General features: G+C 68.0%; 51 protein-coding genes and 1 riboswitch (1 of these 52 running past the window's edge). Of the genes, 14 read left to right on the plus strand and 37 right to left on the minus strand.

The genetic code is table 11. From position 1 onward, the window contains the following. Positions 1–266 (plus strand): hypothetical protein (locus SB771_RS28375; RefSeq protein WP_410721834.1); only part of this gene is annotated, 266 nt, incomplete at its 5' end. A gap of 70 nt (positions 267–336) precedes the next feature. Next, positions 337–1,551: an MFS transporter gene (locus tag SB771_RS28380; protein ID WP_175661392.1), complete on the plus strand. Its 1,215-nt coding sequence runs from the start codon at positions 337–339 to the stop codon at positions 1,549–1,551. 113 nt (positions 1,552–1,664) lie between these two features. Here SB771_RS28380 and SB771_RS28385 read toward each other — a convergent pair whose 3' ends face one another. Continuing rightward, on the minus strand, positions 1,665–2,807 hold the full coding sequence (locus SB771_RS28385) for a branched-chain amino acid ABC transporter substrate-binding protein (RefSeq protein WP_011655702.1): 1,143 nt from the start codon (positions 2,805–2,807) through the stop codon (positions 1,665–1,667). 451 nt (positions 2,808–3,258) lie between these two features. Beyond that, positions 3,259–4,338: an NAD(P)H-dependent flavin oxidoreductase gene (locus SB771_RS28390; protein ID WP_175661391.1), complete on the minus strand. Its 1,080-nt coding sequence runs from the start codon at positions 4,336–4,338 to the stop codon at positions 3,259–3,261. A gap of 271 nt (positions 4,339–4,609) precedes the next feature. Here SB771_RS28390 and SB771_RS28395 point away from each other — a divergent pair, with 271 nt between their 5' ends. After that, positions 4,610–5,302 (plus strand): dienelactone hydrolase family protein, encoded by a 693-nt coding sequence (locus tag SB771_RS28395; protein WP_006753867.1) that lies wholly within the window; start codon positions 4,610–4,612, stop codon positions 5,300–5,302. 80 nt (positions 5,303–5,382) lie between these two features. Beyond that, complete coding sequence (locus SB771_RS28400; RefSeq protein WP_175661390.1) at positions 5,383–6,861, plus strand: amidase; 1,479 nt, start codon at positions 5,383–5,385, stop codon at positions 6,859–6,861. Positions 6,862–6,963: 102 nt separating this feature from the next. Here the strand turns inward: SB771_RS28400 and metF are convergent, their stop codons facing one another. The 25 genes from metF to flhD all read right to left on the minus strand — a co-directional run bounded on the left by metF (position 6,964) and on the right by flhD (position 32,955). Next, a complete protein-coding gene (gene metF, locus SB771_RS28405; RefSeq protein WP_138848396.1) occupies positions 6,964–7,794 on the minus strand; it encodes a methylenetetrahydrofolate reductase [NAD(P)H] in 831 nt (276 codons plus the stop codon). 24 nt (positions 7,795–7,818) lie between these two features. Continuing rightward, positions 7,819–8,172 (minus strand): phage holin family protein, encoded by a 354-nt coding sequence (locus SB771_RS28410; RefSeq protein WP_006477367.1) that lies wholly within the window; start codon positions 8,170–8,172, stop codon positions 7,819–7,821. A gap of 155 nt (positions 8,173–8,327) precedes the next feature. Then, on the minus strand, positions 8,328–9,746 hold the full coding sequence (gene ahcY / locus SB771_RS28415; protein ID WP_175661389.1) for an adenosylhomocysteinase: 1,419 nt from the start codon (positions 9,744–9,746) through the stop codon (positions 8,328–8,330). Positions 9,747–9,780: 34 nt separating this feature from the next. Further along, positions 9,781–9,896, minus strand: a riboswitch (S-adenosyl-L-homocysteine riboswitch). Between the two features lie 201 nt (positions 9,897–10,097). After that, positions 10,098–10,832, minus strand: coding sequence for an RNA polymerase sigma factor FliA (locus SB771_RS28420; protein ID WP_006760814.1), 735 nt, complete (start codon positions 10,830–10,832; stop codon positions 10,098–10,100). Positions 10,833–10,846: 14 nt separating this feature from the next. Continuing rightward, entirely contained in the window at positions 10,847–11,665 is an 819-nt protein-coding gene (locus SB771_RS28425; protein WP_105833520.1) for a flagellar biosynthesis protein FlhG, read from the minus strand. Beyond that, entirely contained in the window at positions 11,658–13,430 is a 1,773-nt protein-coding gene (flhF, locus tag SB771_RS28430) for a flagellar biosynthesis protein FlhF (protein ID WP_175661388.1), read from the minus strand. Before flhF ends, SB771_RS28425 begins: the two co-directional genes overlap by 8 nt. Next, positions 13,427–15,529: a flagellar biosynthesis protein FlhA gene (flhA, locus tag SB771_RS28435; RefSeq protein ID WP_105786838.1), complete on the minus strand. Its 2,103-nt coding sequence runs from the start codon at positions 15,527–15,529 to the stop codon at positions 13,427–13,429. Before flhA ends, flhF begins: the two co-directional genes overlap by 4 nt. Further along, a complete protein-coding gene (gene flhB, locus SB771_RS28440) occupies positions 15,526–16,725 on the minus strand; it encodes a flagellar biosynthesis protein FlhB (protein ID WP_126226971.1) in 1,200 nt (399 codons plus the stop codon). The genes flhA and flhB overlap by 4 nt, the downstream gene beginning before the upstream one ends. A gap of 350 nt (positions 16,726–17,075) precedes the next feature. After that, on the minus strand, positions 17,076–17,456 hold the full coding sequence (locus SB771_RS28445) for a DUF805 domain-containing protein (protein WP_012362832.1): 381 nt from the start codon (positions 17,454–17,456) through the stop codon (positions 17,076–17,078). A 361-nt stretch (positions 17,457–17,817) separates the two neighbouring features. Beyond that, positions 17,818–18,315 carry a VOC family protein gene (locus tag SB771_RS28450; protein ID WP_011655690.1) on the minus strand — a complete coding sequence of 166 codons (498 nt, stop codon included), beginning with the start codon at positions 18,313–18,315 and terminating at the stop codon, positions 17,818–17,820. Positions 18,316–18,476: 161 nt separating this feature from the next. Then, positions 18,477–19,712, minus strand: coding sequence for a DUF3443 domain-containing protein (locus tag SB771_RS28455; RefSeq protein ID WP_175661387.1), 1,236 nt, complete (start codon positions 19,710–19,712; stop codon positions 18,477–18,479). Positions 19,713–19,728: 16 nt separating this feature from the next. After that, the gene (locus SB771_RS28460; protein WP_175661386.1) at positions 19,729–20,232 is read right to left on the minus strand and encodes a DUF2844 domain-containing protein; all 504 of its coding nucleotides are present in this window, start codon (positions 20,230–20,232) and stop codon (positions 19,729–19,731) included. Between the two features lie 286 nt (positions 20,233–20,518). After that, positions 20,519–21,250 (minus strand): protein phosphatase CheZ, encoded by a 732-nt coding sequence (gene cheZ, locus SB771_RS28465; RefSeq protein WP_175661385.1) that lies wholly within the window; start codon positions 21,248–21,250, stop codon positions 20,519–20,521. A gap of 1 nt (position 21,251) precedes the next feature. Continuing rightward, the gene (gene cheY / locus SB771_RS28470) at positions 21,252–21,647 is read right to left on the minus strand and encodes a chemotaxis response regulator CheY (protein ID WP_006754880.1); all 396 of its coding nucleotides are present in this window, start codon (positions 21,645–21,647) and stop codon (positions 21,252–21,254) included. 67 nt (positions 21,648–21,714) lie between these two features. Further along, complete coding sequence (locus SB771_RS28475) at positions 21,715–22,806, minus strand: chemotaxis response regulator protein-glutamate methylesterase (protein ID WP_006754881.1); 1,092 nt, start codon at positions 22,804–22,806, stop codon at positions 21,715–21,717. After that, positions 22,803–23,564 (minus strand): chemoreceptor glutamine deamidase CheD, encoded by a 762-nt coding sequence (cheD, locus tag SB771_RS28480; protein WP_175661384.1) that lies wholly within the window; start codon positions 23,562–23,564, stop codon positions 22,803–22,805. The genes SB771_RS28475 and cheD overlap by 4 nt, the downstream gene beginning before the upstream one ends. Further along, on the minus strand, positions 23,561–24,538 hold the full coding sequence (locus tag SB771_RS28485; protein WP_126226967.1) for a CheR family methyltransferase: 978 nt from the start codon (positions 24,536–24,538) through the stop codon (positions 23,561–23,563). Before SB771_RS28485 ends, cheD begins: the two co-directional genes overlap by 4 nt. Positions 24,539–24,541: 3 nt before the next feature. Continuing rightward, positions 24,542–26,485 (minus strand): methyl-accepting chemotaxis protein, encoded by a 1,944-nt coding sequence (locus SB771_RS28490; RefSeq protein ID WP_175661383.1) that lies wholly within the window; start codon positions 26,483–26,485, stop codon positions 24,542–24,544. A 37-nt stretch (positions 26,486–26,522) separates the two neighbouring features. Further along, positions 26,523–27,038 carry a chemotaxis protein CheW gene (gene cheW / locus SB771_RS28495; protein WP_105833970.1) on the minus strand — a complete coding sequence of 172 codons (516 nt, stop codon included), beginning with the start codon at positions 27,036–27,038 and terminating at the stop codon, positions 26,523–26,525. 48 nt (positions 27,039–27,086) lie between these two features. Beyond that, a complete protein-coding gene (gene cheA, locus SB771_RS28500) occupies positions 27,087–29,321 on the minus strand; it encodes a chemotaxis protein CheA (protein WP_175661382.1) in 2,235 nt (744 codons plus the stop codon). 33 nt (positions 29,322–29,354) lie between these two features. Beyond that, positions 29,355–29,732: a response regulator gene (locus SB771_RS28505; RefSeq protein ID WP_006755772.1), complete on the minus strand. Its 378-nt coding sequence runs from the start codon at positions 29,730–29,732 to the stop codon at positions 29,355–29,357. 179 nt (positions 29,733–29,911) lie between these two features. Continuing rightward, positions 29,912–30,931, minus strand: coding sequence for a flagellar motor protein MotB (motB, locus tag SB771_RS28510; protein ID WP_175661381.1), 1,020 nt, complete (start codon positions 30,929–30,931; stop codon positions 29,912–29,914). 13 nt (positions 30,932–30,944) lie between these two features. Next, on the minus strand, positions 30,945–31,805 hold the full coding sequence (motA, locus tag SB771_RS28515; RefSeq protein WP_006762546.1) for a flagellar motor stator protein MotA: 861 nt from the start codon (positions 31,803–31,805) through the stop codon (positions 30,945–30,947). Between the two features lie 179 nt (positions 31,806–31,984). Next, positions 31,985–32,539 carry a flagellar transcriptional regulator FlhC gene (gene flhC, locus SB771_RS28520; protein ID WP_011655680.1) on the minus strand — a complete coding sequence of 185 codons (555 nt, stop codon included), beginning with the start codon at positions 32,537–32,539 and terminating at the stop codon, positions 31,985–31,987. Between the two features lie 95 nt (positions 32,540–32,634). After that, entirely contained in the window at positions 32,635–32,955 is a 321-nt protein-coding gene (gene flhD / locus SB771_RS28525; RefSeq protein ID WP_006751074.1) for a flagellar transcriptional regulator FlhD, read from the minus strand. A 667-nt stretch (positions 32,956–33,622) separates the two neighbouring features. Here flhD and SB771_RS28530 point away from each other — a divergent pair. Continuing rightward, a complete protein-coding gene (locus SB771_RS28530) occupies positions 33,623–34,687 on the plus strand; it encodes a glycosyltransferase family 4 protein (protein ID WP_006751073.1) in 1,065 nt (354 codons plus the stop codon). Positions 34,688–34,789: 102 nt separating this feature from the next. Here the strand turns inward: SB771_RS28530 and SB771_RS28535 are convergent, their stop codons facing one another. Further along, entirely contained in the window at positions 34,790–35,086 is a 297-nt protein-coding gene (locus tag SB771_RS28535) for an H-NS histone family protein (protein WP_006751072.1), read from the minus strand. A 298-nt stretch (positions 35,087–35,384) separates the two neighbouring features. On the opposite strand from SB771_RS28535, the gene aqpZ reads away from it, so the two are divergent. Next, a complete protein-coding gene (aqpZ, locus tag SB771_RS28540) occupies positions 35,385–36,125 on the plus strand; it encodes an aquaporin Z (RefSeq protein WP_011655679.1) in 741 nt (246 codons plus the stop codon). Positions 36,126–36,230: 105 nt separating this feature from the next. On the opposite strand, the gene SB771_RS28545 is transcribed toward aqpZ, so the two are convergent. Together SB771_RS28545 and SB771_RS28550 are read right to left on the minus strand one after the other, a co-directional pair. Next, the gene (locus tag SB771_RS28545; protein WP_006751069.1) at positions 36,231–37,064 is read right to left on the minus strand and encodes a Cof-type HAD-IIB family hydrolase; all 834 of its coding nucleotides are present in this window, start codon (positions 37,062–37,064) and stop codon (positions 36,231–36,233) included. Positions 37,065–37,336: 272 nt separating this feature from the next. Continuing rightward, positions 37,337–38,218, minus strand: coding sequence for a BadF/BadG/BcrA/BcrD ATPase family protein (locus tag SB771_RS28550; protein WP_175661380.1), 882 nt, complete (start codon positions 38,216–38,218; stop codon positions 37,337–37,339). A 141-nt stretch (positions 38,219–38,359) separates the two neighbouring features. On the opposite strand from SB771_RS28550, the gene SB771_RS28555 reads away from it, so the two are divergent. Beyond that, positions 38,360–38,968: a DNA-3-methyladenine glycosylase I gene (locus SB771_RS28555; RefSeq protein ID WP_175661441.1), complete on the plus strand. Its 609-nt coding sequence runs from the start codon at positions 38,360–38,362 to the stop codon at positions 38,966–38,968. A gap of 265 nt (positions 38,969–39,233) precedes the next feature. Here the strand turns inward: SB771_RS28555 and rpsU are convergent, their stop codons facing one another. Beyond that, positions 39,234–39,446, minus strand: a complete 213-nt coding sequence (gene rpsU / locus SB771_RS28560; RefSeq protein WP_006401410.1) for a 30S ribosomal protein S21 — start codon at positions 39,444–39,446, stop codon at positions 39,234–39,236. A 541-nt stretch (positions 39,447–39,987) separates the two neighbouring features. On the opposite strand from rpsU, the gene SB771_RS28565 reads away from it, so the two are divergent. From SB771_RS28565 to SB771_RS28575, 3 genes are all read left to right on the plus strand, one after another. Next, positions 39,988–40,812 carry a flagellin domain-containing protein gene (locus SB771_RS28565; RefSeq protein WP_012362818.1) on the plus strand — a complete coding sequence of 275 codons (825 nt, stop codon included), beginning with the start codon at positions 39,988–39,990 and terminating at the stop codon, positions 40,810–40,812. Positions 40,813–40,999: 187 nt separating this feature from the next. Further along, a complete protein-coding gene (gene fliD, locus SB771_RS28570; protein WP_175661379.1) occupies positions 41,000–42,421 on the plus strand; it encodes a flagellar filament capping protein FliD in 1,422 nt (473 codons plus the stop codon). Between the two features lie 35 nt (positions 42,422–42,456). Then, a complete protein-coding gene (locus SB771_RS28575) occupies positions 42,457–42,753 on the plus strand; it encodes a flagellar protein FliT (protein ID WP_011655674.1) in 297 nt (98 codons plus the stop codon). A 146-nt stretch (positions 42,754–42,899) separates the two neighbouring features. Here SB771_RS28575 and SB771_RS28580 read toward each other — a convergent pair whose 3' ends face one another. The 6 genes from SB771_RS28580 to SB771_RS28605 are packed head-to-tail and all read right to left on the minus strand — an operon-like array spanning position 42,900 to position 54,094. After that, positions 42,900–45,164 (minus strand): tetratricopeptide repeat protein, encoded by a 2,265-nt coding sequence (locus SB771_RS28580; protein ID WP_175661378.1) that lies wholly within the window; start codon positions 45,162–45,164, stop codon positions 42,900–42,902. Further along, positions 45,161–47,647, minus strand: coding sequence for a tetratricopeptide repeat protein (locus SB771_RS28585; RefSeq protein WP_175661377.1), 2,487 nt, complete (start codon positions 47,645–47,647; stop codon positions 45,161–45,163). The genes SB771_RS28580 and SB771_RS28585 overlap by 4 nt, the downstream gene beginning before the upstream one ends. Beyond that, the gene (locus SB771_RS28590; protein ID WP_175661376.1) at positions 47,644–50,145 is read right to left on the minus strand and encodes a tetratricopeptide repeat protein; all 2,502 of its coding nucleotides are present in this window, start codon (positions 50,143–50,145) and stop codon (positions 47,644–47,646) included. The genes SB771_RS28585 and SB771_RS28590 overlap by 4 nt, the downstream gene beginning before the upstream one ends. A gap of 12 nt (positions 50,146–50,157) precedes the next feature. Then, positions 50,158–51,363 carry a class I SAM-dependent methyltransferase gene (locus SB771_RS28595; RefSeq protein ID WP_175661375.1) on the minus strand — a complete coding sequence of 402 codons (1,206 nt, stop codon included), beginning with the start codon at positions 51,361–51,363 and terminating at the stop codon, positions 50,158–50,160. Next, positions 51,360–52,301, minus strand: a complete 942-nt coding sequence (locus SB771_RS28600; protein ID WP_175661374.1) for a UDP-glucuronic acid decarboxylase family protein — start codon at positions 52,299–52,301, stop codon at positions 51,360–51,362. The genes SB771_RS28595 and SB771_RS28600 overlap by 4 nt, the downstream gene beginning before the upstream one ends. Beyond that, complete coding sequence (locus tag SB771_RS28605; protein WP_175661373.1) at positions 52,298–54,094, minus strand: tetratricopeptide repeat protein; 1,797 nt, start codon at positions 54,092–54,094, stop codon at positions 52,298–52,300. The genes SB771_RS28600 and SB771_RS28605 overlap by 4 nt, the downstream gene beginning before the upstream one ends. A 404-nt stretch (positions 54,095–54,498) precedes the next feature. On the opposite strand from SB771_RS28605, the gene SB771_RS28610 reads away from it, so the two are divergent. The 4 genes in view from SB771_RS28610 to SB771_RS28625 are tightly spaced (at most 10 nt apart) and all read left to right on the plus strand, a layout consistent with a single transcriptional unit that may run on beyond the window. Then, a complete protein-coding gene (locus SB771_RS28610) occupies positions 54,499–55,284 on the plus strand; it encodes a class I SAM-dependent methyltransferase (RefSeq protein WP_175661372.1) in 786 nt (261 codons plus the stop codon). Further along, positions 55,281–56,666, plus strand: coding sequence for an NAD(P)/FAD-dependent oxidoreductase (locus SB771_RS28615; protein ID WP_175661371.1), 1,386 nt, complete (start codon positions 55,281–55,283; stop codon positions 56,664–56,666). The genes SB771_RS28610 and SB771_RS28615 overlap by 4 nt, the downstream gene beginning before the upstream one ends. A 5-nt stretch (positions 56,667–56,671) precedes the next feature. Further along, positions 56,672–57,379, plus strand: a complete 708-nt coding sequence (locus tag SB771_RS28620) for a WbqC family protein (protein WP_126226952.1) — start codon at positions 56,672–56,674, stop codon at positions 57,377–57,379. 10 nt (positions 57,380–57,389) lie between these two features. Beyond that, on the plus strand, positions 57,390–57,671 hold the start of the coding sequence (locus SB771_RS28625; RefSeq protein WP_175661370.1) for a class I SAM-dependent methyltransferase. The gene runs 369 nt beyond the window's last position; only the first 282 of its 651 coding nucleotides appear in the window; its start codon is at positions 57,390–57,392; its stop codon lies beyond the right edge, outside the window.

Genomic DNA, 57,671 nt, shown 5'->3' on the forward strand with positions numbered 1-57,671 from the left:
GGGTGGCGTGGGTGGCGTGGGTGGCGTGGGTGGCGTGGGTGGCGTGGGTGGCGTGGGTGGCGTGGGTGGCGTGGGTGCCGCAGGTCGCGCAGGTCGCGCAGGTCGCGCAGGTCGCGCAGGTCGCTCAGGTCGCTCAGGTCGCGCAGGTGCCGCAGGTGCCGCAGGTGCCGCAGGTGCCGCAGGTGCCGCAGGTGCCGCAGGTGCCGCAGGTCGCGCAGGCGAAGACCGAGATCAGCCGAATGGCCAGCGCGCCGGCAAAATCGTAAGCGATTCGATAGAATCGGACGAATCCGATGGGCGCGACGCGCTCGCATCTCGTCAATTCAAGCGAGTTCCATGTCCGAGTCCTCCTCCCGATCGTCGTCCGGCTTCGCCGCGCCGCCCGACGCGCATCGCACGCTGGCCTTGCCGGTCCGCCAGCGCGCCCGCACGGCCACGATGGCGCTGTTCTTCGTCGCCGGCATGATGTACGCGTCGTGGGGCGTGCATGTGCCGACCGTGCGCGACAAGTTCGCGCTGAGCCCCGGCCTGCTGTCGATCGCGCTGTTCGCGGTCGCGGGCGGCTCGATCGCCGCGATGCTGACGATCGCGCGCTGGATCGCGCGGGTCGGCTCGCGCACCGCGTGCCTCGTCGGCGGCCTCGTGATGTCCGCGTGCGCGGCGCTGATCCTCGTCGTGCCCGACTACTGGATGCTGCTCGTCGTGCTCGCGGTGTTCGGCTTCTCGATGGCGACGCTCGACGTCGCGATGAACGCCGAGGCGAGCGCGGTCGAGATCGCGCTCGGCAAGCCGATCATGTCGTCGCTGCACGGGATGTTCAGCATCGGCGGGATGTCGGGGGCGGCAGCCGGCGGCGCGCTGCTGTCGGCCGGCATGGCGCCGGCCGTGCATCTCGCGCTCGCGGCGGCCATCAACGCGGCGGTGCTGCTGGCGGCGATCCCGGCCGTGCTCCCGCACGTCCCGCATCACGAGCACGCGCACGGCGGCGGCAACCGCTGGCGCTCGGCCGCGCTATGGATGCTCGGCGGCATCGCGTTGCTTGCGCTGATCGCCGAAGGCGCGATGTACGACTGGGCGACGGTCTACATGCGCGACGTGGTCGCGGCGAGCCCCGCCCTCGCGAGCGCCGCCTACGCGGCGTTCTCCGGCGGAATGGCGATCGCGCGTTTCGCGGGAGACGCGGTGCGCGCGCGGTTCGGCGCGCCGCAGCTCGTGTTCGCGAGCGCGTCGCTCGCGTGCGCCGGGATGATCGGCGCGCTGCTGCTGCCGAACCCGATCGCCGTGCTGACGGGTTTCACGCTGATGGGCCTCGGCCTCGCGAACATGATGCCCGTGCTGTTCGCCGCCGCCGCGCGCGTGAAAGGCATCCATGCGGCCGAAGGTCTCGCGCACGTGGCCGGGCTCGCGTACTTCGGACTGCTGTTCGGTCCAGTCGTGATCGGCGCGGTCGCACAAACCGCGAACCTGACGGTCGGCCTGGCGGTCGTCGCGCTGTGCGCGGCGCTCGTCGCGGTGATCGCGCCGAAGGTGCTCGCGCATCTGAAAATCTGAGCGCACGGGGCGCGGGGCACGGCGCACACCACCCGCCGCGCGCCCGCCAAAAAGAAAGCGCGCCCGCGTTGCCGCGGGCGCGCCTTCACCCCTTCTGTCGACCGCTTGTCAGCTTACATCTTCACTTCGTCGAGCAGCGTCTTCTTGCCGCTCTTGTAGTTGTACAGCGAGATCACGCCGTGCCGCAGGTCGCCCTTCGAATCGAAGGTCGTCGTGCCGATCACGCCCGTGTAGTTCGTCGCCGGCATGGCCGCGAGGATCTTCGCCGTGTCCGTCGAGTTCGCGCGCTTCATCGCGTCGGCGATGATGTACACGGCGTCATACGTGAACGGGGCGTAGATCTGGATCGGCTGGCCGAAACGCTTCTCGTACTTCGCCTTGAACGCGCCGCCGCCCGGCATCTTCTCGAGCGATGCACCGGCTTCCGAGCACACGACGTTGTCGGTCGCGTCGCCGGCCAGGTCGGCGAGCTTCTCCGTGCACACGCCGTCGCCTGCGAGGATCTTCGCGCGCAGGCCGAGCTGCTTCGCCTGTTTCGCGAACGGGCCGCCGGTGGCATCCATGCCGCCGTACATGATCGCGTCCGGATTCTCGCCCTTGATCTTGGTCAGAATCGCGCGGAAGTCGACCGCCTTGTCGTTGGTCGCGTCGTGCGACATCACCTTCAGGCCGAGCGCCTTCGCCTTCTTCTCGAACTCGTTCGCGAGACCCTGGCCGTAGGCGGTCGAATCGTCGACCACGGCAACGCTCTTGATGCCCTTCGAGTGCGCGTAGTTCGCGAGTGCCGGGCCCTGCTGCGCATCGGTCGCCACCACGCGGTACGTGGTCTTGAAGCCCTGCTGCGTGTAAGCCGGGTTGGTCGCCGACGGCGAGATCTGCACGATGCCCGCATCGCTGTAGATCTTCGAGGCCGGGATCGACGTGCCCGAGTTCAGGTGGCCGACCACCGCGACGACCTTGTCGTCGACGAGCTTCTGCGCAACCTGCGTGGCCTGGCGCGGGTCGGCCGCGTCATCCTGCGCATCGAGTTGCAGCGTGATTTTCTGGCCGCCGACCGTGAGACCCTTGGCGTTGATCTCCTCGACTGCGAGACGTGCACCGTTTTCGTTGTCCTTCCCCAGGTGTGCAATGCCGCCCGTCAAGGGCGCGACGTGGCCGATCTTGACGACTTGATCGGCGGCCGCGTTGCTTGCAGCTGCAACGCACAGCATCGCCGCGGCGGTGATCGGCAGCAGCTTTTGCATCTTGATATTCATGTAAGTCTCCAGTTTCGGTCCCAATAAAACGCCATCGCCCGGTGCCCCGCTGCCATCCCTGTGTTTGCATCACTGGACGATTCGCCGGTTGCATCGTTCATGCACTTGGCATCAAGCACGTGAAGACAGTCGCTTTTAGCGGCTCCCCGTCCGTACTTGCGCGCAAGTGTAGGTGATCAAATTAATTTGTGGGACTTTTTTGGGGTAGTGGTAACACTACCGATACGGTGCTTTGGAATGACTGCTCGAATATCGTCGCAAGCCCCGCCCGATAAGGGTTTCCGCTAATTACGGACGGCTGGAGGGAAGGTCGATTTAAAGCATTCCCCGGTCATTTCGATTCGGTATTTTGTGCCCGGGATCATTGAATGAAACGCGCGTGACAGCGCGCGCGTTTCTTCATGCGACAGACGCGCCGACACGAAGCGGTCACACGGGCGCGACGCCGCGTTCATGCGACGATTGCGCGCCATTCGGCGTCGAGCGCGTCGACGAGTTGCGACGTCGTCAGCGCGGCGTCGCGCCGCCGCGCGAGCGGCGCGCCCTGCCCGGCCCACAGCGACAGGTAGTCGCCGTCGTTCGCGCGCGCGGCGGCCTGCCGCAGCGGCTGCGTCAGCGCGTTCTGCACCGGATACGGAGCGGCATCGGCCACGCGTTCGCCGAGCCGCGCCATCAGCGTGTTGCGCAATCCGCGCGCATGACGCCCGGTGATCGCGCGCGTGACCTGCGTCGACGTATCGGCGCTCGCGAGCAGCCGTGCCTTCCAGTCCGCCGCGATCGCGCTTTCCGCGCACGTCAGGAACGCGGTGCCGAGTTGCGCGGCCTGCGCGCCGAGCGCGAGCGCCGCGGCGATCCCGCGGCCGTCCATGATGCCGCCCGCGGCGAGCACGGGCAGACCGGTCGCGTCGACGAGCTGCGGCACCAGCGCGAGCGTGCCGATCAGCGCATCGTCGGCCGGGCCGATGAAGGTGCCGCGATGGCCGCCGGCTTCTGCGCCCTGCGCGGACAGTGCGTCGGCACCGGCCGCCTGCCATGCGAGCCCTTCGGCGACGTGCGTCGCGGTGCCGATCACGTAGGTGCCGGCCGCCTTCAGGCGCGCGACGTCGGCCGCGTCGAGCACGCCGAACGTGAAGCTCGCGACCGGCACCCGCAGCGCGACGAGCGCATCGAGCTGCGCGCGGAAGTCGGGGGCGTAGCGCGCGGGCGCGGTGCCGGGCGGCAGCCCGAGCGCCGCGTTCAGCGGATTGATCGCGGCGAGCGCGCGGGCGACGCTCGCCGCGTCGGGCGCGACCTCGGACAACACGAACAGGTTCACGGCGAACGGCCGCGCGGTCGCCGCGCGAATCGCGTCGACTTCGGTCGCGAGACGCGCCGGCTCGAACGCGCCGGCGCCGAGGCTGCCGAGCGCGCCGGCATTGGACGCGGCCGCGACCATCGCGGCCGTGGTGGCGCCGACCATCGGCGCCTGCACGAGCGGCAGGCGCAGGCCGAAGCGTTCGGCAAACGGGGTGGAAAATGCACGGGCGGACATGGTGAATCCTTCGATGACGATGCGCGAAAGCGCTTTGTAAAAGCCGATACGTCGACTCTAGCGAAGCCGCGCAGCGCCGAAAAATGAATAATCGAGATCGAAACGATCGCTGCACGAGAAGTGGATTCGGGCGCGGCTGCGATCAGCGCTAACACCCGGCACGCACCCGCCTGCACCCGCTGCAACACCACAGGATTGGTGGCACACTAGGCCGCCCCTTTTTTCCATCCGCGGCGCGCCCGTCGCGCGCCCGTTCGCCAGGAGTTCAAACGTGACTGCCCAATGGATCGACATCCCGACCGGTAACGACAGCTTCGGCGGCTATCTCGCGCTGCCCAAGCGCGGCAAGGGCCCCGCCGTCATCATCATCCAGGAGATCTTCGGCGTGAACGCGCACATCCGCGCGGTCGCCGACCAGTACGCGGCCGACGGCTTCGTCGCGCTCGCGCCGGACGTGTTCTGGCGCACGCAGCCGCGCGTCGAGCTGACCTACGAAGGCGCCGATCGCGACAAAGGCATCGAGCTGATGAAGAAGACCGATGTCGGCCTCGCGGTCGCGGACATCGGCGCGGCCGCCGACGCATTGCGCGCACGCCCCGAAGTCGCCGGCAAGCTCGCCGCGATCGGCTACTGCTTCGGCGGCCAGCTCGCGTACCGCGCGGCCGCGACGGGCAAGGTCGATGCGGCAGTCGCCTATTACGGCGGCGGCATCCAGAATGCGCTCGACCTCGCCGGCCAGGTCACGCAGCCGATCCTGTTCCACTACGCGGAGAACGACCACGGGATCCCGCTCGACGCCGTCGAACAGGTGAAGGGCGCGTTCGCGGGCCGCGACAACGCGTCGTTCCACGTGTACCCGGGCGCCGAGCACGGCTTCAACTGCACCGACCGCGCGTCCTACAACCAGCGCGCGGCGGCCCTCGCGCACGGCCGCACGCTGACGTTCCTCGCCGAGCAGCTGTAACGCGGCCGGTACCGGGCCCGGCACGCCGGGCCCGCGTTATCCTCCTTTCATCGCCACAGGTCACAACGGGGGTGACTGCGATGCACTCGGACTATTTGGCGCATGACGCGATCGGCCTCGCCGCACTCGTGCGCGAACGCAAGGCGAGCCCGCGCGAGCTGCTCGACGCCGCGATCGGCCAGGCCGAAGCGGTGAACGGCGCGGTCAACGCGATCGTGCTGCAGGACTACGACGCCGCGCGCAAGCGCACGGAGTCGACCGTCGACGCCGGCACCGACGCGCCGTTCGCGGGCGTCCCGTATCTCGTGAAGGATCTCGGCGCGGCGGTCGCCGGGCTGCCGCTGTCGATGGGCAGCCGGCACTACCGCTACTTCGTGCCCGCCGACGATTCGCCGCTGATCGCGCGCAGCCGCGCGGCGGGGCTCAACGTATTCGGCAAGACCAACACGTCGGAAATCGGCCAGATGCCGTACACCGAGCCCGAGCTGTTCGGCGCGTGCCGCAATCCGTGGAACCTCGATCACACGCCCGGCGGCTCGAGCGGCGGCGCAGCAGCCGCCGTCGCGGCCGGCATCGTGCCGCTCGCGCATGCATCCGACGGCGGCGGCTCGATCCGGATCCCCGCGTCATGCTGCGGGCTGTTCGGGCTGAAGCCGAGCCGCAACCCGGTGCTGGTCGACCTGCCGTCGAACGGCGAGCTGGTGGTCCAGCATGCGGTGTCGCGCAGCGTGCGCGACAGCGCGCTGCTGCTCGACGTGACGACCGGCCAGACGCTGCCGCCCGGCGCGCCCGGCACCTTTCTCGGCGAGCTCGACACGCCGCCCGGCCCGCTGCGGATCGGCCTCGTCACCGACCCGATGCTCGCGCCGGCGCTCGACGACGACACGCGCGCGGCGCTCGACGACGCGGCCGCGCTCGCCGAATCGCTCGGCCATCACGTCGAACCGGCAACGCTGCACATCGACTATGCGCGCGCGGCCGAGACCTTTCTCACGCTGTGGGCGACGATCGCCGAGGAGATGGTGCTCGGCGCGCGCACGATCACCGGCCGCACGCCGAAGCGCGCCGAATTCGAACCGGCGACGTGGGCGATGGCCGTGATCGGCCGGCGCATCGCCCGCGCGCGGCTGCAGGACGTGCTCGAATGGCAGCGCCAGCTCACCGTGCAGGTCGCGGGCCTCGTGTCGCGCTACGACGTGGTCCTGTGCGCGACGCTCGCGGGGCCGCCGGTCAGGATCGGCGCGCTGCAGCCGACGCCGTTCGAAGCCGCGCAGATGAAGCTGCTCGGCGCGCTGCCGGTGAAGCCGCTGCTGCGGGAAATGCTGGCGAAGACGTCGGAGAAGGCGTTCGCATGGGCCGGCTGCACCGAGCTGTTCAACCTGACGGGCCAGCCGGCGATGTCGGTGCCGCTCTACTGGAATGCGCGCGGGCTGCCGATCGGCGTGCAGTTCGTCGCGCGCCATACCGACGATGCATTGCTGCTGAAGCTTGCACGCCAGCTCGAACAGGCGCGGCCGTGGTTCGACCGGCGACCGCCGTTGATGCAGGCGCAGCGCTGACGCAAGCACCATTGCCATCGCCACCGCCATCGGCCGATGGCGAAAAAAAACCCGCCGGTTTTGGCCGGCGGGGTTTCATCGCATGCAACCGCGCAATGGCGCTTACATCGCGAGCCGTTCGCAGATGGTCCGCGTCGCGGACGCCGTGTTCAGCGTATAGAAGTGCAGCCCCGGCACGCCCGCGTCGATCAGGCGCTGGCACAGGCTCGTGACGACGTCCGCGCCGAACGCGCGGATCGCGTCGCGATCGTCGCCGAAACTCTCGAGCCGGCGCGCGACCCAGCGCGGCACTTCCGCACCGCACATTTCCGAGAAGCGCATCAGTTGCGTGAAGTTCGTGATCGGCATGATGCCCGGCACGATCGGCACGTCCACACCCAGCTTGCGCGCATCGTCGACGAAGCGGAAATACGCGTCGGCGTTGAAGAAGTACTGCGTGATCGCGGAATTCGCGCCGGCCTTCACCTTGCGCGCGAAATTCTCGAGGTCGGCTTTCGGCGAACGCGCTTGCGGGTGGTACTCCGGATAGCCGGCGACTTCGATGTGGAACCAGTCGCCATGCTCGGCGCGGATGAAGCTGACGAGTTCCGACGCATAGCGCAGCTCGCCCACCGCGCCCATCCCCGACGGCAGGTCGCCGCGCAGCGCGACGATGTGGCGGATGCCGTGCGAGCGGTACTGGTCGAGGATCGCGCGCAGGTCGGCGCGCGACGAGCCGATGCACGACAGGTGCGGCGCGGCTTCGAGGCCGTCCTTCTGCATGTCGAGCACGGTGTCGAGCGTGCCCTGCTGCGTCGAGCCGCCGGCGCCGAACGTCACGGAGACGAATTTCGGCTTCAGCGGCAGCAGCTGCGCACGCGTCGCGCGCAGCTTCTCGACGCCTTCCGCCGTCTTCGGCGGGAAGAATTCAAACGAGAGTTCGATCGGTTTCATGATTCGCAAGAGTGGGCCCGGCCGTCAGCCGATGTCGCGCTGCCCGAAGATCAGCGCGGACAGCAGCCACGACACGATGCTGTACAGGATCGAACCGAAGAACGCGGACCAGAAACCCGACACCTCGAACCCCTTGAGCAGCGACGACGCGAACCAGAAGCACAGCGCGTTCACGACGAGGATGAACACCCCGAGCGTGACGATCGTGACGGGCAGCGTCAGCAGGATCAGCACCGGACGGATCACCGTGTTGATCAGGCCGAGCACGACCGCGATGATCAGCGCGGTGCCGAAGCTCTTGATGTGGATCGACGGCACGAGGTACGTGATGATCAGCAGCGCGAGGGCGTTGATGACCCAGGTGAGGATGACGCTCATGGAGGGCTCCGGTTCGGTTGTCGATCTGTACGGTCAGTGGCCGCCGCCGGCCGCCGCGCGTGCCCGCGGGCACGGCGCGACGGCCGGCGATCCGGCACCATGCCGCGATGCCGCGCACGCCCGAAGCGGGACGCGCACGGCACGGCGGCGGCGCATCAGTAGCGGTAGTGGTTCGGCTTGAACGGGCCGTCCTTCTGCACGCCGATGTACGAAGCCTGCTCGTCCGTCAGCACGGACAGGTTCGCGCCGATGCGCGCGAGGTGCAGGCGCGCGACCTTTTCGTCGAGATGCTTCGGCAGCACGTACACCTTGTTCTCGTACTCGGCGCCGCGCACGAACAGCTCGATCTGCGCGAGCGTCTGGTTCGCGAACGAGTTCGACATCACGAACGACGGGTGGCCGGTCGCGCAGCCGAGGTTCACGAGGCGGCCTTCGGCCAGCAGGATCACGCGCTTGCCGTCCGGGAAGATGATGTGGTCGACCTGCGGCTTGATGTTTTCCCACTGGTACTGGCGGGTCGACGCGACGTCGATTTCCGAGTCGAAGTGACCGATGTTGCAGACGATCGCGTTGTGGCGCATCGCCTTCATGTGATCGTGGTTGATCACGTGGTAGTTGCCGGTCGCCGTCACGAAGATGTCGGCCTTGTCGGCCGCGTATTCCATCGTCACGACGCGGTAGCCTTCCATTGCCGCCTGCAGCGCGCAGATCGGATCGATTTCGGTAACCCACACGGTGGCGCCCAGGCCACGCAGCGACTGCGCGCAGCCCTTGCCCACGTCGCCGTAGCCCGCGACGACCGCGACCTTGCCCGCGATCATCACGTCGGTCGCGCGCTTGATGCCGTCGACGAGCGATTCACGGCAGCCGTACAGGTTGTCGAACTTCGACTTCGTGACCGAGTCGTTCACGTTGAACGCCGGGAACGGCAGGCGGCCGTCCTTTTCCATCTGGTACAGGCGGTGCACGCCGGTCGTGGTTTCTTCGGTCACGCCCTTGATGTGCGCAAGGCGCGTCGAGTACCAGGTCGGGTCGGCGTCGAGATGCTTCGCGATCGACTTGTACAGCGCGACTTCTTCCTCGTTGGTCGGCTTCGCGATCACCGAACGGTCCTTCTCGGCCTTCGAACCGAGGATCAGCAGCAGCGTTGCGTCGCCGCCGTCGTCCAGGATCATGTTCGCGAATTCGCCGTTCGGCCATTCGAAGATGCGGTGCGAGAACTCCCAGTATTCGTCGAGCGACTCGCCCTTGAACGCGAACACCGGCGTGCCGGCTTCGACGATCGCGGCAGCGGCGTGGTCCTGCGTCGAGAAGATGTTGCACGACGCCCAGCGGACATCGGCGCCGAGCGCCTTCAGCGTCTCGATCAGCACGCCGGTCTGGATCGTCATGTGCAGCGAGCCCGCGATGCGCGCGCCCTTCAGCGGCTGCTGCGCCTTGTATTCGTCGCGGATCTGCACGAGGCCGGGCATTTCGGTCTCGGCGATGTTCAGTTCCTTGCGGCCCCAGCCGGCAAGCGCCATGTCGGCGACGACGTAATCCTTGGAAGCTTGCGAATCGATAATGGCGTTCATCACGCCCTCCTTTCTAAAAAAGTTCTAGAAATTGGTGACGTGAGCGCCGTTCAGGAAGCGGGGCCGGCGCGAATCTCGCCGCACGGCTGCTTGGTGAAGCTTTCCGAGCCTGGCGGACGCAGAAGGTCCGTCGCAACGCTCCTCGGAAAACGGGAGGGATTGTAGCAAATCGCGACGAAAATTTCTTGTGTCGGACCGTTGGATGGCCTATGCGGCGACGCGCTGCTCGAAGCGCGCCCTTTTATTGAGACTGAGACGCGCGCGAGCGGATTGCGCGGCAATCGAGTTGCCAGCCTCCGACGGAGGACCTCCCGGGGCGAATGACCCGCCGCGCCCCCGCCGTCCGCACGTTCAATTCTCCGCGCCGACCCACGCCTGTTCGCGCAACCGCGCGCGCAGGCGCGCGACGGCCTGGCTGTGCAGCTGGCACACGCGCGACTCGCTCACCTCGAGCACCGCGCCGATCTCGCGCAGGTTCAGCCCGCGCTCGTAGTACAGCGACATCAGCAGCTTCTCGCGCTCGGGCAGCCGGTCGATTGCGTCGACGAGCGCCTCGCGCAGGTGGTCGTCGAGCAGCGCCGACAACGGATCGGCGTGATCGACGCGATAGCGGTCGAGGAACGGCTCGTCGTCGGCCGCGCGGTCGAAATCCTCGTAGTAGATGAGCTGGCTGCCGTGCAGGTCCTGCAGCATCCCCTGGTATTCGTCGAGCGGCATCTTCAGGTGCTCCGCGATCTCGGTCTCGCTCGCCGAGCGGCCGAGCTGCTGCTCGACCTGGTGCACCGCGTACTCGACCTCGCGCGACGTCTTGCGCAGGCTGCGCGGCAGCCAGTCGTTGCTGCGCAGCTCGTCGAGCATCGCGCCGCGGATACGCTGCGTCGCGTAGGTCTCGAACTGCGCGCCCTGGTCCTCCTTGTAGCGGCCGGCCGCGTCCATCAGCCCGATCATGCCGGCCTGGATCAGGTCGTCGAGGTCGACGCTCGCCGGCATCTTCGCGACGAGCTGCAGCCCCAGGCGCCGCACGAGCGGCGCGTATTGCGCGAGCACGTCGGCCTGGGTCATCTTGCCTTGAGCGTTGTACATCATGGCTCTCTCCTTCCTCACGCGGCGTGGGCCGCTCCCGCCTCGTACGACGGCTTGCCGCCCGCATGCACGGCACGCCCCGCCCCCGAACTCGGGCGCATCGGCCAGTACAGCAAATCGGCGGCAATCTGCCGGTAATCGCGCGCGGCCGCCGACGACGGGAACGCATCGACCACCGTATGCATCAGGTCGCGCGCATGCTCGGCGAGCGGATCGGCGCTCACGCAGCCGGCGTCGGCGATCGACACCGTCAGGTAGCGGCTCGCGACGCCCGCGAGGTTGTCGAAGGCGGTCCTGGCGTCGGCGTGGCTGCCGACGTGATTGGTCAGCACGCGGAACTGCGCGACCGCGTGCGCGAAATGCAGCCGCTTCATGCACGCGTACGCCTCGGTGATCGCCTGCGCGGCAACCCGCGTGACGATCAGCACGTCGTGCGCCTCGCGCGCGAGCGCGGAGAACGCGCCGTCCGCACCGAGCTGCGCGTCGACCAGCACGATGTCGGCCTGGCCGTCGATGAAGTCGCTCAACTGCGTATCGCTGTAGCCGTCGCGAGCGAACCCCGCGGCCGCGCACAGGCCGAACCCGGCGGCGACGCGCGTGCGTTCGCCGTCGCGCAGCCATGCGCCCGCCAGCGTCGCCGAGGCCGAATGCACGTCGGCACGCTCGTCGACGACGAGCACGTCCTTGCCGAGCGCGGCGAGCGCCGCCGCAACGTTCACGATGGTGGTCGTGCAGCCGACGCCCGCCGGCCCGCCCGTCACCGCGACGATGCGCGACGCGCGCCCGGCCAGCAGGCGCCGCAGCCCTTCTGCTTGGTCGATGATCCGTTTATCCAAATCGCACCTCGTGCAGATCGGCGGTGGAACGGGCGGTCAGTGCGGAAAGCAGCGTCGGCATGTCCTCGTCCTCGGGCACGAAGGGCGAACCGTCGCGCGGCACACAGAACGCGCTTTTCAGCAGGAATTTGGTCGACGCGACGTACAGGTTCTCCGGCACCTTCTGGCCAGTCGACACGTAGTGAATGGGCAGCTTGTAGCGGATCACGGTGTCGAGTACGCCGCCGAGGTGAGTCGCCTCGTCGAGCTTCGTCAGGATGCAGCCGGCGAGGTCGGGATACTCGGCCGCGCTGCGGTAGGCCTGGACGACTTCGTTGAGCGTGTCGCCGTGGCTCGTCGCGTTGAGCAGCAGCAGGCGCTGCACCGGCGCGTTCGCGCCGTGCAGCATCGCGATCTGGTCGGACAGCGCGCGATCGCGCTGGCTCATGCCGATCGTGTCGATCAGCACGATGTGCTTGTTGCGCAGCTCGGACAGCGCGAGCTCGAGGTCGCCGGCATCCTTCACCGCGTGCACGGGCACGCCGAGGATCTTCCCAAAGATGCGCAGCTGCTCGTGGCCGCCGATCCGGTAGCTGTCGGTGGTCAGCAGCGCGACCTTGCTCGCGCCGAAGCGCATCACGCAGCGCGCCGCGAGCTTCGCGGTGGTGGTCGTCTTGCCGACGCCGGTCGGCCCCATCAGCGCGAACACGCCGCCGCGCTCCATCAGCGCGTCTTCGTTCTCGAGCACCGGCAGGTTCGCCGCGAGCACCGACTGCGCCCATTCGGCGGCCTGCTCGAAGGTCTGCGCGCCGTCGCCGGACGGCAGGTTGTCGACCATCATGCGCACCAGCTGCGCGGAGAAGCCGGCCGAGAACAGGTGCTTGGTCAGCGCGCCGTGCACCGGGCTGCGGCGCTGGCGGTCGTGCCACATCAGACTGTCGAACTGCTCTTCCATCATCCCGCGCATCGCGCCGAGCTCGTGCATCACCGTGTCGTTGACGATGCTCTCGATGCGCGCCTTCACCGCGTCGGCTACCACGGCGGCCGCTTCGGCCGACAGGCGCGTGCGTTCGGCCGGCTTCGCGGTGTTCGTTTCATTCGTTTCGCTTGCGCGGGCGGCGGCGGCTGCGGACGGGATCCGGCGTTCGGCGTTGCGCACGATGTCGCGCGCCCAGCCGGCCGGCGTCGCGGCTGCCGCGTCCTGCTGCATGCGCGCCGGAGCCGAAACCGATGCTTGCGGCGCGGCCGATGCCGCCTGCGCGCGGGCGATCAGCGCTTCGCGCTGCTGCGTCAGGCGCTTCGCGTGCTCGACGAGCCACGGTGCGGGTTCGGACGACGCTGCCGGCGCGCCGGCAGCGGGCGCAGCCGGCGACGACGCCGCCGCGTCCGTTGCGTGTGCGTCAGCATCGAAGGCGGCCGGTTGCGCGGCCGGTTCCGTCGCTTCGGCGCTTGCGCCGAACACCGACGAGAACACGTCCGGCAGCCCGCCGTCGCCGGCTGCATACGGATTCATCACCGGGCGCGCGAGCGCGGCGCTGGGGCGCGACACGATGCCCGGGACGGCCGCGGCCTGCACGGATTCCGGTGCGCGCGATGCGACGGTGCGCGGGCGCGCGGCGGCCGGCGGCGTAACCGCGGCGAGGTCCGAATCGGCGAGTGCGACGATTTCGACGCTGCCGTCATCGAGCGTACGGTTCGACAGCACGACGGCGTCGGCGCCCAGGGCCTCTCGCACGAGGCGAAGCGCGTCGCGGCTGGTCGCGCCAGTGAATTTGCGAATGTTCAAGCGGAACCCCCGATGACGTTAACGACTTTGATCGTGCGTGTGTCCGGCACTTCGGCATACGACAGCACTTTCAGTTGCGGCAGGCTGCGGCGCAGGAAACGCGCGAGCATCGCGCGCAGCGCGTGCTGCACCAGCAGCACGGGCGGCAGCCCGAGATTCTGTTGACGCAGCATCGCCTGTTGCGTGCCGGTCAGAAGGTTGTGCGCGAGGCCGGGCTCGAGGCCCGGGTTCGCGCCGGTGGCGAGCGCCTGCGACAGCACGCGCTCGAGATTCGAATCGAGGCCCATCACCTGCATCTCGCCCGAGCCCGGATACCACTGCTGCGTGATCGCGCGGCCGAGCGACAGCCGCACCGCGGCGGTGATCTCGTACGCGTCGCCGCGGCCGGCGTGTTCGGACACGGCCTCGAGGATCGTGCGCATGTCGCGGATCGGCACGCCTTCCTCGAGCAGGTTCTGCAGCACTTTCTGCAGGGTCGTGAGCGAGATCGTCTTCGGCACGAGGTCCTCGACGAGCGACGGCGCATCCTTGCCGGTGCGCTCGACGAGCGCCTGCACTTCCTGGCGGCCGAGCAGTTCGGCCGCGTGCTGGACGACCAGATGGTTCAGGTGCGTCGCGACAACCGTGCTCGCATCGACGACCGTGTAGCCGTACACCTGCGCCTGCTCGCGCATCGCCACGTCGATCCACACGGCCGGCAGCCCGAACGCCGGGTCCTGCGTCGCGGCGCCCGGCAGCGCGGCCGTCACCTGGCCCGGGTTGATCGCGAGCCACTGGCCCGGGAACACTTCGCCCGCGCCGATCTCCACGCCCTTCAGCGCGATCCGGTACGCGTTCGGCCGCAGCTCGAGGTTGTCGCGGATATGGATCACCGGCGGCAGGAAGCCGATTTCCTGCGCGAACTTCTTGCGGATGCTCTTGATGCGCTTGAGCAGTTCCCCGTCGCTGTTCTTGTCGACGAGCGGAATCAGCCGGTAGCCGACTTCGAGGCCGAGCGGGTCGATCAGCTGCACGTCGTCCCAGGTCGCCTCGTGGCTGTCGCCCGGCAGCGCGGCGGGCGGCGCGACCTCGGTCACGTCGCCGGCGGCAAGGCGGGCCGCCGCGCGGCGGCTCTGCGTGCGGGCCAGCCAGATCGCGCCGGCGCCGAGCGCGAGGAACGCGAAGTGCGGCATGCCCGGGATGAGCCCCATCAGCACGATGATCGCGCCGGTGATGTTCAGCACGCGCGGGTTCGTGAACAGCTGGCCGGTGATCTGCGTGCCGATGTCCTCGTCGGTCGCCACGCGCGACACGATCACGCCGGCCGCCGTCGAGATCACGAGCGACGGGATCTGCGCGACGAGGCCGTCGCCGATGGTCAGCAGCGTGTAGTTGGTGCCGGCCGCCGCGAAGCTCATGTCGTGCTGCACCATCCCGACGATCAGCCCGCCGATCACGTTGATCGCCATGATGATCAGGCCCGCGATCGCGTCGCCGCGCACGAACTTCGACGCGCCGTCCATCGACCCGTAGAACTCGGCTTCCTGCGACACGGCCAGGCGGCGCTTGCGTGCCTGCTCTTCGTTGATGAGGCCCGCGTTCAGGTCGGCGTCGATCGCCATCTGCTTGCCGGGCATCGCGTCGAGCGTGAAGCGCGCGGACACTTCGGCGATCCGCCCCGCGCCCTTCGTGATCACCATGAAGTTGATGATCATCAGGATCACGAACACGACGATGCCGACCGCGAAGTTGCCGCCGACGAGAAAGTGGCCGAACGCCTCGATCACCTGGCCGGCCGCGTCGGGGCCGGTGTGGCCCTCGAGCAGCACGACGCGCGTCGACGCGACGTTCAGCGACAGGCGCAACAGCGTGGAGAACAGCAGCACGCTCGGGAACGCCGCGAAGTCGAGCGGCTTCATCGTGTACATGCTGACGAGCAGCACCATCACCGACAGCGCGATGTTGAAGGTGAACAGCAGATCCAGCAGCAGCGGCGGCAGCGGCAGGATCATCATCCCCAGGATCATGCAGATGAGGATCGGGCCCGCGAGCCCGCGCAGGTTGGCGCCCGCGAACGGGTTCGTGCGTTTGGCGAACAGGCCGGTGGTCGGGGTGCTCATGCTGCGTTCCCTTGCGTGCCGAGCGTGTCCTCGGCTTCTTCACGCGCGTCGTCGGCCGATACCGACGTCCCCTTGTCGAGGTCGGCCGGCACCTCGAGATCGACCGGCGCGGCCGGGAACGCGCCGCCTTCCGAGCGGAAGCGCCGCAGCTGGTAAACCCATGCGAGCACCTCGGCGACGGCCGAGTACAGCGAGCCGGGAATCTCGCGTTCGATTTCGACGTTGTGATACAGCGCACGCGCGAGCGGCGGCGCTTCGAGCAGCGGCACGTTGTGCTCGGCCGCGAGTTCGCGGATGCGCGCGGCGACGAGGTTCACGCCCTTCGCGACGACCTTCGGCGCGCGCATCTCGCCGTCCGTGTACTGCAGCGCGACGGCGAAGTGCGTCGGGTTCGTGACGACCACGTCGGCCTTAGGCACGGCGGCCATCATCCGGCGCCGCGCGATCGCGCGCTGCTGCTGGCGGATGCGGCCCTTCACGTGCGGATCGCCTTCGTTCTCGCGATGCTCGCGCTTCACTTCTTCCTTCGTCATGCGCAACTTCTTGTTGTACTGCCAGATTTGGTAAGGCACGTCGAGCGCGGCGACCACCAGCATCCCGGCGACCGTCGTGCCGCAGCACACGGCGACCAGATGCATCGCATCGGCAACCGCCGAGCCGAGCGGTTGGGTCGCGAGACCGAGCAGCTCGTCCTTGCTGCGCCAGATCGCGATGCCGCCGATCCCGCCGACAACCAAAGTCTTCGCCAGCGACATCCCGAGCTGGATCGGCCCCTGGATCGAGAAGATGCGGCCGAGGCCCGAGATCGGGTTCAGGCGGTCGAACTTCAGCTCGAAGGTCTTCTGCGAGATCAGCCAGCCGCCGAGCGCCATCGGCGCGAGCAGCGCGGCAAGGCCGGTGAGCGCGAGGATCGGCAGCAGCGCGGCGAGCCCTTCGATGCTCGCGCTGCCGGCCGCCGACAGCATCCGGTGCGTGTCGAACGCGGTGGCGCGATCGAACGCGAATGCGCCGCGCAGCATGGCCTGGAGATGGGCGCCCGACGGAGCCGCGAGCAGCCACGCGCCGTAGAACCCGGCCGCGAGCAGCGCGAACGAAGCCAGCTCGCGCGAACGCGCGACCTGCCCCTCCTCGCGCGCCTTTTCGCGGCGCCTCGGAGTGGCGGCTTCGGTTCTGTCGAGATCGCTCTCGTCTGCCACGTGGCCTCCAGTCGGGTACGGCGAAATGCCGCTTTCCAGTGACACCGATTATTCATGCGCGGGTCAAACGCCGATCGGTCGAGCAAAGCCGGGAAAGGGGGGTATTTCGGGGAATCGGGCAAGGCGGTGCGGGGAGAGGCGGCGGGTGGGTGCGGCGGGGGGAGGATGGTGGGGGAAACGCGTGTGCGGGCGGGTGTGGTGAAGCGGAGGAGGTGGTGAGGTGGATGAGACGGTGAAGCGGCGAGGCGGTGAGGCGGTGAGGCGGATGAGATGGTGAGGCAGGGAGTCGGTGAGACGGTGAACTATCGGCCCGCCCCGACGCGACGGCCGCGCGTCGGGGCGGGCAACGCTCAGATCGCCGGAATCGGATCCGTGCCGAAGCGGTTCGGCCCATTCGTGCCGCGCGAGCACATCCACACGAGCAGCAGGATTCCGCCGATGAGCGGAATGAACGCGATCAGCAGAAACCAGCCGGAGCGGCCCGTATCGTGCAGGCGGCGCACGGTGACCGCGAGGCTCGGCAGCACCAGCGCGAGCGACACGACCAGCGCGACGATCGCCAGCAGCAGCGGAATCGCGCCGCTTTCGCGGCCGGCGGCGGCGAGCAGCTGGCAGGCGATCGACACGACGCCGGTGAGCAGCGCGAAATACCAGTATTCGGCGCGGCGTGCGCGGCCTTCGAATTTCGCATACTGATTGAATACGGAACGAATGGCTTCGGTGAAATTCATCTTATTGCCCTCCTGTTTTTAATCGACGACCCCGGAAACAACGGGGGCATTATAAGTTTGAATTTCCACACATCGCATCTCTTTTCGCGTGACGATCGCCGTGGTGACTGCCATCGCGGCTCGGGGCGGCCACAGCGACGGCGCGCCGGACCGCCGCGCGCATGTCACGCCATTTTTATAATCGCAACGCCCCGACAAAAATATCGGCCGGATTAATCCATGAATTGATTACGCCAGGATGAAACGGATCATGGTCGATAATCGAACCGGTCAGATGGCGACCGATTTACCGGCTGGCCGGGAAGCGCTTCGTGCGTCACATGCCCGCATCGAAAATACCGCCTCCCGGCCGGCATTCGCGCTAGCCGGCCGCCGCCTGCTGCAGCGCGTCGAGATCGAGCTTCTTCATCTTCATCACCTGCGCCATTACGCGTTCCGCGCGTGCCGGGTCGCCCGTCATCAGTTCGGCCATCTGCACGGGCACCACCTGCCACGACACGCCGAAGCGGTCGCGCAGCCAGCCGCACTGCTGCGCGCGCTCGTCGCCGCCTTCGGCCAGCGCCGCCCAGTATCGGTCGATCTCCTGCTGGTCGCGGCAATTGACGACGAACGACACGGCCGGCGTGAGCGGAAACACCGGGCCGCCGTTGAGCGCGAGAAACGCCTGCCCGTCCAGTTCGAACGACACCGTCATCACCGTGCCCTCGGCCTGGCCCGACGCCTGCGCGCCGGATTTGCCGTAGCGGGCGACGTGCAGGATGCGTGCGTCGTCGAACACCGACACGTAGAAGCGGGCGGCCGCCTCCGCGTCCTGGTCGAACCACAGAAACGGCGTGATGCGTTGAATGCGCTGACTCATGGCGCTGTCTCCTCGATGTCGTGCCGGCACCAATGCCGGTTTTATATCGTAGGCGCTATGCCGGCGTGGCGCGGCCGCCCGGTACGTAGTCCGCCCGCCCCGCGAAATCAAAAAAAGGGGGCGATCGCTCGCCCCCTCTTGCTGCCGCCGTTCGTGCGCGCTCAGAACGCGACGTAAGGCTGCTGACCGCCGGTCGACGTCTTGTCCATTCCGAAGTAGATCGTCTTGCCGTAGAAGTGCGGCATGCCGAGATCGAGCGACGTCAAACTATACGGGCCCGCGATATCGTTAAACGCAAATGTCGACGGATTCGAGAACAACGTGTCCGCATTCTGAACGAGCATCGATACGCCACCAGTTGCGCCGTTCTGCCCAGTCAGCGTCGCTGTATAGGTAGCTGCTGACGCCGGGCAGTAGAAATCCTTGTTAAGGGAGCATGGCGTCTGCTTCGAATCATTGAAGAAATACGCATTCGAACCCGTGTCGAAGAACGCGGCCACGTTATTACCGAGGAACGTCGTACTGACGTCGCCCCCCGATGTCGAGGTCAGCACCGTCGACGCCCCGAGCGCGTTGTTGCTCTGCGTGCCGATCCCGAACGTCAGCAGGCCCGTCGCGCTGCCCTGCCCGCTGTTCGAGATGTTCGGCATCTGCACGATCACGCCGTTGTTGTCGGTCGCGAAGCGATGGACCGGGTTGGCCACCTGCTGCGCCACCGGCACCAGCGCCACCGTGCAGCTCGAATTGCCGTTCGGGCACGCGTAGTAGTTGTTGTACGTCGCCGACGTCAACGTCGCGCAGTTGATGCCGCAATCGACCGGCGCCGGCCCGATGCCGAGGATGCCGTTCGCGCCGAGGTCGCGCGCCGTGTTGGCCGACGCGCCGCCGTTCGTGCACGAGCTCGGTACGTTGCTGGTGCCGAGGTCGCCGATGATCTGCACCGGCAGCGAAGCCGCCTGCTCGGAGCCGATCGTCAGGTCGACGGTACGCACCGTGCCCCACGTGTAGCTCGACACGAACTTCCCGCATTCGGCGACCGGCGCGCCGCCGCTCGTCACCTGCGGCAGGTTGTTCAACACGCCCACGGCACTGCCGACCAGCCGCAGCCCGTACGACGCGGTGTCGACGAGCACGTTGTTGACCACCTGGCAGTTCGACGTGCCCGGCGCGCAGATCTTCACGTTGACGGTCGGGATGTTGATCACTTGCGCGACGCCGCTGTTGACCGTGATCACGGCCGTGTTCGCGGTGTTGCCGTCCGATACGTTGCCGCCGCCGCTGCCGCCATTGCCGCCGTTGTTGTCGTCGCCGCCGCCGCATGCGGTCACGAGCAGGGCCGTGGCAGCCGCCAGGCCGAGCACGCCGACCCAGCGCTTGAAGGTACGAGGAATTCTCAAGATCGCTCTCCCGCTGTCACTGGATGTCGGTGCCGGACAGGCCGGCAGGCAGCGCGGCCGGCAGCCACGCCTGGCCCGCGAAGGCGCCCATGTGGCCGCCGGTGCGGATCACGAGCCCGCTCGTATCGACGGACACGGGCGCGCGCCAGCCGCGCGCCGCGTGCGCGGCCTGGACGCCGGCGGTGTACTGCGGGAAATAGCTGCCGAGCAGCGACGCGAGGTCCGGCATGCTCGGCCCGCGCCAGGCAAGGCCGAACACGGTGCCCGCGGCGCTCGTATATTCGCGAATGACGGTGCCCGATCCGAGCGTGATCTCGCGGACGGTGTAGGCAGCCGTGTTCGCCTGCGCGCCGTCGGCCGAGCGCATCGCGCGCTGCATCGCGCGCACGGTGGCGGCGTGATCGTCCGCCGGCGGCGACATCGGCGCGCCGCCCAGTTCGGCGTGTGCGTGGACGCTCCACAGCACACCCATTGCAGCCGCCGCATGTGCGGCAGCCCAGCCCAAGCGTTTCAGCTTCACGTTCCCCCCCAAAGGGACTGGCTTCGTTGCCGGCGGGCCCCATCAGGCTCGGCGCCACCGGCCAACATATGAAAGTCGTAAAAATGACGCGTCGTTACTGCTGATGCGTAGTATGCCTGCGGAGTGTGTCAGAGTGTCAAATCGTCGCGGCACGAAGGGCACGAATGGCACGACGCGCGCAACAGCCCGCTCCCGGCCGGTGGGGGGAAACCGGTGAAAACCATGCGCGTCGGGCCACTCCGCGACAGGGAACGGCGCCGATGCGATGAGAAGCCGCGGGGCCGCCTCAGAAGCCGAGGCTCGCGAGCAGGTCGTCGACCTGCCCCTGGTCCTGCACGACGTCTGACTTGCCTTCCGGCGCGATCTGCGGCCCGTTCAGCAGCGACTCCGGGCTGCCGGTCGCGCTGATCTGCTCGGCCGCGAGCGCGGCGGCGGTCGCCGCGAACTGCTCGCGCCGCTCGGGCGCGATGTTCTCGACGAGCACGGTGAGCAGCTGCTGCTCGATCAGGTAGACCATGTCCATGATCTTCTTGATCACCTGCCCGGTCAGATCCTGGAAGTCCTGCGCGAGCATGATCTCGAGCAGCTGCGCGCTGGTCGCCGACGTCGCGTCGGGCAGCGCGTGCAGGAACGAGCGCGTGTCGTCCATCAGCTCGCGCACTTCCGCGTGCTCGATCGGCGCCGCGTACCACTGCGTCCAGCGCGCGTCAAGCGCCTCAGCCTCGCTCTGGATGCGCTCCTGCACCGGCTTCGCGATCTCGATCGCGTTGAGCACGCGCTCGGCCGCCTGCTCGGTCATCGTCGCGACGTAGCGCAGCCGGTCGCGTGCATCGGGCACGGCTTCCGCCGCGCGCTCGACGTGCTTGTCGAGCCCCAGCTCGCGCATCGAGTCGCGCAGCGCGCGCGTGACCTGGCCGATGCGCGCGAGGATCCGGTCGCTCGCGAAATCGGCGCCTTCGGCGTGGCTGTCGGCGCTGAACGCCGCGCTGGCGAGCGCTGCATGGATCGGCTGGTTCACGTCAGCTCCCGGCCTTCGCCATCTTGTCGATGATCTTGTTCAGCTTCTCGTCGAGCGTCGCGGCCGTGAACGGCTTCACGACATAGCCACTCGCGCCCGCCTGCGCGGCCGCGATGATGTTCTCCTTCTTCGACTCGGCCGTGACCATCAGCACCGGCAGGTGCGTGAGCGTCGCGTCCGCGCGAATTTCCTTCAGCATCGCGAGGCCGTCGAGGTTCGGCATGTTCCAGTCGGAGATCACGAAGTCGAAGCCGCCGCCGCGCAGCCGCGCGAGGCCGGCCGCGCCGTCCTCGGCTTCGTCGACGTTCGTGTAGCCCAGTTCCTTGAGCAGGTTGCGGACGATCCGGCGCATCGTCGGGAAATCGTCCACCACCAGGATTTTCATGCTCTTGTCCATCGTCGTTCCTTTCCAGATTCGTTACCGTCAGGGCGCGTAGCAACCCACGTGCCCCGTGACATTTGATTCAGACGCGCTGCACCCGATCGCCCATCGTCGCCAGGCGCGCCATCACGCGCCGGCTCATCTCGGCCAGCGAGACGACCTCGTCCGCGCCGCCGAGCGCGATCGCCTCGCGCGGCATCCCGAACACGATGCAGCTCGCCTCGTCCTGCGCGAACGTGTGAGCGCCCGCTCGCTTCATGTCCAGCAGACCGGCCGCGCCGTCGCGGCCCATCCCCGTGAGGATCACGCCGATCGCGTTCTTGCCCGCGTGCTGCGCCGCCGAGCGGAACAGCACGTCGACCGACGGCCGGTGGCGGTTCACCGGCGGCTCGTCCGACAACTGCGCGATGTAGTTCGCGCCGCTGCGCGCGAGCAGCAGGTGCGCATGGCCCGGCGCGATGTACGCATGGCCCGGCAGCACGCGTTCGCCGTGCTCGGCTTCCTTCACCGCGATCCGGCACAGGCCGTTCAGCCGCTGCGCGAACGACTTGGTGAAGCCGGGCGGCATGTGCTGCGCGATCAGCACCGCCGGCGCATCCGGCGGCAGCGGCGTCAGCACCTCGCGGATCGCCTCGGTGCCGCCCGTCGACGCACCGATGATGATCAGCTTCTCGGTACTGACGAGCGGGTTATTGATCATCGGCGCGGCCGGCTGGCCGCTCGCCGTGGGCGCGGCGGCTTGCGGCTGCGGCGTCTGCCGCACGCGGGCGCGCGACGCCGCGCGGATCTTGTCCGCGAGCTTTTCCGCGTAGTCGAGCATGCCGTCGCGAATCCCGACGCGCGGCTTCGTGACGAAATCCACCGCGCCGAGCTCGAGCGCGCGCAGCGTGATCTCGGAGCCGCGCTCGGTCAGCGACGACACCATCACGACCGGCATTGGCCTCAGGCGCATCAGCTTCTCGAGGAAGTCGAGCCCGTCCATGCGCGGCATTTCGACGTCCAGCGTCAGGACGTCCGGGTTGTGCTGCTTGATGAGATCGCGCGCGACGAGCGGATCGGGCGCGGTCGCGCACACCGTCATGTCGGGCTGGCTGTTGATGATCTCCGTCATCAGGCTGCGGATCAGCGCCGAATCGTCGACGCACAACACTTTGATCTTCTGCACTGCGGTCATGCCTCCTGCTTTCTCGAAAGGTTGGCGGCGGTCGGGCTGCCGGCGTACGAGCTGCCGGTCTTCGGGTTCGTCGTCTGCGCGCCGCCGGCGCCGCGTGCGCCGAACAGCTCGATGCGCGGGCGCGTCGGCGGCGGCGCGGCCGGCCGCTTCGCCGCGAACAGCTCGACGTGCGCGCGCTGCCGGCCGGCCCGCACGCGGTCGGCCTCGCGCGCCAGCGCGGCTTCGCGCTCGGTCACGCCCGGCACCTGCAGCCGCAGCTTCTTCACCATCGCGCGCCCGGTGCGCGGCATGAACGCGACCTTGCGCGGGTGCACGCCCTGCAGATCCTCCGCGGTGATGCGGATGCGCTCGAGCGCGAGATAGCGGCGCACGAAATCCGCGTTGCGATCGCCGATGTTGATCGTCGTCATCCCGGCCAGCACGGCCGCGCCGCCGAACACCTTCGCCTCGAAGCGCTCGCGGCGCCCGCCGGCCTTGATCAGTTCGTTGATCAGCACTTCCATCGCGTATGCGCCGTAGCGCATCGAATCCGATGCGGCCGCGCCGGCATCGGCGCCGTCGTCGGGCAGCATGAAGTGATTCATCCCGCCGATGCCCGCGAGCGGGTCGTGCAGGCACGCGGCGACGCACGAGCCGAGCACGGTCATCAGCACCATGTCCTCGGACGTCGTGTAGAACTCGTTCGGCAGCAGCTTCACGCCCGGGCGTTCGAAGTGGTTGTCGAAGTAGCGATTGGTCGCGATCGGCAGGCCGCTCATTCGCGTTCTCCGTAAGCGAGCGCGGCACGCGCGGGCGCGCGCGGCGGCGCTGCGGCGGCCGGCGTCGCGCCGCGCGGGCGCGAGCCTTGCGCGGCATCGCGCGTCAGTTCGTACACCGTCTGCCCGCGCAGCCGGAACGCCTGCGACACGTACGTGAAATTCTCCGAATGCCCGGCGAACAGCAGCCCGCCCGGCTTCACGAGCGGCTCGAAGCGCGACAGCACCTGCCCTTGCGTCGGCTTGTCGAAATAGATCATCACGTTGCGGCAGAAGATCGCGTCGAACGGCTTCGCGATCCCGTAGTCGGCATCGGTCAGGTTCAGCTGCTCGAAGCGGATCATCGCGCGCAGTTCCGGGCGCACCTTCACGCGGCCGGCCTGCGCGCCGGTGCCCTTCAGGAAGAAGCGCTTGAGCCGCTCCGGGCTCAGGTGCTTGACCTGGTCGTACGTATAGATGCCGGCCTCGGCCTTCGCGAGCACCTGCGTGTCGAGGTCGGTCGCGAGGATCGACGCGCCGCGCGCGGCCGATTCGCCGAGCGCCTCGATCAGCGTGATCGCGATCGAGTAAGGCTCCTCGCCGGTCGACGCCGCCGAACACCACACCGACACGGGCGCAGGACGCCCCTTCACGAAGTCGGCAAGGATCGGGAAATGGTGCGACTCGCGGAAGAACGCGGTCAGGTTCGTCGTCAGTGCGTTGGTGAACGCCTCCCACTCGAGCGGATCGTCCTCCTGCTCGAGCAGGTCGAGATAGTCGCGGAACGTGTCGAGGCCGCGTGCGCGCAGCCGGCGTGCCAGCCGGCTGTACGCCATGTCGCGCTTGTGCTCGGACAGCGAGATGCCTGCGCGTTGATGGATCAGCGCGCGGATGCGTGCGAAATCCGCGCCGGTAAACGCGAAGTCGCGCCCCGGCTCGCCCGCGCGGGGCGAGGTATCCGGTGCATCGGGTCGAAACGGTGCGCGCGCGGACGGCATGGCTTAGAAGGTCTCCCAGTCGTCGTCGGAAGCACCGGCCGCGGCCAGCGCCGGCTTCTCGCCGTTCAGCGCCGGACGCACCAGTGCGGGCTTGTCGGCCGGCTTGGGCGCTGCAGCGGCCTTCGCGAGACGCGGGCCGTAGCCGCCGGCGGCCGGCGCTTCCTTCGATGCGCGTGCGGCGGAATCCGTCGTGGGCTTCGCTGCATTGCGCGTCGCCGGTGCCGCGGCGTGCGGCGCGGGCGCCGCGCGGCGGGCCGGCTGGGCGGCGGGTTGCGCTGCATGCGGTGCGTGCGCAGCCGGCGCGGCTTCGTGACGGCTCTCCGACGGCGACGCCGGGGCCTGGGCTTGTGCGGCCGGGCGCGCCGCGCCGCGCACCGGCGCCATCGCGATGCCGCCCGTGACGCGCCAGCCCGATACGATCGCCTTCATCTGGCGCGTCTGCTCCTCGAGCGACGCGGCCGCCGCCGCGGCCTCTTCGACGAGCGCCGCGTTCTGCTGCGTGACCGAGTCCATCTGGCCGACCGCGCGATTGACCTGCTCGATGCCGGTCGACTGCTCGTCCGACGCGGCGCTGATCTCGCCCATGATGTCGGTCACGCGGCGCACGGCCTGCACGATCTCGTCCATCGTCGAACCGGCCCGCGCGACGAGCGCCGACCCGCTTTCGACCTTCTCGGCCGAATCGCCGATCAGCTGCTTGATTTCCTTCGCGGCGCTCGCGCTGCGCTGGGCCAGCGAGCGCACTTCGCCCGCGACCACCGCGAAGCCGCGGCCCTGCTCGCCCGCACGTGCGGCCTCGACCGCCGCGTTCAGCGCGAGGATGTTGGTCTGGAACGCGATGCCTTCGATCGTGCCGATGATGTCGACGACCTTGCCCGAGCTCGCCGCGATGTCCTGCATCGTCGACACGACCTGGCCGACGACTTCGCCGCCGTGCGTCGCGATGTCGGACGCGTTCACCGCGAGCTGGCTCGCCTGCCGCGCGTTCTCCGCGTTCTGGCGCACGGTGCCCGTCAGCTGCTCCATGCTCGATGCGGTTTCCTGCAGCGACGCGGCCTGCTCCTCGGTGCGCTGCGACAAGTCGGTGTTGCCGGTCGAGATCTCGCGCGCGCCGACGTCGATCGACTCGGTGCCGCGATGCACGGCCTGCACCATCGTCGTGACGGCGTCCTGCATCCGCTTGATGCCGCCGAACAGGCGGCCGATCTCGTTGGTGCTGGACACGTTCACCGGCTGCGTGAGGTCGCCGCCGGCGATGCGCTCGAAGTGCGCGATCGCGTCTTCGAGCGGATTGATGATCAGCCCGCGCAGCGCGAAGCGGATCGCGATCACGACGACGAACGCGATCGCAACGCCGGCCGCGATCAGGCCGATCATCATCGAGATCTGCGACTGCGTCGCGGTCTGGCGTTCTTCCGCGCGCTTCTGCAGCGACGCGACCACGGCCGCCGCCGCCTGGTCGTACGCGACGAACATCGGGCTGATCTTGGTGTCGGCGACCGCGTGATACGCGGCCATGTCGCCCGCGCGCGCGGCCGCGAATTCCGGCTCGACGCCTTCCTTCATGATCGTCGCGTAGCGCGCGGCGAGGTCGTCGACGAGCGCCTGCTCGATGCCGAACTTCGGCGTCGCCTGGAACGCCTGCCAGTTCTGGTTCGACTTCGTGTACAGCTCCTGCGCGCGCTCGAGCACCTTGCTCGCGTCGGCCGTGTTGCCGGCCTCGGTCAGCGAGCGGAAGCGGTCGAGCGACACGCGTGCGCGCAGCAGGTACGACGACGTGTCGTCGAGCGTATGGATCGCCGGCAGATCGACGTGCGCGATCTCGTCGAGCGAGCGGCTCGCGTGATCGAGCGCGTAAAGGCCGAGGCCGCCGACCGCGGCGGCCAGGCCCACGAGGATGAGTCCGACCGCCGTGAGCGTCGTGCGGATCGACCAGTTATGCAACATTGCAGATTCTCCCGAAATTCCTGCGTGCGCGGCGCACTTATCCGCCGAGCGTCTCGATCAGCGCCATTTCCCGGCTCGACATCAGCTTCTCGATGTCCATCAGGATCAGCATGCGGCCGTCGACGGTGCCGAGGCCCGTCAGGTACTCGGTCGTCAGCGTCGCGCCGAACTCCGGCGCCGGCATGATCTGGTCCGTCTGCAGCGTCAGCACGTCAGACACGCCGTCGACCACCATCCCGACCACGCGGTTCGACACGTTCAGGATGATCACGACGGTCTGGTGGTCGTACTCGACGCGGCCGAGATGGAACTTGATCCGCATGTCGACGATCGGCACGATGATGCCGCGCAGGTTGATCACGCCCTTGATGAAGTCCGGGGCGTTCGCGATGCGCGTGACGCTGTCGTAGCCGCGGATTTCCTGCACCTTCAGGATGTCGATCCCGTATTCCTCGTCGCCGAGCGTGAAGACGAGGAACTCCTGCCCCGTCGCATCGCCATGCGCGGCGTCGCGGCCTCTGGTAGCCGCGTTCGCCGCGGCCGGATTGATCATTTGGACTTCAGCAGACACGTGTGCCCCCAATCGGTTGAATGGCGAGAGTCAGAAGATCGCGAGCTCGGCGCCGACTCGGGCGCCGTGCATCGCACGGGTTTCGCGGTTCAGCGCCGCGACGTCGACGATCAGCGCGACACTGCCGTCGCCGAGGATGGTCGCCGCCGAGATGCCGTGCACCTTGCGGTAGTTGGTTTCGAGGTTCTTCACGACCACCTGCTGCTGGCCGACCAGTTCGTCGATCAGCATCGCGAAGCGGCGCCCCTCGGTTTCCATGATCGTGACGATCCCCTGGGTCGGATCGGTGCGCGCGTCCTCGACCGAGAACACCTCGTGCAGCGCGACGAGCGGCAGGTATTCGCCGCGCACGCGCACCACGCGCTCGCCGTTGCCGACCGTGTAGATGTCGTCGTTCGACGGCTGCAGCGACTCCATCACGAAGTTCAGCGGCAGGATGAAGATCTCGCTGCCGACCTTCACCGACATCCCGTCGAGGATCGCGAGCGTGAGCGGCAGCACGATCCGCGTGGTCGTGCCGCGGCCGGCCTGCGACGAGATCTCGACATGGCCGCCCATCGACTGGATGTTGCGCTTCACGACGTCCATCCCGACGCCGCGGCCCGACACGTCGGTCACGGTCTCGGCGGTCGAGAAGCCCGGCGCGAAGATCAGTTGCCAGACTTCGTCGTCGCTGATGTTGTCGGACACCTGCATGCCCTGCTTCGCGGCCTTCGCGAGAATCCGCTCGCGGTTCAGGCCCCCGCCGTCGTCGCTGACCTCGATCACGATGTTGCCGCCGTGATGCGCGGCCGACAGCACGAGCTGGCCGACCGCGTCCTTGCCGGCGGCGACGCGCTTGTCGACGGTTTCGATCCCGTGATCGAGGCTGTTGCGCACGAGGTGCGTGAGCGGGTCGATGATCCGCTCGATCAGGCTCTTGTCGAGCTCGGTCGCCTGGCCGAACGTGACGAGCTCGACCTGCTTGCCGAGCTTGCCGGCCAGGTCGCGCACAAGCCGCGGGAAGCGGCTGAACACATAGTCCATCGGCATCATGCGGATCGACATCACCGCTTCCTGCAGGTCGCGCGCGTTGCGCTCGAGCTGCGCCATCCCGTTGAACAGGCGGTCGTGCAGCGCCGGATCGAACGCGCTCGCGGTTTCCGCGAGCATCGCCTGCGTGATCACGAGCTCGCCGACCAGGTTGATCAGCTGGTCGACCTTCTCGACGCCGACGCGGATCGAGCTGCCTTCGGCGCCCGCTGCGGCGCCAGCCGGGCGCGGACGCTTGTCGTCGTGATGCGCGGCGGCCGGCGCCGCGGGTTCGGCGTGCGGTTGCGGCGCCGCTTGCGGTGCCGGTTGCGCGGCGGCGCTCGGCTGGGCCTGCGGCGCGGCGGCGGCCGGTGCGGCACCGGGGGCTTGCGCGAATACCTCGACCCGCGCGGCCGGCTCCGGCGCGGCTGCCGGCGTGGCTAACGATTCGGCGGCCGGCGCGGCGGCAGGCGCCGCCGGTGCGGCCGGCGCGGTGCCGCGCGCGATGCGGATCTGGCTGTCGTCGATCACGAAGCAGCACACGGCCGTGATGTCGTCGGACGATACGTCCGATTCGAGCCACAGCGTGAGATCGGCGCCCGCTTCCTCGCGGCCGACGATCCGGCCGAGATTGCCGAGTTCCTCGGTGAGCAGCGCCTGGTCCTTCGGGTCGACGCCGACGAGCGTGATCTTCAGGTGCGGGCCGTCCGCGTCGACGTCGGCCGCCGGATGCGCGGCAGCGACCGCCTGTTCGACCACGTGATCGGGCGCGCCGTTGCTGCCGGCGGCCGGTGCCGGCGCCGGTGCAGCCGCCACGGCGGGCGCGGCCGGCGCGACGTCGGCGGCCGCGGGCGCACCCGCGCCGCTCTCGGCCTTCAGGCGTTCGAGCTTCGCGCAGATCGTCGCGGCGGCGGCCGCGTCCGGTTCGGCGCTCGCGCGATAGTCGACCAGCTGGTCGGACAGCACGTCCTTGGTCTCGAGGAACGCATCGACCATTTCCTTGGTCAGCGTCAGCTCATGGTTGCGGGCGCGGTCGAGCAGCGACTCGAGGATGTGGGTCGTCTCGGTCAGCGCGGAAAAGCCGAACGTCGCCGCGCCGCCCTTGATCGAATGCGCGGCGCGAAAGATCGCGGCCAGGTCCTCGGGGTCGGGCGAGCCGACGTCGAGGTTCAGCAGCAGCTGCTCCATCTGCGCGAGCAGCTCGTCGGCTTCGTCGAAAAAGGTCTGGTAGAACTGCGTGATGTCGAGAGTCATGCCCGGTCACCGGTTGGATTCGTCGCGTTCATGTCAGGAGGCCGTCTGCTCGGACAGCGTCGCGACCAGGTCGACCAGCACGGCCGGGTCGATCGGCTTTTCGATCCAGCCGGTCGCGCCCGCTTCGCGCGCGGCGTCCTTGAATGCATCGCTGCCTTCGGTCGTCAGCACGAGGATCGGCGTGTCCGCGTACGCGCTCAGCTTGCGCAGCGCGGCGATCACCTCGAGCCCGCTCCTGCGCGGCATGTTCTGGTCGGTCAGCACCAGGTCGTACGGCACGGTGGCCGCCATGTCGAAGCCGGCTTCGCCGTCCGGCGCCACCGTCACGTCGTAGCCGGCCTGCGCGAGCGTCGCCTGCAGCAGCGCACGCATGGTCGCGGAGTCGTCGATCGCGAGAATGGTCCGGATCATGCCAGCCTCCGCGGGGCCGCCCCGACGGCGCAGCAGGCAATGCGCGAAGCATCGCTTCGCGCCTGTGCGGCCGGCCGGCTTTGCAGAGCCGGCCGTGGGCGGCCGAGCGCTCCCTCGGGGGGCAGCGAACAAAGTGAGCGTTGGGGTCGTTTCATGCGTGTCTCGGAATCGGGGAAACGTCAGGGTTTCGGCGCCACGGCGACGGCGCTCGCGAGCTCCGGTCGCGCGGCCGGCGTCGGGCCGCCGAGCTGCTGGGCCAGCAGCTTCGAGCCCGCCGCGTCGGCCGACAGCGTCGTGGTCGTCGCGTCGTCGCGCATCAGCGCGTCTTCGGATTTGCGATTCAGCACGATCACGCTGATCCGGCGGTTTTCCGGATCGAGCGGGTCGGCCTTGTTCAGGTTCTGCGTCGACGCGAGGCCGAGCACGCGCAGCACCTTCGACTCGTCCATGCCGCCCGTGATCAGCTCGCGGCGCGACGCGTTCGCGCGGTCGGCCGACAGCTCCCAGTTGCTGTAGCCGCCTTCGCCGCCCGCGTACGGCACCGCGTCGGTGTGGCCCTGGACGATGATCCGGTTCGGCACGTCGTTCAGCGTCTTGCCGATCTCGCGCAGGATGTCGCGCATGTACGGCTCGACGTGGTCGCTCGACATCGCGAACATCGGCCGCTTCTGCGAATCGACGATCTCGATGCGCAGCCCCATCAGCGTCGAATCGATGCGGATCTGCTGCTTGAACTGGCGCAGCGTCGGGTTCGCCTCGATCGCGGCCATCAGCTTGATCTGCAGGTCGTGCAGGCGCGCCTGCTCGAGCCGGTCTTGCGCGCCTTGCGCCTGCGCGCGCGAATGCTGGTCGCCCGCTTTCGCGACGCGGTCGGCCAGCGACGTCGTGCCGTCGGTGCGGCGCAGCGTGCCGGCGTCGGCGCTCGACAGGTCGCGGCCGCCGCCGTTGATGATGCTGGAGTCCTGCGAGCTGCGATCGCCGCTGCCGAACAGCGCGGCCTTCAACGGCGTGTTGAAGTACTCGGCGATCCCCTTCAGCTGCACCGGCGTGACCGAGCTCAGCAGCCACATCAGCAGGAAGAACGCCATCATCGCGGTCATGAAGTCCGCATACGCGAGTTTCCATGCGCCGCCGTGATGGCCCTTCTTCTGCGGGGCCACCCGTTTCACGACGATCGCGCGATCCTTGCCATTGCTCATCGAACGCTCCGCGTCACTTTGCCTTCACGCGGCGCACGTGCTCTTCGAGCTCCGTGAACGACGGACGCTCGGTCGAGAACAGCACCTTGCGGCCGAACTCCACCGCGATCGCCGGCGCATAGCCGTTCAGGCTCGCGAGGATCGTCACCTTGATGCACTGGAACATCTTGGTGGACTCGGCGACGCGCTGCTCCGCGAGGCTCGCGAGCGGCCCGATCAGCCCGTACGACAGCAGAATCCCGAGGAACGTGCCGACCAGCGCCTGCGCGATCATCGCGCCGAGCACCGCGGGCGGCTTGTCGGCCGACGCCATCGTGTGCACGACGCCCATCACGGCCGCGACGATCCCGAATGCCGGCATCGCGTCGCCGACGCGCATCAGCGCGTGCGCGGGGCCTTCGCCTTCCGTGTGGTGCGTCTCGATCTCCTCGTCCATCAGGCTCTCGATCTCGAACGCGTTCATGTTGCCGCCCACCATCAGGCGCAGGTAGTCGGTCAGGAATTCGACGATGTGGCGATCGGCGAGGATCTTCGGGTATTGCGTGAAGATCGGGCTCTTGTCCGGATCGTCGATGTCGGCTTCGAGCGTCAGCGTGCCTTCCTTGCGCGCCTTCGCGAGCAGCACGTACAGGAGCGCCATCAGCTCCATATAGACGTCCTTCGTGTACTTCGAGCCCTTGAAGAGCGTCGGCAGCACGAGCAGCGTCGCCTTGATGGTCTTCATGCCGTTGCCGAGGATGAACGCGCCGACGCCCGCGCCGGTGATCATCAGGATCTCGAGCGGCTGGACCAATGCGCCCAGATGCCCGCCTGCCAGCGCATAACCGCCGAAGACGGACAACAGCGTCACGAGTGTTCCCACGATAATCAGCACTGCCTGTCCCTCACGAAAGAACCGGCGGGGAGACCGCCGTTAATCAGGTTTACGGCAGTCGGCAGGAAAACTTTCGCGGCAGCGCCGCGGCGGCGCGGCGGTGTTTACCAGCAAGCCTCGACCGGTTCGCGCGGCCCGCGGCAGCCGTCCCGCTGCCGCTCGGCCCCGCCCGGCGCCGTTCAGGCCGCGGCGGCAGCCAGTTCGGCGCGCGCGGCGGCGGCCTTGCGGGTCTTGCCGGCGCGCGACGGCGGCTGGCAGAGGCCGCACACGAAACCTTGATGTGGATCATGCGCATGGGCGACGAAGTGGCCGCCGCAGCGCGTGCACGGGGTCATCTGCAGCATCCCCGAGTCGAAGAAGCGCACGAGCGTCCATGCGCGCGTGAGACTCAGCGCGGCTTCGTCGCCGGACAGGTTCACGTGCTCCTGGTAGAGCCGGTACGCCTTCACGATCGACTGGATCGGATCGCAGCGGCCGTGGTCCTGCATGAACCGGTAGATGTTGTAGAACAGCGACGAGTGGATGTTCGGCTGCCACGTCATGAACCAGTCGGTCGAGAACGGCAGCATCCCCTTCGGCGGCGACACGCCCTTCAGCTCCTTGTACAGCTTGATCAGGCGATCGCGCGACAGGCTCGTCTCCGCCTCCAGCAGCTGCAGGCGGGCGCCCAGTTCGATCAGTTCGATGGCGAGGGTGATTTCCTTCACCTCGATCACGACGCTTTTGCTTGCCATGGTGAATAACTGTCCGCTTGACGTGGTTCGGATGAGTGGCCAATACGCCGCCCGCCGGCGCGGCGCGCCGGGACGAACGCAAGGCAAAAAAAGGATCAGCGGACGCTTTCGACCGGCTGGCCGGCCATCAGGATGGCCGAGTGCGCGTGCGTGACGACGTCGCTGCGACCCTTGTCGGCGAGCGACGACAGCAACGCGTGATCGTCGAAGCGGAAACGGCACAGGATCTGGTTCGACGCGGCGAGCTTCACGGTCTGGGCGAGCGTGAGGTTGGCGAGCACGTCGGCGAGTTCCTGGGAAACGCCCATGCGGAACATCCCCATCGCTTTGTCTTCCCGCAGCAGTCGTTGCGCGAGGAGGAGGTACGACAGGTTGACCTCTTTGATCTCACTGAGCATTTCGCTGGTGGCGCTCATGATTCCCCCGTTAAAGAGCTTTGCTGTTGGCCTTTCATGTTATGAAAACGTTTGCTCGGTCGGGCCCTACTAAGCTCCGCCGGCACGTTTATCAGTCTTACAGGGCGAATTTTGGCCAAACCGCATTTATGTCGGTATCAGCGAAGTGGCGTATGCCGCGCAGGATTTGTCTGTAAACCGTGTAGGAATTTTTCCGACAAGGCGAATTGAAAGGGGACAAAAGGCGGGGCAAATAGGGGCGCGAATTCGTCGGAGATGGGGTTCCGCATGGGACGAATCCGGCTGGAGGCCGTCCGGCAAGGCTGCCGGCGTGTGAATCGGTAAAAATTATAGTGGTTTTTCACGATAGCGCAACAATAGTTGCGTCTGTCTCGCGTGATGATTCCGGACCCTTTTTATCCGGGTTTTCTCGTATTTCACGGTGTAACAAGCCTTAAGTGTTTGAAAAAACACTCGAACCCTTCTAGGCGATATCGATAATGGACTCAAACGGGCGGCGGCGTGAGGCGCACCGCCCCGCCCCCGCAGCTTGCCGCCCGGCGTCCGGCGCATCCTGCCCCGGACCCGGCCACGTACCGCTCAGAGCGTGCGTCGGCGAGTTCCGTAACCTTGTATCGGATCGGCATGCGCATCGAGCGCCCACGCCGGTCGACACCGGAGAACGCCCATGCGTATTGCCCAGATCGCGCCGCTTTACGAAGCTGTCCCGCCGAAACTCTACGGCGGCACCGAGCGTGTCGTGTCCTACCTCACCGAGGCGCTCGTCGAGCTCGGCCACGATGTGACGCTGTTCGCCAGCGGCGACTCCGTCACGTCGGCCCGTCTCGAGGCGGCATGGCCGCGCGCACTGCGGCTCGACCCGTCGATCCGCGATTCGATGGCGCCCCATATGCGCCTGATCGAGCAGGTCGCCCGTGTCGCGCACGAATTCGACGTGCTGCACTTCCACCTCGACTACCTGCCGTTCTCGCTGATGTCGCGTCTCGACACGCCTTACGTGACGACGCTGCACGGCCGCCTCGACCTGCCGGAGCTGCAGCCGGTGTTCGACGCGTTCCCGAATTCGCCGGTCGTCTCGATCTCGAATTCGCAGCGCAAGCCGCTGCCGCAGGCCGCGTGGGCCGGCACCGTGTATCACGGGCTGCCCGACACGCTGCTCACGCCGCAACCGCACGTGAAGCCCGAATACCTCGCATTCCTCGGCCGGATCTGTCCCGAAAAGCGGGTCGACACCGCGATCCGGATCGCCGCGAAAAGCGGGCTGCCGCTGAAGATCGCCGCGAAGGTGGACAAGGCCGACGCCGACTACTTCAAGGAAGTGATCGAGCCGCTGCTCGGCGAGGCGCATGTCGAATTCATCGGCGAGATCAACGAGGCGCAGAAGCCCGCGTTCCTGTCCGGCGCGAAAGCGCTGCTGTTCCCGATCGACTGGCCGGAGCCGTTCGGCCTGGTGATGATCGAGGCGATGGCCTGCGGCACGCCGGTGGTCGCGTTCAACCGCGGCTCGGTGCCGGAAGTGATCGAGGACGGCGTGACGGGCTTCATCGTCGAGGACGTGCAGGGCGCGGTCGGCGCGCTGCACCGGATCGACAGCCTGTCGCGCGACGCGATCCGCGCGCGCTTCGATACGCGTTTCAGCTCGAAAGCGATGGCGCGCCGTTACGTCGAAACCTACGAATCGCTTTGCACGGCGGCAAAACGGCCGACCTTGCGCCAGGTCGCGGGCGCCTGACGCCGCGAAATTCGTCAGGAAATATTCCGTAAAATTCGCGCCGAAATCGGCGCGGAAAACCAAAGAGCCGCATCGTCGATGCGGCTCTTTCTTTTTGCGCGGTCATTCGATCAGGAAACGATCGCGGTTTTTCCCGACGATCCAATTCGGCGGCTTGCCGCGCCCGCTCCAGGTTGCACCCGACTTCGGATCGCGGTACTTCGGCGGCAGCGGCGCCTTTTTCGGCGGACGCCCGCGCCGCGCGCGCTCCACGAAGCCCAGATCCTGGGCCGTGAGCCCATATTCGGCAATCATTCGCTGAACTTCGGCGATCACCGTCGCCACTTCCTGACGGCGCACGTCATCCGCCTGAGCCTGCAGATCGGCGATCTGCGCCTTGAGTTTCGCGTATTGAGACATTTTTCGACTCCCTTTTTCCATGATGCGGCTCCGGCGAGTCCGGCCGGAACACCAACACCCGTTACGTCGTCCGCACTGCCGCCCTGCTCTTCAAAATTAATGCTGCCATCTTTAACCGATTTGGCTATATGGAGAATGCGGACTTATTCTAATAAAGGCCATTCGCCAGCATTCAAATTTAACAATCGTTGACCCTCTTGAACCCGATTCATTTCCTATAATCCAGACCAATTCCGGGCGGCGGAATAAATCATCCGCCCGCCCGTTTGTCTTCAACCCACTTGAACGAGGTCCCTACATGAATCTTTCTCAGCGTCTGGCTGCAGAGGCATTCGGCACGTTCTGGCTGGTGCTCGGCGGGTGCGGAAGCGCCGTGCTGGCCGCCGCCTTTCCGGGCCTCGGCATCGGCTTTGCCGGCGTCGCGCTTGCATTCGGCCTGACCGTGCTGACGATGGCATTCGCGATCGGCCATATTTCGGGTTGCCATTTGAATCCGGCTGTGAGTGTGGGCCTGACGGTCGCCGGCCGCTTCCCGGCACGCGATCTCGCGCCGTACATCGTTGCGCAGGTGGTCGGCGCGACGCTCGGTGCGTTCGTGCTGTACCTGATCGCGACTGGCAAGCCGGGCTTCGACCTCGTCGGCGGCGGCTTTGCGACGAACGGCTTCGGCGAGCGCTCGCCCGGCCACTACTCGCTCGGCGCGGCGTTCATCTGCGAAGTCGTGATGACGGGCTTCTTCCTGTTCGTGATTCTCGGCGCCACCGACAAGCGCGCGCCGGCCGGCTTCGCGCCGATCGCGATCGGCCTGTGCCTGACGTTGATCCACCTGATCTCGATCCCGGTCACCAACACGTCGGTGAACCCGGCCCGCTCGACCGGCCCCGCGCTGTTCGTGGGCGGCGAGGCGATCGGCCAGCTGTGGCTGTTCTGGATCGCGCCGATCATCGGTGCGGCCATCGCCGGGATCATCTATCCGCTGGTCGCGGGGCGTGACAACGCCGTCGACCTGCTGCCCGCATCCGCTCGCACAAGCGAATAAAACACTACGGGGTGACGCGAGCAGAACAGCGAGCCTCACGCTGGCGAACAACATCGAGGCAGGTAATTTGGACGGGCGCCGCTGGCGCCCGTTTTTCATTTGCGTTCAGGAAGCGGCGACGCCGTCGAGGGTGTCCTCGAGCGAGAACAGCGTGCGCAGGTGGCGGGCGACGCCCGCGTCGAAGTTGTTGCCGATCCGCGGAATATGCGGCAGTTGCGCGATCAGGTCGGGATTCGCGTTGTTCATCATGAACGCGTGACCGGCCGTTTCGAGCAGGTCGATGTCGTTCATGTTGTCGCCGAACGCGATGCAGTGGCCGGTATCGACGCCGAGCCGCGCGAGCACCGCGCGCAGCGCGCGGCCCTTCGACACGTTCGCGGTCATCACTTCGAGGCAGTCGGGCAGCGAGTACGTGACGTACAGCGCATCGCCGAACTGCACGCGCATTTGCTCGGCGACCACCGCCAGATCGGCTGGCTCGCCGATGTACAGCACCTTCGCGATGTCCGCGCCGTCGTGCGCGGCCATGTCGATCACGTCGTACCGGAAACCCGAATCCTGGTGGAATTCGAGCAGGTGCGGCGCTTCGCGGTCGATCAGCCAGCCGCGGTCGGTGAACAGGTTGACGATCACGCGTCCGTGCGCGCCGGTCACGCCCGGCTGCACGAGCCCGCGGACGATCGCGGGATCGATGTCCTGCGCATGGATCGCCGTATCGTCCGGCGCATGCACGCGCGCACCGTTCGACGTGATCAGGTACGGCCGGATGCCCAGCACGTCGCGGATGCCGGCGACGTCCGCGTAATGGCGGCCCGTCGCGATCACGAACTGCAGGCCGTCGCGATCGAGCCGGCGGACGGTCTCGATCGTGTACGGATCGAGCTGGTGGTCGCTGTTCAGCAGGGTGCCGTCGAGATCGGTGGCGATGACTTTGTACATGGGAGCGGGGAAATGGCGCGCAGGGTGCTGCGGAACCGCCATTTTAACGTCGTGCCCGGTGGGGCGTCGGGCGGTTGGTCGAACGGGGGTGGGGCGGGGAGAGGGGTTTCAAGCCGTTTAGGCTTGCGCGCGTTGCCCGTTCGGAGTGGCCGGCTTGCTTGCCATCCGGTTGGTCTGCTCGGGCTGCTCGGGCTGCGCAGTCCGCTCAGCTCGCCCACCTGCTCCAGCCGGTCAGCCCAGCCCACGCACCGCGCCCGGCCTCCTCAAACCACTCACCCCGCTTCAGCCGCCCGCAACGCCTGCAGCGCGAGCCGCAACGCGCCATGCGCGGAATCGTCGAGCGGCGCGCGCAGCCGGGCCGCGTGACGTGCCGGCACGGCCGGTGCAAGCGCGTCGGCCAGCCCGCCGCACAGCGCGACCGGCAGCGCCTGCTGCGGATCGAGCGCGTCGATCATCTTGCCGATCTCGTCGCCGGCCTGCGCGATCAGCGCGGCCGCATACGGGTGGGTGCGATGCGCGAGCACGATCGGGGCGAGGCGCGCATAGATCGTCTGGTTCGCATCGCACGACCACTGGACGAGTGCGTCTCGATCGTGCGCGCCCGTTTCCGCGAGCAGCGCGCCGGCGAATGCATCGCGCGGCGCGCGGCCGTCGAGCGCCTGCTGGGCGTACGCCAGCGCGCGCAGCCCGAGCCACGCGCCGCTCGCTTCGTCGCCGGACGGGAAGCCGAAACCGCCCGCGATGCGGCAGTCGCCCGCCGCATCGAGCGCCGCCGCGATGCTGCCGGTGCCGAGTGCGACGATGAGGCCCGGCGCACCGCCGTGCGCGCCGACGACGGTCGTGTAGGCGTCGCTCTCGACCGCCAGCGCGTCGAGCGGCGCCTGCGCGCGGAACGCGGCGAGCCACGCGGCATTGTTGACGCCCGCCAGCCCGCAGCCGAGCGCGCATTGCGTCCAATCGAACGCGAGCCCGGCCCGTGTGAACGCGTCGGCACAGGCCGCGCCGATCGACGCCCACGCCCGCTCGATGCCGAGACCGAGGCCCGACGGGCCGCCGCGCCCCTGCGCGAGCTCGCGCCCGTTCCGGTCGGCCAGCACCGCGCGGGTGCCGGTGCCGCCGCCGTCGATGCCGATCGCAAAAAGTAATGCCGTCATGCGTTGATCCTGCTGATTCGAACAGGCGCCAAGCTTAACCGGATCGGCGCCGCACGCCCATCTGCCGTTCGGCCAGCTATGCCGTGAATGGGCCTTCCGCTATGCTGGCACGATCGAATCGACACTGGAACGAGGCGGATGATGTCGCAGCGGTGCAACTGGGTAAAGACGGAAGCGGATGCTCACTATCACGATACCGAGTGGGGCGTGCCGTCACATGACGATCGCCACCTGTTCGAGATGCTGATTCTGGAAGGCGCGCAGGCGGGGCTGTCGTGGTCGACGATCCTGAACAAGCGCGCCGGCTATCGCGACGCGTTCGCCGACTTCGATGTCGACGCCGTCGCGCGCTTCACGCCGAAGCACATCGAGAAGCTGCTCGAGAATCCCGGCATCGTGCGCAATCGCGCGAAGGTCCAGTCCGCGGTGACCAATGCACTGGCCGTGCAACGCATTCGCGACGAACACGGCTCGCTCGCACACTTCCTGTGGTCGTTCGTCGATCACATGCCGGTGCAGAACGCCTGGCAGTCGTATCGCGACGCGCCCGCGTCGACCGCCCAGTCGGACGCGCTCAGCAAGGCGCTGAAGGCATACGGTTGCAAGTTCGTCGGCTCGACGATCTGCTATGCGCTGATGCAGGCAACCGGGATGGTCAACGACCACGAGGCCGGCTGCCCGTGTCACGCCAAATGCGCGGTGCTCGGCGGCAAGCAGCAGCAGCCGGCGCGGCGCCGCAAGGCGGGCTGACGGCGACGGCGCCGCTACGCGCGGCCGGCGGGACTTCGCCGCACCGGGCTTCCTGGTCGTCAATGCCGGCGCGCTACCTGCCACGCATCGGCTGCCACGACGTGACGCCGCGCGCATCGATCGACAACGTGCTGAACCGCCGCCGCCGGGAAAACCCCAGCCCCAGCCCCAGCCCCGCAGCCCATTTCCCCCCCCAAAAGCGAAACGGCGGAGCGGCTTCTTTCGAAGCACGCTCCGCCGTTTCGCGGCGAACCGACAGACGCTCTTAGTGGAGCTTCTTCGGCAGCATCTGGCTGCGCAGGCGCTTATGCAGGCGCTTGACGGCTGCTGCCTTCTTGCGCTTGCGGACTGCGGTCGGCTTTTCGTAGGACTGGCGTTCGCGCAGTTCAGCGATCAGGCCATTTTTTTCGATAGCACGGCGAAAGCGGCGAATCGCCACTTCGAACGGCTCGTTTTCTTTCAGAAGAATCGTCGTCATGTCGTTCCTAAATTGCTTAAACGGTCAAAAACGTAGCGGCCAAGCGCCACGCACCGGCCATCCGGGCGTCCCCACAACAGGCGAAACGAGCGGAAATACGGCCTCGGAGGCCGGAAAAGAGAGGCGGAAAGCACCGCGGGTACGCTTCACAAGCCACGTGCAGCGCCGCGTTTGACTGCCAGCAAGAATGCCGAGACGGCACAGGCGTGACAGAAAATCTCAATTCAGCCCGCCATCATATCAGGAAATCACAGACAAAACCATCCTTTTGTCGATGCCGGTTCGCCGTCCGACGCGGCGCGGCCACACGAGCCGCCCAACGAGACCCGCACGCGGCCCGGCCGAAATCGCTGCCAGCCACGCCGGACGCGGACTTCGCGGCGATGCGACTCTTCGGTCCCGAATTTCCTCGAACATCTCTCTAAAGTTTTCGCCGGGTGCCGCCGTCAACCAGGAAAGGCGGGCAGCGCCACTCGCGATAAAGCGCAACGCCGAAAACGACCCTGTCTGTACTCAGGCATTTTCCAAAAAGAGGAAGCAAATGCTGAACATCAATACCAACATCCTTTCGCTGACGACGCAGACGAACCTGTCGGGCTCGCAAAGCGCCCTGTCGCAAGCGATCAACCGCCTGTCGTCGGGCAAGCGCGTGAACACGGCAGCCGACGACGCGGCAGGTCTCGCGATCTCGACGACGCAAACGGCCGCGATCAACGCGCTGACGCAAGGTGTCGCAAACGCAAACAACGGTATCTCGATGATCCAGACCGCAGCCGGCGCGCTGCAGTCGACCGTCGACAACCTGCAGCGTATCCGTACGCTGGCAGTCGAATCCGGCGACGGCTCGCTGGACTCGAACGCACGTGCAAACCTGCAAGCTGAAGTCACGACGCGTCTGGGTGAAATCGACCGCGTGGCAACGCAAACGACGTTCAACGGCCAGACCATCCTGAGCAACGCCGGCAACGTCACGTTCCAGGTCGGCGCATCGGCGAACCAGACCGTCGCCGTCAACTTCGGCGCGACCGTGTGGACGAGCACGGGCGCAGGCCTGAGCCTGAGCGGCCTGACGGTCAGCGACCAGACGAGCGCACAGTCGGCGATCACGGCAATCGACACGGCACTGAAGAACGTCAACACGTTCCAGGCAACGCTGGGTGCAGCACAGAACACGTTCCAGGCTGCAATCACGACGACGCAAACGCAGGCAACCAACATGAGCGCAGCGCGTTCGCAGATCACCGACGCGGACTTCGCGACGGAAACGGCGAACCTGAGCAAGGCGCAAGTGCTGCAGCAAGCCGGCATCTCGGTGCTCGCGCAAGCGAACTCGCTGCCGCAGCAGGTCCTGAAGCTCCTGCAGTAATCGGGAACATCCGCGCCGGGCTCGCCGCCCGCGCGCACGGCGTCGTCCGCGTTGCGGCGCGCGACGGCGCCGGTCCGGTACCCCGGACCCGAAACTCCAGGGAGGCTTGCCTCCCTGCTTGCATTGAAATCGAAGCACGGCGACCCGCCGGAACGCGCGCGACCGCGCAAACGACTGGAGCACCCGCATGACCACGACGAGCACGAGCACGACCGATATCGGCAGTCTTCTGGCGCAGGCCGGACAATCGATCATCAGCGGCGCGACCAATTCGACGCTCGACGTCAGTTCGCTGGTGTCCGCGCTGGTCACGGCCAAGACCGCCGGTCAGACTCAAACCCTCACGACCAAGCAGACGCGCGACAACACCGAGCTGTCCGCGGTCGGCAAACTGAAATCGGCGCTGTCCGCGCTGCAGACCGCGATCGCCGGTCTCGCGAACGGCTCGACGCTGAGCGGCCTCGCGGCGACCGCGAGCGGCACCGGCATCACCGCGTCGGTCAAGAACGGCGGCGGGGCGGTGGCCGGCTCGTACGCGGTCAACGTCACGCAGCTCGCGAGCGCGAACAAGCTGTCGTCGGCGGGCATCACGGCGTCGGACACGATCGCGGCCGGCTCGCTGAGCATCACGCTCGGCAGCAACGCGGCATTCAACGTCAACGTCGCGGCCGGCGCGTCGCTGTCCGACATCGCGACCTCGATCAATACGACGGCCGGCAACCCGGGCGTCACCGCGTCGGTCATCACCGGCTCGGACGGCCAGCATCTCGTGATCCAGTCGAACAACACCGGCGCGGCCAACACGGTGTCGGTGAGCGGCACCGGCGTCAACGCGAAGCTGACGTCGGGCTATTCCACCGTGACCAAGGCCGCGGACGCGCAATTGACCGTCGACGGCACGCCGGTGAGCAGCGCGTCCAACAGCGTGTCGGGCGTGCTGACGGGCGTCACGTTGAACCTGACGCCGGCCGCGCTGAACACGACCCAGACGGTCACGCTGTCGCAGGACACGACGGCCACGACGAGCGCGATCAACGCATTCGTCAACGCATACAACGGCTACGTGACGACCGCGAAGTCGCTGTCGTCGTACGATCCGAACACGTCGACGGCAGGCCCGCTGCTCGGCGACGCGATGCTCAACACGATCACGAGCGGCCTCGCGACCGCGATCAGCGGCGGCGTCAAGACGGGCAGCCCGAGCACGACCTATTCGCTCGCGGCGATCGGCATCAACCTGCAGGCCGACGGGACGCTGCAGGTCGACTCGACCGCGCTGAACACCGCGCTTACGTCGAACAGCCCGACCGTCGCCGCGCTGTTCAACACGACGAACGGCGTCGGCCAGACGCTGAACAAGCTGGTCAACACGTACACGCAGGCGAACGGCCTGATCGACCAGCGCACCACCGCGCTCAATGCGGACCTGAAGAACCTGTCCAACCAGGCGACGCAGCTGAAGAACTATTCGGATCAGCTGACCGCGCAGTACAACGCGCAGTTCACCGCGCTGAACAACCTGATGGCGACGATGGCGAACAACACGAAGTACCTGACCCAGCTGTTCGGCGGCACGAACAGCGCCGGCGCGCTCGCCACCAACAAGTAAGCCGCCTTTTCGCGGGACGCATCCGGACGACGACCATGACGACCGATACGCTGAATCAAGCACTCCACCTGACCCACGCGATGCAGTCGGCCACCGCGCTGCGCGACTGGGAACGCGTCGCGGCGCTGGCCGACGCGCGCTCGCCGCTGCTGATGGGGCTATCGCCCGAGCAGACGCCGGAAGCGCTCGACACGATCCGGCGGATCATGGAGATCGACGCGTCGATCGCGCAGGACGCGCAGGCCGATCGCGATCAGCTCGCGCAGCAATTCACCGCATCGCGCGAACGGATTCGCGCGGCCGGCCTCTATCAGGCGACCGGCATGCTGTAAGCCCACGAACAACAACGCGCGCCGCCGTCGAGCGTGCGCCGATGTCGTAACGTCTAGTCGCCTTCGGGCGGCTATTTTTTTTGAGCGAAGGAAAAAGAAACGGCACGGATGCCGGCACGATGCAAATCCGCACCGTGCCGGATCGACTAGCGCGCGGCCACCGCCGCTGCGTCGACCATCTGCGCGAACGCCGCTTCGAGATGGCGGGCGAAGCGCGGCGCATCGCACAGCGGCGAGCCCAGCAGCCGCTCGCGCAGCCCGGCCCGCACGGCCGCGACGTGCGGCAGATCCTGCGCGAACGCGGCCGCCTTCGCGACATAGTCGTCGTCGTTGTCCGCGATCCATTCAGGCATCCCGAGCGTATGCAGGATGCTTTCGCCGATATGCGACAGGAAGCGGTCGCCGCGCCGCGTGATGAACGGCGCACCCATCCACAGTCCTTCCACGCTTGTCGTGCCGCCCGGATACGGGAACGGATCGAGCACGATGTCGATGTCGTTGTACGTGGCGATGTGCGCGAGCCGCTTCGATCCGCCGCGCAGCAGCAGGCGCTCTGCCGGAATACAGTGTGCCGCGAAGCGCGCGGCGATGCTCGTGCGCAGCGCGGCTTCGTCGAGCTGCGCCGACTTCAGCAACAGGCGCGAACCGGGTACCGCATGCAGCACGCGCGACCACAGCGCGACGACGGCGTCGCCGATCTTGTTCGCATTGTTCAGGCATCCGAACGTGACGACACCTTCACGCGCGGCCGGCAGCGGCCCGACCTCGAGCGGCTGCGCGGGCGGCGTGAAGCACAGATAGCTGTCGGGCAGCCGCCACGGCCGCTCGACGAAGTGATGCGCTTCGTCGTCGGGCAGCACGTGGCGATCGCCGATCACGTAGTCGATCGCGGCGATGCCGGTCGTCGCGAAATAGCCGAGCCAGGTCGCCTGCACCGGTGCCGGCTTCCATGCGAACAACGGCAGCCGGTTCGACGCGGTATGCCCACTCAGGTCGACCAGCACGTCGATGCGGTCGTTGGCGATCAGGTCGGCGGCCGCGCGATCGTCGAGCGCGGTGATGTCGCGCCACACCGCGAAATGGCGCTTGAGCGCCGCGGTCGTGTCGTCCTCCACCGACTGCGTCGCGTAGGCCACCGCCTCGATGCGCGACGGATCGAGCGCCGCGACGACGCTCAACAGGAACACCGCGACCGGATGGGACTTCAGGTCGCCGGACACGAACCCGACACGCAACACGCGCCCGGCGGCCGGCCGCGGCACATGCGTACGCGGCGACGCCTGCGCGGCCATCTGCGAGCCGAATTCACGCGCGCGTTCGAGCAGTTGCGCGGGCGACAGCCGGTCGGTGCCTGCCGCGTGGAACATGCGGCCCGAGTGTGCGTTGCGGAATGCAGGATCGATTTCGAGCGCACGATCGTAGCTCGCGAGCCCCGCATCGAGGTGCCACATCGCGCACAGGATGTCGCCCATCACCGCCTGCATCTGCGCGGTCGGGTTCGGCAGCGACAGCGCGATCCGGCAACTGTCGAGCGCTTCACGCCGCTTGCCCTGCCGGACGAGCGTCTGCGCGAGGTGGTGATGCAGATCGGCGCGATCGGGCGCCGCCACCAGCGCGCGCCGCAGGCTCGCCACCGTGCCGTCGAGATCGCCCACACGCTCGAGCGCGGCCGCAAGATGGAACAGGCAGTCCGCTTCGCCCGATTCCGCCGCGCGGGTGAGGCTCGCGATCGCGCCCTCGAGATCGTCGCGCTCGAACAGCAGCACGCCGAGCGCGTGATGCGCGGCATGCAGATCCGGTTGCAGCGCGATCGCTTCGCGGTAGCACGCGATTGCATCGTCGAGCCGGCACTGCGCACGCAGTACGTTGCCCCGGTTGAAGCGGGCCTGCGCGTAGCCGGGATCGAGCGCGATCGCCTTCTCGTACGCGCGCGCCGCGGCGTCCAGTTCGCCCTTGTCCTGCAGCGCGTTACCGAGGTTGTTGAACGCCGGCGCGTAATCGGGGCGCAGCGCGAGCGCCTGCGCGCAGCTCAGCATCGCGGCATCCGCGTCGCCTGCGTCGCGCAACGCGTTGCCGAGGTTGCTGTGCGCCTCCGCATAGTCGGGCGCGAGCGCGATCGCACGCCGGTACGCACCGATCGCATCGTCGAGCCGGCCGTGCGCGCGCAGCATGTTGCCGAGGTTGTTCAGGTAGACGGGATCGGCGCGCAGCGCGATCGCGCGCTCCATCAGCGCGAGGCCGGCCGGAAACTGGCCGAGCTGGCACGCGAGCAGCCCGAGGAAGTGCGTCGCATCCGGCTGATCCGGCTCGTCGCGCCGGATCGCCTCGTACAGCACGCGGGCGTCGTCGAAGCGCCCGGCCTGATGGTGCACGAACGCCGCGTTCAACCGTTCCACGACAGCGCCCGTCATGTGCGTGTGCCGTCCGTGTCGCCGGCCACGTAGTGCGCCCACATCCCGTGGAAGGCATCCTCGAGGTTGCGGGCGAAACGCGCCGCGTCGCACAGCGGCGACGCGAGCGTGCGTTCGCGCAGCGTCGCACGCAACGCCGCCAGCGCGTCGCGATCGCGCGCGAACGTGATCGCCTTCGCGAGATACGCGTCCTCGTCGGCGGCGATCCAGTCGCCCATCCCGGCCGCATGCAGGAGGCTTTCGCAGATATGCGTGACGAAGCGGCCGCCCTTCATCCCGATCACCGGCACGCCCATCCACAGCGCTTCGGCCGTCGTCGTGCCGCCCGGATACGGGAACGGGCTCAGCGCGATGTCGATCCGGTTGTACGCGTTGAAATACTCCGCGCGCGGCGAACCGCCTTCGAGGATCAGCTGCTGCGCGCCGATGCCGTGCCGCGCGAAGCGCTCGAGCGTCGCGCGGTTCAGGTCGCTCGCGCCGAGCTCGTGCGCCTTCAGCATCAGCCGCGCATCGGGCAGCGCGTGCAGCAGGCGCGACCACAGCGCGATCACGTCGTCGCTGATCTTCGTGAGCTTGCCGAAGCAGCCGAACGTCACGCCACCGTTCGTCGCCATCGGCAGCGGGCCGACCGCGACGTCGTAAGCCGGCGGCGTGAAGCACAGGTAGCTGTCCGGCAAATGCCACGGTTGCTCGACGAAGTGATGCGCCTCGTCGGCCGGCAGCGTATGCGGATCGCCGATGAAGTAGTCGATCGCGCGGCAGCCGGTCGTCGCGAAGAAGCCGAGCCAGCTCGCCTGCACCGGCGCGGGCCGGTGCGCGAACACGGGCAGCCCGCTCCAGTTGGTGTGGCCGGCCAGATCGACGAGCACGTCGATGCCGTCGTCGTGGATCATCCGCGCAGCCTGATCGCGATTCAGGCACGTGAGCTTCTTCCAGCTCGCGAAGCCCGTTTTCAGCCGCGCGGTCACGTCGTCCTCCACCACGAAGGTCACGTATGCATGCGGCTCGATGCGCGTGCGATCGAGATGCGCGAGCACGCTTTCGAGGAAGATGCCGACCGGATGCTGACGCAGGTCGCCGGACACGAAGCCGACGCGCAACGGCCGGCCGCGCGCCTGCCGCGCACGCTGCTCGCGGTCATGCGACAGCAGCCGCGCGTCGCGCGCCAGGTAGTCGCCGTAGCGCTGCGCATCGACGACCCACTCCTCGGGCGCGAACGCCGGCGAGCTCGACATGTTGAACAGCAGCCGCGCGTAAGCGCGGTGCGGATCGTGTTCGACGGCTTCGCGGAACGCCGCGACCGCACCGGTGAAATCGCGCTTGGCCCACAGGATGTCGCCGAGCGTCAGCTGGATCTTCACCGGATCGACGCCGAGTTCCTGCGCGATCCGGTATTCGCTCATCGCCTCGTCGAGCTTGTCGAGACGAAACAGCGCGGCCGCGAGATTGTGGTGCGCGTCCGCGTCGTCCGGATTCAGGTCGATCGCATGGCGATGGCTCAGCTCCGACGCCGCCATGCGGTCGAGGTTGTGATACGCGAGACCGAGGAAGTTGTACGCATCCGCAAGCTCGGGATCGAGTTCGATCGCGTGCCGGCACAGGCGCAGGGATTCCTCGTATTCGCCCTGCTGGCAACGCAGCTCGCCGAGCCGGCACCATGCCGGCGCGTAGCCGGGATCGATCTCGCACGCGCGCTCGAACAAGCGCGCCGCGCCGTCGAAGTCGTTCATGCTGCGCAGCGACCGCCCGAGCGTGCAATGGCCTTCCGCATCGTCCGGTTCGAGCCCCGCGCGCGCATGCTCGAGCGCGCCGTCGAAATCGTCGGTCGCGCGCAGCGCAATGGCGAGCCCGCGATGCGCGACGCGCAGCGCAGGGTTCAGTTCGATCGCGCGGCGGTACTGCACGATCGCGTCCGCGCGTCGCTCCTGCGCGCGCAGCACGTTGCCGAGATTGCTGTGCGCTTCCGCATACGCGGGATGGAATGCGATCGCCTTGCCGTAGCTTGCGGCGGCCGCATCCAGCTCACTCAGGTCCTGCAGCACGTTGCCGAGGTTGTTGTATGCCTCCGCATAGCCGGGGCGCAGTTCGATCGCGCGCGAACAGCTCTGCATCGCCTCGGCCGGATCGCGCGCGTCGCGCAGCGCGTTGCCGAGGTTGTTGTGCGCTTCTGGATAGTCGGGACGCAGCGCCACCGCGCGACGGTAGTGCGCGATCGCGTCGTCGAGCCGCCCGCATTCGCGCAGCATGTTGCCGAGGTTGTTGAAGTACGACGCGTCCGGTCGCTCGGCGAGCGAGCGCTCCATCAACGCGAGGCCCGCGTCGTACTGCTTCAACTGGCATGCGAGCAGCCCGAGGAAGTGCATCGCGTCCGGCTGCCCGGGCTGCGCGTGCAGGATCGCGTCGTACAGCGTCTTTGCTTCCCCGAGACGTCCGGCCTGGTGGTGCGTGAGGGCCTCCTGCAGGGCCTGCTGGATATCGTTCATGCTGTCTGTGCCGTTTCCGTATAGCGTGTCCACATGCCGACGAAGGCATCTTCGAGATTGCGTGCGAAGCGTGCCGCATCGCACAGCGGCGACGCGAGCGTGCGTTCGCGCAGCGTCGCGCGCAACGCCGCCAGCCGCGCGCCGTCCTGTGCGGCCGCGACCGCCTTCGCGACATAGTCGTCCTCATCGCCGGCGATCCAGTCAGGCATCCCGGCCGCGTGCAGCAGGCTCTCGCAGATGTGCGTGACGAATCGTCCGCCCTTCATCCCGAGCACCGGCACGCCCATCCACAGCGCTTCGGCCGTCGTCGTGCCGCCCGGGTACGGGAACGGGCTCAGCGCGACGTCGATCCGGTTGTACGCGTTGAAATACTCCGCGCGCGGCGATGCGCCGTCGAACAGCAGCCGGCTCGCGTCGATCCCGTGCCGTGCGAAGCGCGCGGCGGTTGCCTCGCGCACCGCCGCCTGTTCGAGCTCGCGCGCCTTCAGCAACAGCCGTGCGCCGGGCAGTGCATCCAGCACGCGCGACCACACGCGCACGACGTCGTCACCGAGCTTCACGAGCTTGCCGAAACAGCCGAACGTGACGTGGCCGTTCGCGGCCATCGGCAGCGGGCCGACTGCGACGTCGTCGAACGGCGGCGTGAAGCACAGGTAGCTGTCGGGCAGCCGCCACGGTTGCTCGACGAAGTGATGGGCCTCGTTGGCCGGCAACGTCCGCGCGTCGCCGATGAAATAGTCGATCGCGTCGCTGCCCGTCGATGCGAAGAAGCCGAGCCAGCTCGCCTGCACGGGCGCCGGCTTCCAGCCGAATGCGGCCAGGCCGCTCGCCTGCGTATGGCCGGCGAGATCGACGAGCACGTCGACGCCGTCGTCGTGAATCGTGCGGGCGGCGGCTCGCGGATCGCAACCGGCGATCGAACGCCAGACGGCCGCGTGCGGCTTCAGTCGCGCGGTGATCGCGTCCGCTTCGTCCGACGTCGTGTACACGTACGGCGCAACGCGCGTGCGATCGAGATGCGCGAACACGCTTTCGACGAAGATCCCGACCGGGTGCTGCCGCAAGTCGCCCGATACGAAGCCGACCCGCAGCGGGCGATGCAGCGCGTCGGCCGCGCGTGCGTGCACGTCATGCGCATAGCGCGTCGAACGCGCCGCGAGGTGACGGCCGTAGCGGCGCGCATCGTTCAGGTAGTCGGCGGGGGACACGGTCGCCGATGCCGCGGCGGCGAACAGCAGGCGGCCGAGCACCTCCGCCGCATCGTCGCTCGCGTCGTCGCGCACCAGCGCGAGCGCGTCGCGATACGCGGGCACCGCGGCGTCGACGTTGCCCTGCGCGCGCAGAATGTCGCCGAGATTCACGTACATCGATACGGTCGGGCGGCCGCCCGCCAGCGCCCGCCGGCAATACGCGAGCGCATCGGCGTGCCGCTCGCGCTTGAGCAGCACGACCGACAGGTTGTGGCATGCACCGCTGTCGGCCGGATTCAGCTCGAGCGCGGTGCGGTAGCACGCTTGCGCCGCGACGAGATCGCCCAGGCCGTGGTGAGCGTTGCCCGCCTGGTTGTGCGCATCGGCGAGATCCGGCGCGATGCGGATCGCGTCCTGCGCATGCACGAGCGCTTCCGCATAACGCGCCTGACGGCGCCGCACGCCGCTGAGGTTCGCATGCGCGGCGGCCAGCGACGCATCGAGCGCGATCGCGCGTGCGTATTGCGCCGCGGCGGCGTCGAGATCGCCCGCGTCGCGCAGCACGCCCGCGTAGTTGTTGTGCAGGCTCGCGTCGCCCGATCCGGCCGCGGCGGCGCCCAGCACGCTCGCGGCTTCGCTCAGTTCGCCGAGCGCCCACAGCGACAGGCCGAGGCCGTGACACGCAGCGGGCAGCGCGGGGTTCAGTTCGATCGCGCGGCGGTAGTGAACGATCGCGTCCGCGTGCCGCTCCTGCGCGCGCAGCACATTGCCGAGGTTGCTGTGCGCATCCGCATACGCGGGATGGAATGCGATCGCCTTGGCGTAGCTTGCCGCGGCCGCATCCAGCTCGCCCAGGTCCTGCAGCACATTGCCGAGGTTGTTGTAGGCCTCCGCATAACCGGGACGCAATTCGATCGCGCGCGCACAGCTCTGCATCGCCTCGGCCGGGTCGCGCGCGTCGCGCAGCGCGTTGCCGAGGTTGTTGTGCGCTTCCGGATAGTCGGGACGCAACGCCACCGCGCGACGGTAGTGCGCGATCGCGTCGTCGAGCCGCCCGCATTCGCGCAGCATGTTGCCGAGGTTGTTGAAGTACGACGCGTCCGGGCGCTCGGCGAGCGAGCGCTCCATCAACGCAAGGCCCGCGTCGTACTGCTTCAGCTGGCACGCGAGCAGCCCGAGGAAGTGCATCGCATCGGGCTGCCCGGGCTGGGCGTTCAGGATCGCGTCGTACAACGCCTTCGCTTCCCCGAGACGTCCGGCCTCGTGATGCGCGAGCGCCGCGCGCAGTTGCAGTTCAATCGACTCCATCGCGCGCGCCGCTCAATACGGATGCGGTTCGCGCCCGAAGTCGATCAGTCGGCCGTCGTGCTCGATCATCACGGCCGCGGCCGCGATCCCTTCGCGCGACATCTCGGCGACGATGTCGCGTGCGCGCCATTGCGTGGGAATGATGATCACGTCGGCCGGCGCCGCCTTCAGCGCGTCGCGGAATTCGATCTTCTGGCCGGTGCCCGGCACATAGGTGCCGACCTTGTCGGGATCGGAATCGACGACGAGCGGGAAGCGTGCGGCATCGGCATCGAAGTGATGGATGAACGCGGCGGCCTTGCCGGTGCCGCCCCAGATCGCGACGCGCCGCCCCGACCCGGCAAGCTCGGTGAGCTGCCCGGCGATCGCCGCGCGGTTCTCGACCGAGCGCGCCGCGAACCGCAGCGACGCGTCGGCGCGCGTGCGCGCGTGCGCCGGCACGCCGAGCCGTACCAGCGCATGGACGACTTCACCGTCGTAGCCGTGCGCGAGCGTCACGATCTCGCCGGCGCGCGCCATCAGCGTGCGGAACGACTCCGTCGTGAACTGCGATACGTGCTCGTAGAAGAAGTCGGCGAGGCGGTCCGTCTCGAACACGCGGTCGATGCACGGTACTTCCGCGAACAGCCAGCACGCGTTCGGCTGGCGCGACGCGCCCCATGCAAGCTGTTCGACGAGCTTCGCGGGTTCGGTCAGGTGTTCGAGCACGTGCCGGATCACGATCGCGTCGGGACGAAACGCGGGCATGTCGGCCAATGGTTCGAACAGCCGCGCGTGGAATTCGATGCCGTTGCCGGTGCCCGCGCTCGCGTTCGGATCGAAGCCGGCGAAACGCCCGCCGCGGCTCGCCTGCGCGAGGCCGCGCACGAAATGGCCTTCTCCGCAGCCGATCTCGACGACCGTCGGTTCAGCCGGCAGCGTGCCGAGCAGCAGGTCGCGCGTGGCCGCGAGATGGCCTTTCCAGATCCCGCCGCTGTTGAACATCCGGTTCGGGTTGCTCTGATACGGAATCGCGTCGTAGCTGAACCGGTGATTCCACACGTGCGAACACTGCGGGCACTGGACGAAGTCGAGCGCATGGCGCGGCAGCCCGCGCGCCGCTTCGGCGGATGCGGGCCACGCGAGCGTCGCGAGCGTGCGCTCGCCGCCCGGGAAGAACGGCGCGGCAACCGTATGCGCGCAGACGGGGCAAGGGGCGTCGATCAGGTCGTGACTCATGCATTCACCTGTTTGCGGAAATGGGCGATCGTCTCCTTCAGGCCATCCTCGAGCGCGATGCCGGGCTGCCAGTCCAGACGCTGGCGCGCGCGGCCGATGTCGGGACGGCGCTGCAGCGGATCGTCGGCCGGCAGCGGGCGATATTCGATGCGGCTTTTCGAACCGGTGAGCCGCAGCACGCATTCGGCCAGCTCGCGGATCGTGATCTCGCTCGGGTTGCCGAGGTTGATCGGGCCGGTGTCGTCGTCCTGGTCCATCATCCGCAACAGCCCTTCGACGAGATCGTCGACATAGCAGAACGAGCGCGTCTGGCTGCCGTCGCCGTACAGCGTAATCGGCTCGCCGCGCAGCGCCTGCATGATGAAGTTCGACACGACGCGCCCGTCGTCGGCGCGCATGCGCGGCCCGTAGGTATTGAAGATCCGCACCACGCGGATATCGACGCGATGCTGGCGGTGATAGTCGAAGAACAGCGTCTCGGCGCAGCGCTTGCCTTCGTCGTAGCACGCGCGCAGCCCGTTCGGATTCACGTTGCCCCAGTAGCTTTCCTGCTGCGGATGCTGCTGCGCGTCGCCGTACACCTCGCTCGTCGACGCCTGCAGGATGCGCGCGCCGCAGCGCTTCGCGAGGCCGAGCATGTTGATCGCGCCGAGCACGGCCGTCTTCACCGTCGACACCGGGTCGCTCTGGTAGTGCACGGGGCTCGCCGGGCAGGCCATGTTGAACACGCGGTCCGCTTCGACGTAGAGCGGCAGCCACACGTCGTGGCGGATCACCTCGAAATTGACCTGGCCGATCAGGTGTTCGATGTTGCGCTTGCTGCCGGTGTGGAAGTTGTCGACGCACATCACGTCGTAGCCGGCGTGCACGAGCCGCTCGCAGAGGTGCGAGCCGAGAAAGCCCGCGCCGCCGGTGACGAGGACGGACTGGCCGTTCACGCTGCGGCTCCCGGTGCGGCGTCGACGCGGCGCACCCACATTTCGTGCAGCGCCTCCTCGAAATGACGCGCGAAGCGGGGCGCGTCGCACAGCGGCGACGCCAGCACCTGCGCACGCAGCGTCGTGCGCAGCACGGCCAGCTCGGCCGGATTGCGCGCGAACGCGACGGCCTTCGCGACATACGTATCGTCGTCGTCCGCGATCCATTCGGGCAGGCGCGCCGCGTGCAGCAGGCTTTCGCAGATGTGCGACAGGAACCGCGCGCCGCGGCGGCCGAGCACCGGCACGCCCATCCACAGCGCCTCGGCCGTCGTCGTGCCGCCCGGGTACGGGAACGGGCTCAGCATCAGGTCGACGCGCCGGTAGGCCGCCAGATATTCATCGCGCGGCGACCGGCCTTCGAACAGCAGACGCGCCGCATCGATGCCGTGCGCGGCGAAGCGGGCCGCGAGCGCGTCCTGCTCGCGCGGGTCGTCGAGATGCGGCGCCTTCACGAACAGTCGCGCGTTCGGCACGTCGCGCAATACGCGCGACCACACGTCGATCACGTGATCGGTGAGCTTCGCGAGCTTGCCGAAATAGCCGAAGGTCGGATAACCGTTCGCGAGCATCGGCAGCGGGCCGCCGTCGAGTTCGACGGCCGGCGGCGTGAAGCACAGATAGCTATCGGGCAGGTGCCACGCGCGTTCGACGAAATGCGCGGCCTCGTCGGCCGGCATCACGTGGCGGTCGCCGAGCACGTAGTCGATCGCGCGCATCCCGGTGCTCGCGAAGTAACCGGGCCAGCTCACCTGCAGCGGCGCGGGCTTCCACGCGAACAGCGGCAGGCGGTTGTGGATCGTGTGGCCGGATGCGTCGATCAGCACGTCGATGCCGTCGTCGTGAATGCGCGCGGCAGCCGCCGCGTCGTCGAGGCCGGCAATACACGTCCACGACGCGAAGCGCGGCTTGATGCGCGCGGTCACGTCGTCCTCGATCTCGCGCGTCGGATACGCATGCAGTTCGACGCGCTCGCGCTTCACGTGCGCGAGCATCCCTTCGATGAAATAACCGACCGGGTGCGCCTTCAGGTCGCCCGACACGATGCCCACGCGCAGCGGCCGCCCGATGCGCGCGCCCAGGTCGACCTGCCACGTCGAGTACGGCTGCGCGCGCTGCGTGACGAGCGCATCGAAGCGCGCGGCTTCGTCGAGGTACGCGTGCGGATCGAACGCATCGCTGTAGTGGTACGCGAACAGCAGGTTGCTGCGCGGCTCCGGCAACTCCGGACGCAGCGCGACCGCGTGCTGGTACGCCTCGAGCGCGGCCGGGATCTCGTTCAGGTCGAGCAGCGCGTTGCCGAGGTTGTTGTAGGCCTGCCCGTGGTCGGGCTGCAGCGCGATCGCCTGGCAGAACGCGTCGACGGCCTCGCGTGCATGGCCCGCGAGCCGCTGCGCGTTGCCGAGGTTGTTGTACGCGTCGACGTAGCCGGGCCGCAGCTCGATCGCGAGACGGAAACACTCGGCGGCGGCGGCCGGCCGGTTGTTCGCCTGCATCACGTTGCCGAGGTTGTAGTAGTAGGTCGCGTCGGGCTTGATCTCGATCGCCGCCATGATCAGTTCCGTCGCCTCGCGATACCGCCCGTACTGGTGACCGATCAGGCCGAGCAGGTGCAGCGCGTCCGCGTGCCGCGGCTCGGCGTCGAGAATCCGGCGGTACAGCGTCTCGGCTTCCTCGAGCCGGTCGGCCTGGTGGAGCGCCAGCGCCGCTTCGATCGTGGCGACGGGGGAGTCGGACAGCGTGAGATCAGTCATCGTGGTAAGCCAGCGTGAGTTCGGTACGGAGCGCGCAAACGCGCGGAGGCCGGCATCGCACACGCGCGGACGGCCCTCGACATGCCAGCATTCTCGGCGTGGGCTCGCCGTTCCAATCGGCGGAGCAGGTGGCGGATTTGGTCGCTTTTCGTGTGAAGGTGCGATCGGCGGCTTGACGACGATCAAGGTCGCGGCACGCGCCCGGCCGCGGCATGTGCCGGCATTCCCCGAAATGCGGGGGAAAACGGCCCGCTAATCCGGCATTTGATTGGCGCGCGGGTCGCTAGACTCGTTCACAGACTTGGAGGCGTCCACCGCGCGGCCGATCGCGCAGGGCGCAAGCCGCTTGCCGGGCCGCGGCCAGGGATGCCCCGAAGCCACCCTCAGCGCCTGGAGCCATGTGTATGCACGAGTCCTCAATCATCTCCAACTCGAACGACGACCAGCTCGCCGCACGACGCGAACTGTTCGACCTGATGCAGACCTATCCGGCGACGCAAGAGGAGTTCGAACGCTCGCTCGGCCTGTTCGTGCGCGGCTCGCTGCTCGCGCGGATCCTCGCGACGTTCGAGGTCTACGAGCAGATCGTGCCGCTGCCGGGTTCGATCCTCGATCTCGGCACCTGGCGCGGCCAGACTGCCGTGCTGTGCGAAAACTTCCGCGCGATCCTCGAGCCGCTGAACTTCCAGCGCCGGATTCACGCGTTCGATACGTTCACCGGCTACGCGGGCTTCGCCGACGGCGATTCGCGCGACCGCAAGCTGTTCTCCGACGGCACGTACTCGCTCGCCGGCGACTATGCGGACCTGCTGCGCAACCTGCTGTCGCTGCACGAGCGCAACAACGCGATGGGCCACGTGAACGGCAAGCACCATGTGTGGGAAGGCGATTGCCGCGACACGCTGGCCGCCTACGAGGAAGCGCATCCGGGCGAACCGGTCGCGCTCGCATGGTTCGACCTGAACGTGCCGGGCCCGACCCGTCAGGCGTTCGAGACGGTGATGAAGCGCCTCGTGCCGGGCGGCGTGGTCGCGTTCTGGCAGCTCACACGCGGCGGCCAGACGCCGGCCGAAGGGATCCACTACGTGCGCGAGCTGCTCGGCAAGCATCCGCACCGGATCCACAAGGCGAAGTCGTATCCGTCGCTCTGCTATCTGAGCTTCCCTGAAGGCGGCGGGGTGCGCCCATGAAGATCGCGATCCTCGGCAACGGCATCCTCGGGCTGATGACCGCCCGTGCCTGGCAACGCGCCGAGCCGGGCATCGAGCTCGTCGTCGTCGGCCCGGCGCAGCGCCCCGGCTCGGCGACCCGCGCGGCCGCCGCGATGCTCAACTCGTTCACCGAACTGGAAGGCGATTCGCTCGGCACGCCGATCGACCGCTTCAAGTTCGAACTGAGCCGCGCGGCGACCGCCGCGTGGCCCGACGTATTCGCAGAGATCTGCACGCCGGATCGCGCGGTCGCGCACGGCTTCGGCACCTACGTGCTGAACAACGCGGCGACCGACGCGCTCGACGACGAGAACTTCGCGGCGATGCGGCGCTTTTGCCGCGAGTTCGAGGAACCGTGCGAGGCGGTCGATCCGGCCGGCATCCCGAACTACCACCCGCAACCGCAATTCCGCGCGCTGAATGCGGTGTATCTGAAGCGCGAAGGCTGGGCGAACCCGAAACAGTTTCTCGATGCGCTCCAGGCCAGCGTGGCCGCGGCCGGCAACGTCACGTTCGTGTCCGCGGAAGTCGAACGCATCGACGTCGCGGGCGGGCGCGTCGCCGGTGCCCGCCTGAGCGACGGCACGACGCTCGACGCCGACCGGTTCGTGCTCTGCAACGGCGCGAACCTGACGCGCGTGCTGCAGGCGAGCGTGCCCGAGCTGCCGGTGCAACGGCTGTTCTACGGGATCGGCATGTCGATCGAGCTGCAGAGCAGCGAGAACGTGCATACGCACTGCGTGCGCACGACCAACCGTGGCCTCGCGTGCGGCGTCTATTCGGCGCCGTACGGGCCGGACCGCACGCTCGTGGGCGCCAGCAACTACATCAGCCCGGTGCCGCACGAGCACGGGCACGCCGGCAGCGCGTACACGCTGCTCAAATCCGCGATGGACCAGATCAACTCGCGGTTCTCGCGTGCGAATCTCGTCAACGTGAACGTCGGCTGGCGGCCGACGACGTCCGACCTGTACCCGCTGATCGGCGAAACCAGCGTGCGCGACCTGTGGATTCTCGGCGGCACCAAGCGCGACGGCTTCCACCTGTCGCCGGTGCTGTGCCGCGACCTCGTCGCCGCGATGCGCGGCCTGCCGATCGATCCGCGCTATGCGCAGCTGGCGCCCGAGCGGCCGCTGATCCGCAATCTGTCGCGCGACGCGGCGATCGCGAAGACGGTCCGCCACCAGATCAACGCCGCTTACCAGCACGACTTCGTGCCCGCGCGCAACCGCATGGTCGAGCAGCTCGAACGCGCGATCCGCGCGGACCTCGAGGCGCTGCACGACCGGCTCGGCGCGACCGACTGGGGGATTCCGCCCGAGCTCGTCGACATGTACCGGTACGGTCACATTCCGGTCTGAACGACATGACTGCGCAGCCCAAACGCATCGCGATCGTCCAGTCGAACTACATCCCGTGGAAGGGCTACTTCGACCTGATCGCCGCGACCGACGAGTTCATCCTGTACGACGACGCGCAGTACACGCGGCGCGACTGGCGCAACCGCAACCAGATCAAGACGCCGCAAGGCGTGCAGTGGCTGACCGTGCCGGTCCGGGTGAAGGGGCGTTATCACCAGAGCATTCGCGAAACCGAGATCGACGGCACGGAGTGGGCCGAACAGCACTGGACGCGTCTGCGCCAGAACTATGCGCGCGCGCCGCATTTCGCGCGCTACGCGCCGGAGCTCGAAGCGCTGTACCTGCACGGCCGGCACGACACGTTGAGCGCGCTGAATCTCGCGATGCTGACCTGGGTCAACCGGCAGCTCGGCATCGCCACGCGCATGTCGTCGTCGTCCGACTACACGCTGGAAGGCGATCGCACCGACAAGCTGCTGAACCTGTGCCTGCAGGCCGGCGCGACCGAATACCTGTCTGGCCCCGCCGCACGCGACTATCTCGACGAAAGCCGGTTCGCCGCCGCGCAGGTCGCGGTGCGCTGGTTCGACTATCCGGCCTATCCGCCGTACGCGCAGCTGTGGGGCGAGTTCGTCCACGGCGTGACGGTGCTCGACGTGCTGTTTCATTGCGGGCCGGATGCGCACCGGCATGTCGTGACCGGCCGACACTGAGGATTACGCGATGCTCGATTCCCGACACTCGGGCCTGCTGGCAGACGTCGCCGCCTATTACGGCGCGCGCCTGGCCGAGCACGGCCAGACCGCACGCGGCGTGGACTGGAACGGCGAGGACGGCCAGCGGCTGCGATTCGCACAACTGACGAAGATCGTCGCGCCTGTCGCCGACGGCTTCTCGGTCAACGACCTCGGATGCGGCTACGGCGCGCTGGTGGATTTTCTCGACGAGCACGCGGCCGGGCGCAGCCATGCGTATGCGGGCAACGACGTGTCGCCGGAGATGATC

This window comes from Burkholderia sp. SIMBA_051 (genome assembly GCF_046534915.1).
In the GTDB taxonomy this organism is placed as follows: domain Bacteria; phylum Pseudomonadota; class Gammaproteobacteria; order Burkholderiales; family Burkholderiaceae; genus Burkholderia; species Burkholderia ambifaria.

Bases quoted from the DNA above. Each gene is read 5' to 3' on its own strand.
- SB771_RS28380 (WP_175661392.1), top strand. From the start codon at position 337: ATGTCCGAGTCCTCCTCCCGATCGTCGTCCGGCTTCGCCGCGCCGCCC.
- SB771_RS28385 (WP_011655702.1), bottom strand. From the start codon at position 2,807: ATGAATATCAAGATGCAAAAGCTGCTGCCGATCACCGCCGCGGCGATG.
- SB771_RS28390 (WP_175661391.1), bottom strand. From the start codon at position 4,338: ATGTCCGCCCGTGCATTTTCCACCCCGTTTGCCGAACGCTTCGGCCTG.
- SB771_RS28400 (WP_175661390.1), top strand. From the start codon at position 5,383: ATGCACTCGGACTATTTGGCGCATGACGCGATCGGCCTCGCCGCACTC.
- metF (WP_138848396.1), bottom strand. From the start codon at position 7,794: ATGAAACCGATCGAACTCTCGTTTGAATTCTTCCCGCCGAAGACGGCG.
- SB771_RS28410 (WP_006477367.1), bottom strand. From the start codon at position 8,172: ATGAGCGTCATCCTCACCTGGGTCATCAACGCCCTCGCGCTGCTGATC.
- ahcY (WP_175661389.1), bottom strand. From the start codon at position 9,746: ATGAACGCCATTATCGATTCGCAAGCTTCCAAGGATTACGTCGTCGCC.
- SB771_RS28420 (WP_006760814.1), bottom strand. From the start codon at position 10,832: ATGATGTACAACGCTCAAGGCAAGATGACCCAGGCCGACGTGCTCGCG.
- flhA (WP_105786838.1), bottom strand. From the start codon at position 15,529: ATGAGCACCCCGACCACCGGCCTGTTCGCCAAACGCACGAACCCGTTC.
- SB771_RS28445 (WP_012362832.1), bottom strand. From the start codon at position 17,456: ATGAATTTCACCGAAGCCATTCGTTCCGTATTCAATCAGTATGCGAAA.
- SB771_RS28450 (WP_011655690.1), bottom strand. From the start codon at position 18,315: ATGAGTCAGCGCATTCAACGCATCACGCCGTTTCTGTGGTTCGACCAG.
- cheY (WP_006754880.1), bottom strand. From the start codon at position 21,647: ATGGACAAGAGCATGAAAATCCTGGTGGTGGACGATTTCCCGACGATG.
- SB771_RS28475 (WP_006754881.1), bottom strand. From the start codon at position 22,806: ATGACCGCAGTGCAGAAGATCAAAGTGTTGTGCGTCGACGATTCGGCG.
- cheD (WP_175661384.1), bottom strand. From the start codon at position 23,564: ATGAGCGGCCTGCCGATCGCGACCAATCGCTACTTCGACAACCACTTC.
- SB771_RS28485 (WP_126226967.1), bottom strand. From the start codon at position 24,538: ATGCCGTCCGCGCGCGCACCGTTTCGACCCGATGCACCGGATACCTCG.
- SB771_RS28490 (WP_175661383.1), bottom strand. From the start codon at position 26,485: ATGTTGCATAACTGGTCGATCCGCACGACGCTCACGGCGGTCGGACTC.
- cheW (WP_105833970.1), bottom strand. From the start codon at position 27,038: ATGATCAATCCGGCCGCGGCGAACGCGGCTACCAGAGGCCGCGACGCC.
- cheA (WP_175661382.1), bottom strand. From the start codon at position 29,321: ATGACTCTCGACATCACGCAGTTCTACCAGACCTTTTTCGACGAAGCC.
- SB771_RS28505 (WP_006755772.1), bottom strand. From the start codon at position 29,732: ATGATCCGGACCATTCTCGCGATCGACGACTCCGCGACCATGCGTGCG.
- motB (WP_175661381.1), bottom strand. From the start codon at position 30,931: ATGAGCAATGGCAAGGATCGCGCGATCGTCGTGAAACGGGTGGCCCCG.
- flhC (WP_011655680.1), bottom strand. From the start codon at position 32,539: ATGGCAAGCAAAAGCGTCGTGATCGAGGTGAAGGAAATCACCCTCGCC.
- flhD (WP_006751074.1), bottom strand. From the start codon at position 32,955: ATGAGCGCCACCAGCGAAATGCTCAGTGAGATCAAAGAGGTCAACCTG.
- SB771_RS28530 (WP_006751073.1), top strand. From the start codon at position 33,623: ATGCGTATTGCCCAGATCGCGCCGCTTTACGAAGCTGTCCCGCCGAAA.
- SB771_RS28535 (WP_006751072.1), bottom strand. From the start codon at position 35,086: ATGTCTCAATACGCGAAACTCAAGGCGCAGATCGCCGATCTGCAGGCT.
- aqpZ (WP_011655679.1), top strand. From the start codon at position 35,385: ATGAATCTTTCTCAGCGTCTGGCTGCAGAGGCATTCGGCACGTTCTGG.
- SB771_RS28545 (WP_006751069.1), bottom strand. From the start codon at position 37,064: ATGTACAAAGTCATCGCCACCGATCTCGACGGCACCCTGCTGAACAGC.
- SB771_RS28550 (WP_175661380.1), bottom strand. From the start codon at position 38,218: ATGACGGCATTACTTTTTGCGATCGGCATCGACGGCGGCGGCACCGGC.
- SB771_RS28555 (WP_175661441.1), top strand. From the start codon at position 38,360: ATGTCGCAGCGGTGCAACTGGGTAAAGACGGAAGCGGATGCTCACTAT.
- rpsU (WP_006401410.1), bottom strand. From the start codon at position 39,446: ATGACGACGATTCTTCTGAAAGAAAACGAGCCGTTCGAAGTGGCGATT.
- SB771_RS28565 (WP_012362818.1), top strand. From the start codon at position 39,988: ATGCTGAACATCAATACCAACATCCTTTCGCTGACGACGCAGACGAAC.
- fliD (WP_175661379.1), top strand. From the start codon at position 41,000: ATGACCACGACGAGCACGAGCACGACCGATATCGGCAGTCTTCTGGCG.
- SB771_RS28575 (WP_011655674.1), top strand. From the start codon at position 42,457: ATGACGACCGATACGCTGAATCAAGCACTCCACCTGACCCACGCGATG.
- SB771_RS28580 (WP_175661378.1), bottom strand. From the start codon at position 45,164: ATGACGGGCGCTGTCGTGGAACGGTTGAACGCGGCGTTCGTGCACCAT.
- SB771_RS28585 (WP_175661377.1), bottom strand. From the start codon at position 47,647: ATGAACGATATCCAGCAGGCCCTGCAGGAGGCCCTCACGCACCACCAG.
- SB771_RS28590 (WP_175661376.1), bottom strand. From the start codon at position 50,145: ATGGAGTCGATTGAACTGCAACTGCGCGCGGCGCTCGCGCATCACGAG.
- SB771_RS28595 (WP_175661375.1), bottom strand. From the start codon at position 51,363: ATGAGTCACGACCTGATCGACGCCCCTTGCCCCGTCTGCGCGCATACG.
- SB771_RS28605 (WP_175661373.1), bottom strand. From the start codon at position 54,094: ATGACTGATCTCACGCTGTCCGACTCCCCCGTCGCCACGATCGAAGCG.
- SB771_RS28610 (WP_175661372.1), top strand. From the start codon at position 54,499: ATGCACGAGTCCTCAATCATCTCCAACTCGAACGACGACCAGCTCGCC.
- SB771_RS28615 (WP_175661371.1), top strand. From the start codon at position 55,281: ATGAAGATCGCGATCCTCGGCAACGGCATCCTCGGGCTGATGACCGCC.
- SB771_RS28620 (WP_126226952.1), top strand. From the start codon at position 56,672: ATGACTGCGCAGCCCAAACGCATCGCGATCGTCCAGTCGAACTACATC.